Raw genomic sequence first — 57671 nt, 5'->3', positions numbered from 1 at the left:
TGTATGAAATGGAGCTGTCACCATTCGTTGCATTAATGCAACAGGGCAGTACCGTAACGGTGAAGGTGGAATTATAAATGGCCAAAAAGTCGATTGTTGGGGGAGATAAGCGTCGCAATGCCTTTATTGTAGGCGGGTTCTTTTGTTTCATTATTTTCTGCATTGCGGTTGCATGGTTTGTTTCACTGGCCAGTAAATCAGAACAGGCACCAGAAGCGTCACGTATTATTAAAGCCAGCAATAAAGAAAAAGTAACCACAGCGCAGAATCAGGCTTATATAAAACAACTTGATGGGTATAACACTCAAAAGGGATCGGCTGCATACCAGAACGGGAATAGCTGGATATCTATTCCGGCCTATTACAGTGAAGAAGTGAAACCCAAAACAACTGAAACCGCCCAGACGCAATACCGCATCAAAACAGAAACAACGGCACAACAATACCGGCAACCAGGGATGAAACCTGCAAATATTGCCCGTCAGGAAGCACAGGCAATACTGGATGCCGCTGAAGCATCGTGGCGCTATGCAACACCTGTTGATTCTGAGGCAAAGGAAGTGACTCAATATGCTTCTTCATTTATGCCAGCAGTCACAGCAAATCCGACGCTAAACGCTGCGGCCCCGACCGCTGCACCTGCCGTTATACCTTTCAAACTCTACGATGCACTGAAGCTATGTCCGGCAAAACTACTTACGCAGCTGGATACGGATACAAATTCAATCGTCCGCGCCACGTTGATGTGTGCTGAACTGTCCGGGGCTACCCTGCTGGCCTCAGGCTATAAACTGGTTGGTGAGGACATCGATATGACCTTCTCTCTGATGTCATATCGGGGTAGAAACGATCGAATAGCCAAAACCTACAGAATTCAGGCAAAACCAATAGATTTGGATACCGGTCGCTCAATGCTTTCCGGCAATGTCAATAATCGCTACTTCAGTCGCATTGTTATACCGGCTCTGGCCCTGGGTGTAGCCAAGACTGGCCAGCTTTATGAAAAAACGACTGCACAGGAAAGCTATGTAAGCAACGGCACTGTCGTTACCAGCAGTGATGGCAAGGTCAGCACAGACCAGATCAAAGGCACTTTTTTTGGAGGCCTGGCACAACAGACTGCTGATGTTCTTAAAGCAGATAATGCCCGGACACCACCTATTCAGGTAGAACGGTCTGACAAACCCACTTTTGGGGTCATTTTTATTGAGCCTGTCATGAGTTCTGATGCGATTGAAAAAACAGACAGCAATACCACACAACAAGCATCGTACAGCCAGCCAGCCGCTCAGAAACAGATTGAAGAACAGCGCAGCTTTACACCGGGTCAGAATACAGGTGGACCTATTTTTAACTCTGTTTCTCCTGAGTAATTTTTTTTGGCTTCGATATTACGAAAAATAGGTATTATTTGAAATGCAAAATACACAGGGTAATAATGAAGACGCGTTTGACCAAGTGTTCGTTTCCGAAACGAACGCCGCTGAGGTTGTCGCACCGGAACCTGTAGGTGGGAAAACCGGCAAGCCGGAGAAAGGAAAAACAACCGGAAAAACCAGTCTGGCCAGATACATTATTTATGCTGTATTGGGGCTGGTTGGCTTTTTCATCATCTTTATCATTTTTATTATCGCGCTACCGTCTGATGACTCAGCGAAAGCACCTGCTCTACCGGTTATTGAAGTGCCGGAGCAATCACAGGCAGCCGAACCAGCTACTGAACAGTCTGTAGATACTGCGCCCTCCGATGAGCCAACGCAGACCAGTATGGTTCTGGAAAATAATGATCTGAAAGTGCTACTCGATACAGCCCGTCAGGCTATTGAAATTCGCGACAATAAATATAAGGAGCTTTTGGAAAAGTACAAGATAGCTGTTAGCGAAAATACAGAACTCAAAGTTGAGATTCAGTTGCTTCGCGATGGTGGTGCAGCCAACCATCCGAGTAAATCAAAAGGTATGAAAGTGATGAGAGGTATCTCCATCATCACCATCCAGGAGGGATATGCCTTTGTACAGAAAACAAAAGGCAGCAGCGTTTATTCGGTTACTGTTGGCGAAAAAGTTAATGGTGCTCAGATTAAAGAAATTGATCCCATTAATCGCGAAATAATCACAACATCCGGAGTGATTCGCTGATGGAAGAACTCTCAGTCGCATTTGTTAATTTCATTAACGGTCTGGCTGCGCCATTCTGGACGATGCTCTGGGCAATATGCGCCCTGGTTGGTTTCCTGTGGTTATATTTTCTTGCTTTAAAAATGGTACGCAGTACCGCGCCGGGAGCCACTCCAATTTCGTTCGGGGAAGTCATCGGTGTAGTTATTCTGGCCACACTGATAACAAATTATGCTTCAACATTAAGTGCATTTAGTGAATCAGTTGGGATGGGCGATGTTTCTTTCGGTGTTATAGCCTACGTTGATCCGGGTGGGAACCTGGGGAAATTTTCGCAAGTAATAAATGCTGCATTAACATTCGCCGCAATGATGGGCGGTGTATTTGGTATTAAAGGGTTATTTTTACTCTGGAAGAAAGTAAAAGGGGAAAACAGCGGTGGAGATTTAGCATTGCAGGGTCTTATTCATATCGTGGCGGGTGGATTCCTCGTCCAGATCGCTAAGTTATTAAAGTCGTTAACAGAGAGTATTTAAGGAAAATCGAATGAAACTGAAAAATCACACTCAGATTAAAGAATTAACTAAATTCCTGATGGCTATCGTCATTGCCTACTTTTTTTTCGCTGCGCCTGCCAATGCTTTAACCTGGGGGGAAATGGCCCAAAAAGCTGCTGACCAGGCTAAAACAATTAAATTGGCTGGTACGATCATTGCTGGTGTTATTGCCTTCTTTTGTGTCGTTGGTGCTGCAATTGTTTTCAAGAAAAAAGCGAATGATGACCCCCATGTGAAGTTAAGTCATGCAGGATGGCTTGTAGCAGCAGCAGTTGTCTTTGCCGGGGCTGCATTCATCCTGGCTTCAACTGGTGAATCAGTTGGCGTTGAATTGACCACCTATTAACCGACAATCCATCAGGAATTAGTTCCTGATGGAGTCTCAAAGGATGGCGAAATGACGACAAAGTTAACTCCCGATGAATTATTCCTTGAGTTTGCGCTCACGGAGAGTCCTTTTGATAAATGGCGAATCTTGAGCCACATTACCGATGAGGCAACGTTCATATACTTACCTAACCATAAACAAAGCCATTTATGCAATTTACAGTTTGGCATTTATGAACTTCTCAAAAGTAACAATGAGAGTGATATTCAAAAGGGTAAAGCATTACTCCGCTGGCTTGCCTCCGGTCAAAAACATGTGAGTAATTACTTTGGCACAGCAGCCCCGGCTGCCTTTTATTTGGCATATTCAAAACTAACGCCAGCTCAGATTTCTGAAGCCACAGAAAAAAACAGAAATCTCTTTTTATTATTCAACCCTAAAAAGCTTTCATTTCGCGAGAAAAATAAACCACTCGTTGAAAAGCTGATGTTCTGGAGATCTTAACGTGAAAACAGAGTTTCTGGATGGTCTGACCCGCTTACTTGCGTTGGTATCAGCTAATACCATCAACAAACCACTTCCAGAATATTCATCATGGGATACGGTTGTGCCATTAACAAAGCGTGACGTGGATAACGACACCTCGCTGGAGTCGCCATATGTCATTACGACAGACCAGGGAGAGCTGATAACCGTTTTTGACCTTCAGGGTGTCTTCCAAATCGTTGGTCCGGATCACTATGCAAACATGCTCGACGAGTTGGGTAAATTACTCCGCCCGTTGTGTCAAAAATCTGGTCATGAATTCTGGTTCTCTTATGAAGAAGACCCTGATCGTGCCTACGACGAACTTGCGCGTATTGTGGCGCCACAAATTCTGGCATGTAAAAAAATGGGGCTCAATGTTGGCGACCTCATCCGTGAACGTATTTCGAAAAACGCCAGCAGATGTCACTTTGAGCAAAATCTGCTGGTACTGAAGACAGGTCTTCTGGCACTGACCAGGGAGACGATCAAAGACGAACAAAGTGAGAAGCTAAAGAAGACCAAGGGTCTTCAGCATCCAGTGTATGGCCAGAACATCAATACCATCTATGAATCTCTGCGTACACTGCATATCGCAACCACCGAACGCATCATCGATAATTTCCGGTTATGCGATATCAATGGCACCTCCGGCATTCTTGTACGACGACTTGAAGCACACGAAGCGTCACGCCGTATTCGAATAATGATCGAACGTGAGCGCACAGCTCAGAACTGGAAACCATTGCTGGTCACGGAAGGTATGAGTCCGCGGGGGCAGGTCAAACATGTGGATGACATCTTACCCCTAAAACTGAAATGGCAAATCTGCACATCTAATCCCAGTATCCCGGAAGGGACACAATATATCAGTACCGGTAAATTCTACCATGCACTGCTGTACATGGAGCTGGCCCCACACGACATTCAACAGTTCTCTGAACTGCTGGCCAGAATGGATCGATCTATGCCGTTCCGCTGTACATTCCAGCTATCACCGAAAGGTCTGGACAGCTGTAAGCTGCGCAGTATGACGGCAAGCCTGCTGGGTTTTTTTGGCGAGATTAAAAAAGTGAAAACGTCACTGGATTACCTGAAATCCCGTGATGAACACGACCCTGTAATGTGTATGCAGTTTACAGCGACAACGTGGGCAGACGATCTGGAAACGCTTAAACGACGAGTGACGACTCTCGATGCCTCACTCCAGTCCTGGGGGGTTCCATCAATGAGCGGCTCTTCAGGTGATACGTCAGCCTACTGGCTGGCGTCAGTGCCGGGTTTTGCCAAAGCTAACCCTGCTACAGTGATGACCCCCCCTCTGCGTGAAGCACTGGAAATGATGCCATTTACGCAGGCAGCATCTCCATTCAATGACGGCTGGCTCACAGTATGTACCCCTGACGGTAAAATCATTCCTTTGCATGCGTATTCACCGCTACAGGATACCTGGATTCGCCTTTTTTCTGGCACTCCCGGGTCTGGTAAGTCTCTTACGATGAACGTAATGAACTTTGCCTTTGCCGTTGCGCCTGGCTACACCAGAGTGCCACTGGGTTTGATCATCGATGTCGGCCGCAGCTCCTTTGGACTGATAAAACTTTTAAGCGACGAACTTCCGGAAGATCGCCGTCACGAGGTCGGGTGCTATGAACTGGAAAACTCTCGTGAGTATGGTACGAACATTTATGATACTCAGCTGGGGCTACGCTATCCACTTCCTCATGAGAGGACCTTCCAGCAAAACTTTATGAAATTACTGTGTTCCACCACAGTGATTACACAGACAGAGAAAGGACAAATTGTAACCCGCCAGTTGCCGGATGGACTCGAGGGTTTTCTTTCAAAATTAATCGATGAAGCCTATAAACTGACGTCAGAGCCAGAAACCGCACTGCCTTATGAAGCAGCCGTTTTACCAGAAGTGGACAAGCAACTTGCGATTGTTCGTGAGAAGGGTATCCACGATGATTCCTGGTGGGAGAGCGTTTCATGGTGGGAGGTTGTGGACTTACTTTTTGAACATGGTTTTCATCATGAAGCTGCACTGGCACAGCGTATGGCTGTACCTGACATTACTCTGCTCAACAGCGTCGCAGCTTCAAGCATCATGATGAACCTGTACCCTAATCTCAAAGTGCAGTCCACCGGTGAAACCATGCAGGAGTACGTTCAGCGATATCTGCGTGACGTATCAAATCTGTATCCAATGTTTGCCGGTCGTACACGATTCGAAATATCTGCCGAAACCCGCTTTATGAGTATCGATCTGGGCAAGGTACTCGCCGCAGAAAGCGACAAGGCAGGCCTCTTCTATATGCTGGCCCGCCATATCGGAACCCGTAGCTTCTTCCTGGAAGAAGAATCATTCATGCGGCAATGCCCGGATATATATAAAGAGCATCATCGTATCCGTATTCTGTCTAACCGGTCAGAAAAGCGCATTATCGCCGCAGATGAATCGCATAACTTTAAGGATGACCAGTTCACTTCTGAGCAATTCGTAAAGGATGCACTGCAGGGGCGTAAGCTTGGTCTTGTTGTCGTTCTGGCGTCACAGTTCCTTGAGCACCATCATCCCATTATCCGGGCAGCTGCCACTGACGTATTTGTCCTGCGTGGTGGTTCAAGCAGCGATGAAAAAATTCTGCGAGAGGAATTCAAAGTCACACCTGAAACGCTTGTCCGGTTACAACGAGAGTGCCGCGGCCCTGGTCCTAACGGAGCCAACTTCCTCGCATTTTTCAAAACCAGCCTTGGGAATGTCTGCCACATTCTGAATAACACCTCCAGCGCCACTGAATTATGGGGATTTAACACGTCGCAGGCAGACATGATTGTCCGGGACGAACTGTATAAGCGATTCGGGACAGCTGTTGTTCGGGAATATCTCGCCCGAAACTTCCCGTCAGGATCGTCCATCCGATATCAGGAAACCATTCGACAGAAAGGTCTGAACGCCGAAGGGCAGACCGTCGCCTCCTACCTTATAGAAGAAATTTCCGAGAAAATCAGGGAGAAAATAGAAAATGAAGCTGCGTAAACCAATTGTCGCCCTGCTTTTTTCACTAGGTATCTCTGGCACAGTATGGGCTGCTTATCCTGTGACAGATGTCACACTCATTACGGTAGTAAAAACCGGGTTTAATGCGATCGCTATGCAAATGAGCGCATTTCAGGGTGCCTTAACCACGGTATTGACACAGATTGGCTCTGCTATCAACCAGAACGGTAGCAAAGTGGCCACAACCATCGAAGCCGCGTCAAAATCCGACCGCGAATTCCAGACTGAGAAATCACGGCAGGAAAATCTCTCCGACGCCAAGGCCAAATTTCAGGTATCGGACAGTATCTGCAGCGAGTCTGCTTCCGGTGGAGCCAGTGCGGTATCGAGCGGAAGCTCTGCTGCAAAAGGCTCGATGCGTCCTGGTGGTGGAGGTGTTGCCAACAGTGCGGTCAGTAACGCTGTAAACAAGCCTGCGTTATCTCCGTCAGCCGACGCTGCCCGATCGGCAAAAGTGCACGTGCAATATTGTGACAGCATCGATTATGCAGCTTTTGGTGGTTCTCAGGCCTGCCCTGCAGTCAGTAAAAACATGCCCGGAGCGGATAAGCGTGTTGATTCTGTACTCACCGGCGCTGGCCCTGATGGTAAAGAACCAGACCTGACATTTACTCAGGAACAGACTGATGCAGCCAGGATGTACATCCAGAATTCCGTGTATCGCAGTGTCAGTAAAGATCTGTCAAAGGCAGAAGCAAACAGCGCTGCCGGCATTCAATACCTGGGTCTGAAAAATCAGATGTACGCCTCGCTAAGTGCAGCTGCAGATCCCCAGGAAAAGGTGTTAGCTGAACGCCAGCCTATCGATGAAACCAAAGCGTTAATAGCCGAAGCTCTGCAGTCTAAAAGCGCAAAATCCTACTTTGACGCGACCGCAAGCGACGTCGTGAAGCAGACGGGGAAAATGTCCAAAGCTGATTTCTTACAATTCGAAGTAGGGCGCCGTTATGCGAATACAGAATATCAGGCCGATCTGCAGGGCATGGATACGGACAACCTTGCCCGTGAGCAGATTCGGGTGGCATCGCTCACCAACTGGTTACTGCTGGATCTCCGCAATGAAATTCAGGCCGGAAACATCATTGCTGGCCAGCAACTGGCATCTCAGGTTCGTAATGAATATGAACCGTTACTGAACGGACAATACCAGGCCATTGGAGCCAGGACAGGGGGGGAATAAGCATGAACCTTAAACGCATTGGTAAAGTGGTAACAGCACCGCTATGGGTTCCTTTACTTCCTCTGACCCGGACAGTTCGTCGTCTGTATCATACTCATGACAACCAGCGTGAACTGATTTCTCAGCTTAAGGGTGAAATACGCGAGAAGCTGGAAGCTCGTAAACAACAGGCCACCCAGGCCGAAATGACGTTCGCTGAATCCGTGGAGCAGGCTGAAAAGCTTGCCGCACAGCGCGGTGAGTTATTCTCACTTCAGGAACTGCATGCAGAACTGTTACTTAGAAAAAGATTAATCCTGATGATTGTCTACACCGTACTGGCCACCGGCCTTCTTACGGTTGTTATGGCATCCATTCTGTATGGACTGCTTATGATTATTGCCGCGTTTACTATGTCACTTTATGCGGCACCATCACAATTCCGGATGTGGCAAATCGAAAACAAGCGTTTAAGTCGCGAGGAAAAAGGCAGTTTTAGTGATTTCAGACACGAGACTCGATGGTACCTGGACACGATAAATCCCGGGTTTAAACCAACAACCAATACGTCTTTGTTGACGCTATTACTGGTTGTCACGCTTGGAGCCCCAATTGTCACCTATGCAGAAAATCTCGATGACCTGACAACCGCCGCTGATAGGGGTACGGATATCAGCCGCCAGGCGATGGTGACGCTGTTTGGCCAGATTGTTAATAACCCCTTAAACGGTATCGTCGAGGATGGTGGCGATAGTCTGGTATCTCAAATTCTCAAAATTTTCAGTTCAACGCTTCTCATTGTCGGCACCGGCGTTGGCGGCTATCTCGTTTTGCAAAAAACGGCCAGAACAGCCCATGATGGCCAATACATGGACAGGGAGCAAGGTTCGTTCTGGGCACCGATACGTATTCTGGCCGCATTCTCGATGCTCACCCCGTTACCAAATGGATGGAGTCTTAGCGCGCTTCTCATGTTATATGCTGCAGCCAAAGTAGGGGTTGGTGGTGCAAATCTTGGTACTGACGCAACGGTCGACGCATTTATGGCTGGGCAGACATTTGTACTACAGCCGGTCGCCCCATCTACCGTTACGTTGGCCAGATCTTTGTTCGAAGCCAATATGTGTATGTTTGGGATCAATGCAAGCCTGGACTCACAGAACAACTCTGGCGGTATTGTTTTTTCATCGGACTACATTAACCAGTCGCCAATAGAAAATGGTTTTATTTTAAAATCAAAAAGCTTTACGTGTGGAGGAGCCACTATTGCGATAGAAGAAAATAACTCCATTCTTTCAAAACTTGGTCTATCTGCTGATATTGATGTTACCGCGATCAGAAACGCCCACACTGAAGGGTTGAACGAAATGCAGCGTTCTTTGCGTGATGGTGCACAGCAGTTCGTTCAAGGTGTCATTTCTAGACAACAAGACGAAAACAGTAACCTGGTCAATGCTGAATCAGTGATTCAGACTGCAAGTCAAATTTATGAAAATAAAGTAACGGCAGCAATCCGGTCCAGCAACATGAATGGACAACTACAAAATTTAACCAGTCAAATCGGAGATAAAATTAAATCTGAAGGTTGGTTTGCGCTTGGTAGTTGGTATCAAACACTGGCGCAAGCAAATAATAAAGTAGGGAATAGTGCATCTGCTAAAGGTAGTGCATTTGGGGCATCGGTTAGTCAATCGCCTGTCACAGATGATTATTTAAAACTGGCAATGAGTGCATATATGGCTCAAAAATCAGTTACAGACAATACTAACGCCGGAATACTTACAGCAAAATCCTCATATGAATCAAATGAAATAAAAGATGCCGGAAGCTTCTTTGGCTATATTTTTGGGGTAATGGGGCAAGATATGGCCAATACATTCACTTCTTATGCTGAAAATGATTCGGGAATGGTAAACCCTATTATTTCGATGAAAAACCTTGGAGATCGCCTCATAGCAGGTGCTGAAACAGCATTCGTAACATATGGAGCCGCTAAGGCAATTTCATCAGGTGCAAATAATACTATCTTTGGTTGGGTGGCAAATAAGTTCACTGGTGCAACAGCCGCTTTAAAAGCTATCGTAGATTTTGTAGGTCCATATGTAGCCTTCATGCTAATTATGCTCATTGGTGCTGGCATAACTCTATCTATCTATATACCTCTAATGCCATTCATTATTTGGACTGCTGCTTGTATCAATTATTTAATTATTGTCGGTGAAGGAATCTTTGCATCTGCTCTTTGGGCCTTTTCTCACCTCTTAGGAAGCGGTGAAGGTATGGGACAGAAAACCGCCCATGGCTACATATTCCTTCTAAATTTGATGTTCCGGCCAATACTTATGGTCGGCGGTTTTCTTTTAGGTGGCGGAATCGTTGTAATTGGAGGTACTCTTATTAACAAAATGCTGCCCGCTGCGATTGGTAATGCACAGTTTGATTCTTTCACTGGAATCGCAACAATTATAGGCTTCATTTTAATTTATTGTTCTTTGCAGCTGACAGTAGTGGGAAGTAGCTTTGGATTAATAAATATTGTTCCCGATCAAGTTATAAACTGGGTTGGTGGTCATGCTTCATCTACACTTGGTAGAGAAGCAAGTGATAAAGCTAATCATGCAACTAATGTACTTGCTAACAAAACAGAAAATACTCTTAACTCTAAAAAAACACCTTTAGGAAAAGGTAATCAAACCCCTCCGTCAAATTCAATTAAATGACTTTTATTTTAAAGCGGCTATTGCCGCTTTATTATTTAAATGTTATATTGAATACAAATATGAGGTGCTCACATGAAAAAAGAAACGATTCGCTCATTACTAATTCTTGTTATGTCTTTTCTTTTACCTTTAACATTCGGCATCGTTATCGGTGGTTTCTTTGTCCTCGATAAACACCCTTCAGTTATCGCTTTTGGGGTTGTACTGGTGGGACTATGCGTATTCCTAAGAAATGTTACTCGGCGTTTCAGCATTCAACAGCATTAATTTGACAAAAGGGCTATTTTTCCTTTAGCCTCACACGCGCACTTTAAAGTGCACCGGAATTAGCAGTCCGGCGACCACGACGACAGTCTTCCAGTTTATGGCGGGCTGGGTTTGGGCAACCTTCGGGTTGGCCGGTCGTGGCCGGTACTGCTAACTCGAGCTCAGTTCGCCACCCAAACCTCGGATTAGCAGCCAGGTTAGGTGGTTTTATCCAATGAGACCACGACTATGATGGATGTTTCTTGCAGGCATGATAATGCCGTCACCCTTCCTAACACCGCCTCACTCTCCGCTGGCAACAACATTTCAGCATTTGCGCTGGATTTTTGTAAAATTTCAACTGGTGCTGAGTCTTTCGTACAATGCAGAAATCATTGCGAAATTTCAGTAGGCTCTTCAAGTAAAATAGATGCGGGGAATTTCTCAAAAGTTATTGCCGGTATCGATTCAAGCATCATAGTAGGACCATGCTCCACAGTCACTGCCGGTGAAAACTCAGAGATACGATTCACATGGTGGCTGGGTAACGAACTGGAAACAACAATCGCCCGTATAGGCCAAAATGGCCTCCTCCCAAACACACCATACCAGCTGATCGAAGGACGAATCACAGCTGTAAGCTAATTTTAAGTTGATGGCCTTGCATCAGCGAGGCCATAGAAGGAGGCTCACTGATCTCACAGATACAGCTCAGATACCAAACCGACGGGCCTGACAGATTCAACATTTACATCGACACATCCCCCGCGCTGCCAGACCACTGGGGGTTATTCATCGGTGGGTAAATATTGTTGGGACCCTACTGCATGCACACGTACTCACACCAACCCGGATACATCTTTTACTTCTCAGCATCAGGCTTCAATACAAGAGTCACGAAGCCATGACTAACTGGCAACTGGCCAACTGTTAATCTGCATTGCTCCAGCAATGGATAGATACCGTCAGAATCTCCCGTCAAACGGATCTCAAGTGGTTTAGACAGCGCTGTATAACTGGACAGAATCACCTGAATGTCCAGGCTCGCGGGGAATTAAACGAGGAGTATTAAAAAGCCGCTTTCGCGGCTCAGTCTTGGGGGATCTGGTGCATCCAGGCTGGGTTATAGGGCAGGATGGTTTCAGTTTCCATATCGTTAATTTCACGCTGCCAGAGTTCATTACGTTCACGGCGCAGCTCGATGCGCTCAGATTCACCGTTGCTGCATCCGTCAACAGCAGTGAGCTCGCCAAACTCATAGAGTCCACGGTCAATTAGCGCCAGCGTCTGCGCGGGTGGAACAAACCGAACGGCGGTTTGAGTCTCATCCAGCCCCATCACTCCCAGCGAACTTTCAGGCCAGAATCCGGCATGTTGTTCATCGGTGTATGCTAACCCGTCCTGGCTCCACCACTGCTGTTTTCCAGTACTGAAAATCTTGAAATATTCCATCATTTGCACCGCTTAATTAATGAACACAGGAAAATGATACCAGGCCAGATCCAGTACTGCCAGCAGAACTGGACAGAAAGTACGCATCACGAATACCGCTGTAACATTGTGGACAGAATAACTATTATGTTCAAGTGATGAAGTTTATTATAAATGGGCTTCACAGTGTCACTTCCCCGTAAAAAATCTGGTGGTGATATAATCTAACTCATCAACCACAAGAGTACGCGATTATGACACTGGCTCAACTGAACGATATTTATTCCCGGTCTGGTCCTACCGCTGATGAACAGCGCGTGATTGTCGAATATCTTAACCTGCATCGCTTTGAATTTGGTGTAAAAGAGTTACCAGAAATTAAACCTCCTGCTCTTTGCTGCTGGATCTCCAGAAGAACAAAACTGCCATCTCACGAACATGCAGCCCAGAATAGCTGGAATTATTATAAACAGCAGATTAAGCACTGGATTAATCTGATTGAGTCGTATGAGGCATCGCTTAGCTGGTCTGAAAAGGCAAAGCGATTTGTGGGAAAGCATAAATGGTTGTATTCCATGTCAGCAATGATTATCGGGAGTATCGGAGCTATATGGAATGGGTACAATATGGTTGCTCAATGGTTCTAGCCGCCATACTAAATTCTCTGGGCAGAATCACCTGCTCATCCAGGCAACAGGAAAAGCGAATGATTTGTGCGCACATTCTAAATATTTAGAAAATTACATGGTAATGCAGTGTGTTTTCTAATATTTTAGAATCTCAAAAACAAGGAGGCGTACAGATGCCAACCAAACATATTGATAACGACACTTGGGCAGCGATTGAAAAGAAAATGGTCGCCGCCGTAACTCTTTTACAACACCCCGTCAAAGAGTCTGAACTCCTGCGCCTACTAATCCGCAAAGGGCTGGAGACCGTCACCAAAAGTGATCTCGAAAGGCTCGTAGAGAACGTCCAGGGTGGTGTGATCATCTTCGATAGCAGGGGAGTTACAACCCATCTTCGCGAGCCGGACGTGAAAGAATGTATCGCTCGATTTGCTATGGATACATGCCGGGGAATGGTGGTGTATGGTACACATTCCAGTGCGTGGAACCGCTTTGTGGACGACATTATAGAAGGAATGCGCGAGCGAACGACACAGGGCGTGGTGCAAACCGTCAGCCTTGATGGTATCAGCGCCACCTTTACCCTCAGTGCCGGCGTGAAAACTATCCATACTATCTGGGATAACGACCCCGAAAACGCCTATAAAAAGGTGATCTCCTCGTTGATGCCGCAAAATATTTCTGTGGAAACTCCGCAGGCCATCACCGGAGCGGATTTGATGAATGGAAAAACAGACGATCCTGTGCAGGTGCTGAAAGGCGCGATGCGTGGGAAAGCAGAAAAGAGAGTCGCGACAAAATGAAGCTCAACGTGGCTGGATAGTTGCGGCGTGGTTTGATAAATATTCTAATTGGTCAAACAGCCGCGAAAGCGGCTTTTTTGTGGGCGCGGGCCAGAAGCACATTTACGTCCAGGCTGGCACGAGCGTCAGCTGCATTATAACAGCCCCTTCACCTCATCTTCGTGGGCTATTCTGAGACCATTATTATGGAGCGTGACGGTTACTGGAGTACCTTTGACGTTCCAGCGAACTCCCCTATGCCACATGGGTTTCCAGATATGACCGGTTACTACTACATCCGGAGTGCTGGCCACAGCCTCAAACAATGAGGGGACATTATCTACATCATCAGGGATGAAATTGTGCGACTGCGGAAAATGCTTGTTCATAGTCCGGATGATAGCAGTAAGTGCGTCCGTTGTTCGGGTGCGGTGTGACCATTTACGGCGGCCATTAGTCTCACTGATGGTAACAGTAATCATCAATACCTCTCAGAACAATCAATATCACCATTATTCGGGCGATTTAAATAATGTGATACGCTCACTATCAGTCATTTGAGTAAATTACGGCGGCGTAGTTCTGCACTGATAGCTTCGAGTTGACGGGTATTAACCCTGAGCCATTCTTTTCTGGTCATCCCCCCGCGAGTAAATACATGTTCACGCCATTCCGTGGATTCCCATTTAGCGACACGCTGTACATTCTCAATACCGAAATAGGACAGGGGGAAAATGCGGAAATAGCGAACCCATACCACATAAGCAGCAGGTATGGCGGCGATGATAAGAATGATTAAGATTTCCATACAGCAAATATAACAGGTCAGATCATGCGCAGCCAGCAGAACTGGACAGAAGCACCAGAACGTCCAATGTGGTGCGGGGAATTAAACGAGGGGCATAAAAAAGGCAGCTCAAGCAGCCTTAGTGCAGGATGTTAATCCTCAATCTTTACTGACCCACAATGCAAGTATTGCCGCAGCCATCGCAGTTAGCATCATAGCGAAGCCAGAACCAAGTGCATTCATCATCAAACCCCGTTCGGAAAGACCGCAGGTTTGAGGGGATTCACTGGCAACCTTACAAATAGTTTCGGGATCAAGTCCCCAATAAATAAAGGCAAGTAAGGCGACCACAGAAATAATTGCCTTATGGGTTTTGGCTTTCTTTAACATGTAATTGCCTCCAATAGATAGTTCCAGTTTACCAAGCCATACACCAACCAGCCAGCAGAACTGGACAGAAACACCAGAACGTCCAATGTGGTGCGGGGAATTAAACGAGGGGTATAAAAAAGGCCGCTGGCGCGACCTGTTTTGTTACTCTGGCAGTTTAGGCCACTTACCGCCGCGTTCCATGATCGCCCTGATAGACGCTTCTGGTGCATCATGACTGTATTCACCCCAGTACCGCTTTTTAATCGAGCCGTCCAGAACCTGAAGAAAGGCGTACAGCTTGCCCTGGCTATCAGCAAGAATGCACTTGCAGGCTTTATTCCCACTGTCGTAAATGAGTCCATTAACTTCAACTTTGATTTGCATGGCATTTATCCTTAGCTGTTTATATCAGTCTACCGCGCCGTTGCAAAAAATCATCACTGTATGGAAACTCATGTCGCATTTTAACGCATATGAATCTGGACAAAAAACGCTGTATGTCTAACTGCCGGAGGAATTAATACCAGGCAGTTGAGATCTGCCCGGAGAGATGCCGCCAGTGTCCCGGACACGTCGCCCGGAACGCCGTTAATCTTGTTCAAAATATCTGGAGCGGTCGCAGTCATTCAGGAAGTTGGCCAACGCGCTCGATGCGCAACCGGCGTGAATATGAATTGTTGTTTTACATACACTTAGGTTGTTTGCGGTGCGATAAATATCGATGAGTATTTTTGATTGAGTCAGTAACGGCGGTGCGCTACGTGAAATCTGCGATTTGGCGGGAGGATTAACCGGGGAAAATTTACGGAGCAGTACCACAAAAAAAAGCAAAGCGTAACGCAACTTTGCTTTACACCTCCGGCAAGTGGCGCTATTATAATCTGTAACGCAAGTCTGCTTTACGATCATCGGGAGCCGGATATGAAATTCAGACGACAGGAACGTTATTCTTATCACTGGACGCCAGCCAAGGAAGCCGCTTATTTACGCAAACCGCAGCGCGTACAGAATAAACTGGCTGCCCGGTATCCTCTTATTGCCGACCAGCTTACAACGCCACAGAGTACGCTGGAAGCAGAGAAACAACGCCGGGAAGAAATGAGCCATAAATCAGAAATGAATATGCGAAACTTCCGCGCTAATCAGTGGCGGCAAGCCCGGAAACTTTATTTTTCATGCGACACAAATACCCGCGAGATTATTAAAAAGGCATGGCAGGACGGCGTATACCCGGCTGATCCAACCTACCTGATTTATGTGATAGAGAAGCATAACGGCGACTATCAGCGCCGTTGTGATTTCTACGCCGAACAGCACAGAATACTCCGCGAGGAAACCGCCCGGATATATAACGTCCGTGAAAACCAGATTGATTTATTCCAGTAATGGAGCGAAACACCATGAATAAAGAGCGGCGTAATAGCCTGGCAAATATGAAAGGGGGTAAATAATGGCTACAGTAAACGTGAACGTGCGTATTGATGCAGAACTCAAGCAAAGCGCCGATGAAGCGATGCAGATCGCCGGAGTCTCACCGACACAGGCCGTTACCCTGCTGTATCAGTACATCGCTGAGAACAAGCGTCTGCCCTTTGTGGTTACGACCAGCGTAAAAACGCCGGACGATCTCACCAGTGAAGCGACAGAGCTATTAGCTACCGCGCTAGCGGTGGCGCTCAACATGGAAGCCGGACTTAAAGACGAAGGACAGATGCCCGGTAAAACCATGCTGGAGTATTACAAGCGCCTTGATTTTCTGTTTACCAGCGCCAAAGAAAAGACGGTACAGCCACAGGAACGGCGTGAACTGACACTCGCGATGAACAATTTAAATAAACTGTTAACCGTCATTGTCGATTTTACGGATTTTGGCTACGGCTACGATCTTGTCAGATTACTCCCATCAGAAAAGAACAACTTCAATATTGCGATTTTTGCGTTTGAGCGCAGCATGTTTGAACTGATTAACAAAGGGGAAGAAGAATGAGCCTCGTGAGAAATAAATTTGTGGCGGCATTCAACGTAGCAATCAGTGTCATTTCCACGGCATTAATTATTGGCATCCTTTCTTCCGATAGATCGGGAAATTCGGATTTAGCGAAAACATTAATCAGTCTGTTAATTACCGATTTCATTACCATTCTGACGGCAACCTATATGATACTTTCAATTCTAACAACAAACGGGAAGGATGAATAACATGATAAATAAACTCGCATGTGGATTAGTCATGACAGCCGTATTATTCACCCCGGCAGTTTGCCTTGCTGATACGTTCAAGGCTACATTTACGCTATTTGAAGCTGGAAGCATTATATCAACCAAAGAAAAGGTAAAAGACCTCCAAGCACATAACCAAATCATTAAAACAGAAAGCGCAACATTTAACACGAATCAGAAAGTAAAATTTGAAGCCGACAAGGAATATTCGGTTGAAATACGGGTTTTGAAAATGAACGCTGATGGTTCTAAATTCGTTAACGTTGAACTGGTACGGACAGTACCTGTAGATATAAAATCTAAAGAGGATGATTCCGTTGAACTTCATCTTCCGAATGGAAGGTTTGTAAACAGTGAACGTTTAGTTATAGAGAATAATCAGGCTATTTCTGTTAATTTAAATAAACATCCTGCATTAATAGAGATAACAAAACAGGCTGATGTGATAGAAACCAAATAAGAGGATTAAAGGGATGAATCCACAACGCTATCCCTCCAGTATCATCAAAGTCGGCGCAGTCCTTTATAAAGCTTTTGGCTGGGTAGATGATGAAGGAAAGTGTCATGTTGATGAATGGCATGTACGCTCAATACAAAACCGGACGGTATCAAAATATTTTGGCACTAAAAAGGTTGTGATCAGCCTGGTACAAAAGCTGGATGATATTACCTGGCAAAAAGGGAAATGGCTTACAAACTTTCCGGTGCATTACCGCCAGAAATTTTACGAAAACGAACCATTACCCAATGGCTTTTATACCACACAAAATATGGCACTACGCTACGCGCTGGAATCCACCTATATGGGTATTAAGTGGTATGAAGAAGAGAAAGCAGCGGGGTTATGGAGCGCAGAGCATGAAGAAGAATATAATGGAGAGCTAAAGCTTGTAAAAATCATTAAATCCAGAATTACGCGACTGAAAAACATCAAATCAGGAGGCAAGGTATGAAGATTAACACAGATGATAACCTTGAGAACTGCCCGGACTGCGGCGAAGATATGCCTGGCGGGAACGTTCGGTGTACACGCTGTCAGCGCCAGCACGACATTGAAAATATGACCGAGGACGATTACCGCGCACATGAAGCCCTATTCCCGTCAGCCAGCATTGCGCCACAACTGCCCCTCATTACGTATACCGTAGGCGTGAAATCAGTATCAGATATGCTGACTCAACAGGAACAACAGCGGTATAAAAATGCCATACTCGAGGCTATAAAGGCTGCATATCCTGCCTATGACGTTGTGGTAACACTGGACAGCACCATAGGCGGCGCAGACTGTCAGGTGAGTAATGATCCGTATGGTGAAACGGATATAGCGGAACATACGCATTCTATCGCCCACAGTGTCTGGATAGGGGCAGCGTGGTTGGATAAATAAGGGAACAACCCGAACAGCCGCGAAAGCGGCTTTTTTGTGGCCTCTGGAGAGACTGACCGTAAACCCGGCTTTGCAGTGTGGGGGATTTTACGGCTAAAGCCGTAATGTTGTCTGAGTCCTCGCTGACGCTGCGGGGCTTCCGGCGTAGAACGCCTCCCATGCGCTCTGCGCATCTAACTGATGGACAGAAAGCGTTGTATGTCTAACTGCCGGAGGAATTAATACTAGGCAGTTGAGATCTGCCCGGAGAGATGCCGCCAGTGTCCCGGATACGTCGCCCGGAACACCGTTAATCTTGTTCAAAATATCTGGAGCGGTCGCAGTCGGTCAGGAAGTTGGCCAACGCGCTCGATGCGCGACCGGCGTGAATATGAATTGTTGTTTTACAGATACTTAGGTTGTTTGCGGTGCGAAAAATATCGGTGAGTATTTTTGATGTATTCAGTAACGGCGGTGCGCTACGATACTTATTATTTCTAATTTCTTAGATTTATATTGCTCGCACACAAAAATTCTAATAAATTAGATTTAGTGATACTAAGGGGGAAAAGACAATGCCAACTAAACACATCGACGCGGCACAATGGGAACAGATTGAGCAAATCACCTTAGAACTTACCAGGCAGAGGAACCAGATAGTTAAAGAATCTGAAGTCCTGAAGATTATCATTGATAGCGGCCTCAGTAAGACAACTAAAGAAGAAATCACTGCGCAGCTTGAATATAAACCAAGCTGTAAGGTAATTATGATTCACAAAGTAAATGGCATAAATATTGTTGAGAGTTTTAATAAACCAACAGTTATGGAACTGATTAACCCGACATACCGAACGCCAGGTAACCCATGCATGATATTTGTTTATGGAAAAACAGATTCAGGCAGAAGTACATTTATTAAAAAATTAAAAGAACAATGGGATATCATTACTTATGATAACATGATCGACCCTGAGCGGGACGTAATAAACCATGCCAAAGGGAATTATGATAACGGTAATTCTGTAGCAGTTGTAATTTATGCGGCGAATCAGGTTGAAGCAATGAGGAAAATATTTCCGGAAGAAGAACGAGTATGGAACACAGTTTGAGTCCTTCGCTTACGCTGCGGGGCTTCCGGCGCAGAACGCCTTCCATGCGTTCTGCGCACCGAACTGATGGACAGAAAGCGCTGTATGTCTAACTGCCTGGGGAATTAAAACCAGGCAGTTGAGATCTGCCCGGAGAGATGCCGCCAGTATCCCGGACACGTCGCCCGGAACTCGGGGAATCTAGTTCAAAATATCTGGAACGGTCGCAGCTGAGTATTGAGTTGGCCAACGCGCTCGATGCACAACCGGTGTGAGCGGGAATTTTTGTTTTACAGTCACTTGGGTAGTTTGCGGTACAAAAAATATCGGTGAGTATTATTGATGGAGTCAGTAACGTCGGTGCGCTACGTGAAATCTGAGATTTGGCTGGAAGGTTTTTACCGGGGTAAATTTACGGGAGAACGGGCAGAAGAAAGGCCGCAAAGCGGCCTCATTATGGACAATCACCATATAAATCAGGGAGCAGAGGTAATGACAAGAAGTTGTCCACCGTCCAGCTTAAACACCGTTAACGCAAGACCGCCTTTGGGGATCTGAAAAGGTTGGCTGGATTCAGCATGATTACCGTCAAACAACACCTGGTAAGACTGCTTGATTGTTACACCACCTTCATTTACTGAAAGCGGTGTGTTTTTAACGACTATAGCATCAGTCTCTTTAAATTTTAGTGGAGTCATATACTTTTTTAAGGCTGCAAATACATCCTCATATGAAAGTACCTTGCCGCTGGCTGCGGGTTTAAAAATGATAACGCTACCCTGATAAGCATTTAAATTAAGGGTTTCTGCTACAACATTAGAATGAAAACCGAACTTATCCAGAAGCTTGACTGAATTTACTAGCGACTTTGTATCTGTATAGCCAAACACTCCATAATGCGCACCACCATATGCACCTTCATTTGCCGCAATATCCGTTGCTGGCGATGTATCAGCCACGGCATTCAAACTACCCAGAGTGGTACTCAGAAGCATAATCAATAAAGATGATTTTAAGATGTTCATGCTTGACCTCTTTTATATTTAAAAACGGAAAAATAATAGAACAATGTATTATCGGCATCATCGCCATATACTTTATATCTTTAAAACAGTTTGGATATAGAGCATTATGTTAGATATGGAATATCCCACGCATCGTGGACCATTCTAACTACGAATCGAGCTGATCAACTGCATTTCTCCAGTCTTTAAAACCGTGAAATGACGCTACAAGCTCTTGTGATCGAGTGGTTTTTATAACAATTCCCTTTGTAGATAAGGTGTTTTTCATGCGTTTTGCATGCATCTTTAATTGTCGAACATTCAGAGGTTCATTAACAATGAAGCCATCGAGAGCTAAAAGAATTTCAACGCCTTGATCCTGTAAATCAAATCGGCTTATACGTTCAATCAAAAGTTCTTTAGACATTTAGTTACCTTTAAGAATTGCGCGCAGCATCAGCCAAGAACCCACTACGCGAACAGTTAATACCGGCACTAACCGCTGAATCAAGTAGGGTAGTCCTACCGCAATCAATGCCCGAACCTTCGCTTGAGTAGTAGACCTATCAAAATAATTACCCCCCCGAACATCATAAAATGATTAGGATTAATGGGAGTGAATTGATCAATTAAAAAATACATTATTACAATATTCAAAAGAGAACGATACATTACACTTCCTTATCATTTATCTTTAATTCATTTGATAAAACCTGCCTTCCCAGAATAGGTACAACCATTTCCACTTCTGGCCTGGAATATTTACCACGCTTTTTATAGCGAAGGTCCCTGTCAGCTATTATAAATAATGTCCGGTCTCGGGGTGACCTTCTCATTAATGGCTTACGTCGATAACGTTCCGGCCACGGAAGAGAAGAGGAGGAAAGATAACGTCCCTCACGGAAATTTTTTTCCCTTTGGTAAGCAAGCATCAACTTGAAAAATGTAGTCATGTGAAAGTCCGTTTTCCCTTGATCTGTTCTACAGATGCTGGAGATGTTGGCGAACTAAATCCAGAATATGTTCACATTGTTTTTCTAACCTAGGATTTTTATCGTGATACATAGCATATTCCTGAACAGCCTCAAAAATACGGCCAACGATCAAGCTATCCGTCTGGTCAAGTGAGGAGAGGTCATAGACTTTCAGTCCTAGACTGTCGAGGATCTTTGCTACTGGGCTTGTAGTATAAAGTTGCGCTAATCCAGAACATCCAGCCCCTTCTAGCTGCCTGGCAAACTCTTCCGGTGTTAGATTCTCGTTAACCATTTGTAGATTATCCTCTTACTTCAGTATAACTCATCAACGATCACAGTTGGCCTCCCTGGCTTTTTTCCAATGAAAAAACGTCCACGAGGCATACGCTCTCCTCTTTTGAGATGATAAACCCAGTCCCTAAAAGCATGATTAGGTTTACGAAATCTGATAGCTGATAAATTCTGTGTTACCACCATTACCTGACTACCGCTTCTCATTTCTCGAAAGAGATGTTCCATTTCCTGTTTGTACATAGCCTGCCCCGATATTCGTATAATAGGTATTATATGTAAATCCAACTACTAAAGCGATGCCTATTTTTCGTCCATATTCACAATTTCATCAACTGCTCCTGAAAACTAACCGGGTGCATCCGTATAGCTTTTTTTTTCGTATACGAAAAATTTTCGCGCAATGATTGCAGCCCAAATCCATCCGGCAGCCTGCATTCTGTCAACATTCTCAGGGAGTAAATGAAAGTAGTCATCAAGGTTATCCGAGTCCTTTTCTCTGACTAACAAATATGCCGTACCGGCCCATTCCGAGTATGTTGAGGGTATCCAACCGTCTTTCAACAACAAGCAGAGGGCAGCAGCAGCAGCCCAGTATGGCGTAGACCTTGATTTCCCCCATGCAGCAAGCATTGATCCAGATAGTTTTTTAGGTTCTTTCACATAACCAGAATCGAGAGCTTCAGCACTTAAGCGTAGTGCAGCTTTTGACTGAGGGAGGCCAGAACGAAACAACCATGTTTTTACGACCTGATATCGAAAAGATGTCGCCAATTCGTCAAAAGATATCTGACTCAAAATGTCACCTCTCAAACGGCAATACTCACAGCACATCTGTGATTTTTATATTCTGGTTATTATACATATCAGAACGTTATCACTGCACATAAAAAAACAGACAATACAGCCGACAAGCAATCTTATCTACGAACTTTTAACTTACTAATATATAAAAAGGCGATGATTAATCGCCTCTGAAATAGAAACCTAGAAGAATTCCGGCACCCACTCAATATCAGAAATTAACATTTCAGCTCTTTTCGCTGCATCAGATTTCTTTAATGCTAAAAATTCTTCTTTATTGACTTCAATCCCAGCCTGAGTCAATTGATCATACATACTTTCTTTATCCAGTCGCTTCCAGAAATTGCTAGATGTAGGTTTCCAGTATTTGGTGGCTTTAAAATTCAAAGTTTGCTCAAGACTTGCAAGATTACTTACTTTACCTGGTGTATATTGAGAAACCAGACCATCAAGGCTGGTCGAAACACAATAAGCCTGAATATCCAGAAGGTCCTCTAACGATAATGTAGTAAGTAGAGTAAAATCGTCTTCCCATCCCTGAGGTAACAGAGACTCAAGTCGCAATCTTGTTTCTGATAAAACCTGTGCAGCCTTACCATCTTCGCTATCTGGTGCATTTCGAATCATCTCACTGGTACGGTTTTGCAACTGACAGCTCACAGGACTGGCATAATATGTACCAGCAAAAACAGTAATGGCCAATCTGTGAACCATAAGAGCTAAAGCAACAAGCCGATGACTGGTGAGTTCTGCTGAAACTGCAAGCGTTCTTTCAGAAGATAGCGATCTTGCTAGTGCAGCAGAAACCTGAGTCACTGGTGTTACGGTTCCATCAGTTGCAACATTGACGGATTTGTTTTCCTTTTTTGCTTTATCAGAGAGTTTCATTACCCCTCGCAGATAAACAACATTCCCCCTGTAATCAAGGTGGGCAATTACACCACGTTCAGAACGATACTCATCGGTATAGGAGGCCAGAGTGTAAATATCATCGCGTTTTTCTAGCAAGTCGGACAGACTTGATTCCAGCTTTCTGATTTTGCTGTGATCGCGTTGTTCTGCCTGTCGATAAGACTCAAGCAAAGATTCCGCATTATCAATTTTAATCGTTAGTTTATTGACTGCATTTTCTTGTGACTCGCTAAGTTTTATAAGATCACGATTCACTCTGGATGGAAAGTCAAAGCGTTTTTTATCATCTCCATACTGTTCTAATCTTAACTGACCTATAGACCAGCTCCAGCCTTCTTTTTCAGCTATCTCAAGAGCCAGTTTCTCAAGTTTCTCAATCGCAAGAGAATCCATTAACAATGGGTCTTTAATATACCCACCATCTTTCTCGTCTATGCTGAAAAGGTCATGGCGAATTTCACCACCTGCTTTTTCATATGCTTCCTTACCAATAAAACGAAAGGTGTCACTTTTCTTTACTTCTTTCTCGTCTTCCAGAATAGAACGTCTTAAACTGGCAGGGTCTTTGTTCCAGCTATTGTTCCACGCGAGCACTTGTTTTTCATGATTATCGCAAATAGCCAAAGCCTGAAGCTGTTCAACAGAAATTTTATCCTCTGCGAGAAATTCAATGAGTTTAGGTGCCATTGATGACAATCTCAGCATCTGATTAACATAACGAGATGAATACCCAAACTTAAAAGCTATATCACCTACAGAATGGCCTCGCTCTACAAATAAAGTGAATGCCCCGATAAGGTCTGATGGGTGCATATCTTCACGATCATTATTTTCCGTAACAGACGCAAAGAGGGCATCCGTGTCATTCAGAATGATCGCTTTAACCATGTAATCAGGCGTTATAAGCCCTGACTCCAGAAGAACTTCTAAAGCAGAGCGGCGACGATACCCAACAGCAACACCGTAGTAGGTTTCCTCATCCACAACAGTTTCGACATGCAAAATTAGGTTCATCAAAAGCCCCTGAGAAGCTATAGTCGCAGCCAGACTCTTGATTCCTTTTATGAACTCAGGCGAATCGGTATTATGCTTACGGACATTAAGACGAGATTTTTCCGCAATAATGAATTTCAATGGGATATAACATACTTCTGGAATATCTTTGACGGAAACATCAACTGCTGAAACGTTAGTAGCACTCATAATATATCTCCTTTGAGATTGGGCAATTGCCGACAGGTTTATTTAACGTTATAAATCACTTCGAAATCTTTAAAAGTATCACCAATTAATTTAACATCGATACGAACAACATTACTTGCAATATTGTTGATAACAAGAATATTTTCGATAAATTCAAAATAATCAGTTTCAGATACTGGAATCCATAAATCGCTATTCGATCCAGAAAGAACTGTATCAGTGAAGTGAATACAATTAATATCTTTAATGCGAGACATTAAAACAATTACAGATCTACGGTTAGAAATTAACATCATGTGCTCCTTTGAGCATGGTCGAATACCAAACAAAGTATTAATTTTCCATATATGTATTATGCCACCAACCCTATTATAAGGCAATATAATTATTGACTATTTTGATTTTTTCTTTATAGAAGTCGGCTCTCCGATATAGCAGATAATAACAGATTTAAAACCGACGGGCCTTACTATTCTGAATATTGTAATACCCCCCCCCGCGCTGCCAGACCGCCCTTCAAACATGCGTCAAATTCTTACTGAACAAGCAAACGTGCAAACACTCAAATTTAACCATAAATCAGCCCGTTACATTGTCTACCAGAACTCGCATGACACTTATATTCGAATACTAAAAATAGATTGAAAAACAAGCTTCACTTTACCAGAAGCAATTACGTATAATACGTATTAAACGCAAATGATCGAGGGACGTATGTATCAACTAAAAGTGTTAGCTTACCTGACCATCCTATGGGTCGGATCAGCTGCGGCGGATAGTCCATTCGCAAGTGCCCCTGTTCCTAATCTAAACGAGGTATTGAATGGTTTCCAAAACGATGATGCCAATACCGTGAGAATGGGGGTTCTAAGAGATTTAGGAGAGACTATCGGCTTTCGTGCGGGCATGGCATGGGAAGCACAGAATATCTCGAAAGCACTAAGGGAGAGAGAAAATGATCTGGACAGAATCTTTCAGTTTGGACCTTTGATGACGACTGACAGCTCGCTTCCGCCAGTGATTGTCGAAGCTGTTGATGTGGCCAGTGTTTCAAAGGACCAGTTTCGCACAGCAACAAAGGTCTACAACATAGTTAAACAGGAAGAATTTGTCGCGGTCCCTCCAACCTGGAGAGACTATCTGTTCACTGGGCTATTACAGGCCCCTGATATTGTGTACCCAGGGGAAGATGCGAAACCTAAAAATAGCGCAGAAAAAAAAGCATGGGATGAAGCAGTCAAGAAAGGCTGGGCTGATGGTAGCCAACAAGCAGACCAAATCAGAGAGGAGAATTTTAACCGGTTAGTAAGAGACTACACTGGCATGCTTCGCTTTAGTGCTCTGGTGAAACAAGGGATGATATCTCGCACACAGATATCTTCAAAAGTAAATTCCGTTTCTCCTGAGAGTTCTAAGGATACTCTGATGATTGGAGAGAAAAATCGCTCCATCATGAAGAAAGCTGAGTTTGAAACTAACCCGTCTAAATGGACTCCGGTTATTACAAAGTCACCTGATGTTAAAAATAATACATATCAATATGGTGGTAGATAATGAATACACCTCCATTCCCATATAACTTTGAAATGGGTGAAATTAGCCCTGATGACTTAAAGCGTTTCATTGTTCATTGTTCAAAAAACAATGTTTCAGACATTTCAATTCAGGGTAACGACTTCATATGGGTTGAACAGTATGGACGTCAAATTCAGGGTTCAAAAGTTAAATTAGCCGATAGCACATTAAAAGAACTGATTGGCCAGGTTTGGGGGGCTGACATTCCTCCTATCGTTGTTAGCGGTGATGATCTTGATAGAGACCTTTCTATAACAGGTGATAAATACAATCTGGAAAGAAATAAAACCATACGTTTACGCACCAACTTCATACAGGCTAACGTAGGTAAGAATCTTACTATCAGCATTACCAACCGTATTATTCCTAGCGAAAATCCAACACTAGAAAAATATCCTATTGAAGAAGAATTTAAAAAAGAGCTATTTCCGAGAGATGGTATTATTGTTTTTGGAGGACCGACCGGAAGCGGTAAAACGACCAGTCTTACAGCATGTTACATGTATATCGGTGCAAACTTCCCTGATCGAAAGGTCGTAACTTATGAACAGCCGATAGAATTTTTCCTTGGTGGGCAAGAATGGGTAGGTCTAAAACCAGCACAAAGTGAAATCGGACGTGATATAGCATCGTTCTCAGATGGCATTCGAAATGCAATGAGAAGAGCACCTAAAGTCATTGGAGTCGGCGAGGCAAGGGACCATCAAACATACTCAGCAGCTATTGAAGCAGGTAAATCAGGACATCTTGTTTATTTCACTATTCATATTGATAAGGTGGGGGAATTATTTAGCCGTATTACCCAGGCATTCCCTGTCGAACAACAGGCCTCAATTGCTTTTGACCTTCTATCAAAAATTAGAGTTGTTATGGTCCAGAACCTCTTTAAATCAACGGACGGAAAACGTGTTCTTGTTCGTGAAGGACTCGTTTTTACCCAGGAAATTAAAAATGAACTCGAACTGTTACATCATAGCAAATGGTCTCGATGGGTCGAAGATTACTTGAATAAAAATAAATGTTCCATTATCGATAAACTATGGGAGCATTATCTGAAAGGAACCGTCAGTAAAGAAGAGTTTGTATCAAAAGCATCATATCATGAGTTCAAAAAAAGAAGTGAAACAGAGGTGAAAAATGTATAACAACTGGAGAAATAACAAAACTGCCACTTTTTTTGGGTTTCCTATTGCGGGAATATTCCCCTATTTGCTACTCATTTACTTTCCAGGTTTAATCTTATTCATCGTTATTACAGTGATAAATTTAATCTTTACGGTTTTACACCATTTAGGATATAGCCCAACTGGATTTTTCAATCGAATTCTTTCCAAAATTAGAGGACCTGTTATCTACTCAAGACCATGGTGGATACGTGAACGCTGGAGTAAAAAATAATGGACGTTAGTGTATTAAGCATACTAGAACTGGAGTGTGGGAATTTTGATAATGCATTAAATAAAATCATATCCCATGCAAACTCTGGTGAACACGAGTACCTTGAGCTACTTGCCATCATCTATAAGCATGGCATCGGTATTGAAAAAAATGAAGCAGAGTATCAAAGAATCTGTGCACTTATAAACAAAGACCAAATTTTAATTCATTAAGGGGGCTATGATGATTTTCAAAATTAAATTTTTAATTCCTTTATTATCAATTTTCCTGATTTCGGGTTGTTCTATACAACAAAGCGTACATGAATCCAGTTCAGAATCAAAAATTAATAAAAGTATCGACGATGCTATTGCAGCAATCCAGAAAACACAAATCGAACTTTATCAGTATGGTGCTATTTCGCAGAAAAAAAACGGTATCACCGGTGGTATTTATTCTGATGGAGTTAAGATTGATGCAAACTGGAATGGCGATGCTGCCGAGCTACTTAAGAAAATGGCCGACCAAAGAAATTATTCTTTCCGGATTATTGGAAATAAATTACCTCTACCGGTAACTGTAAAAGTAGACAAATCCAGTTATAAACAAGTTCTTGAGTTGATCCAGGTACAAATTGGATATGCAGCCTCGATCATGGTTAACAACAGTAGACGTGAAATGCAACTTCAATATGGTGTGACGCAGCCAAATTCAGTCTATGGCGCACACATCATTTACCAGGGAGAGATTCCTGCTTCACAACCTCAAGGGAAATCACCCAAATCTGGTTTGCTATCATCTCCAGCATCAGCTATTGCAACCTCACCAGGAATTGGAAGTATTTGCAGTAATGACGGGACACTAACAAGAGACATAGCCGGTAAATGGATGCGCTGCAGTAAAGGGAAGTGGATGAGAAATTAATCATTGATAAAACTAAGAATAAAGGCCGGGATACGGCCTTTATTTATAATCAGTTCCATATGTTTTTTACATTACCCGTAGTTTCATCTTTAACCTTATCGACTGAGTTGTTAACCCCATTCATCAGATCATTAATATTCCCATTTATATTACCGATAACATCATTATATGAGTCAGAGATTTTATCGGAGGCTGTTTTACATACCTGGTCAATCATATCCGACCATATCGAACCAAGGTCCGGGAACGTTGGCATAGTCACCACACCGGTAACTCCAGAGATACAGGTGCCGATCACTTCTGAAGAATTTTTTAACGAATCGGCTTCAGAATTGATTGACTTTACTGCATTCTCATAGGCATTTTGAGCGCCTTCACTTGCAGCAACTCCGCTTCGACAACCGGCTGCGGATGCTGCTCCTGAGGCTATAATGGTTAAGAACACGATTACATTAAGTGTTTTCATATAAATCTGATAGTTATGTTGTAAGATAAAGTATGATATACCACAATTCGGCTATCAGTTTCATTTTATATGCACCAGTCGGAAATGTCAGTAATGAAGTTCACGTCTGGTAAAGAGGATGCAATGAGTAAGAAAACCGTCACAGGTCAAGACCTTAACCGCTGGCGTTATGACCATGGCTTTGTTGCAGGGACCGCAGCGGAGTGTTTCGGCATTCAGAAAGCTAAATGGGAGGCTCTGGTCAGAAGCGATGAGATCATCACTGACGTACGCATTATCAACATCTACAACATGTATACTCTTTATCCAGAAACTATCCCTGTTCCACCAAGCTTTGATTACATTGGCCTGTTCAATGAATTGGGTTTTAGTAATGACATGAAAGGTAAAACAGAGTTCGCGAGGCTGTTTGGATTGTCTGTAACTGGTACATACAGGATTATGGATAAGAACTCTGCCGGTCGCGACATTGAAGTTTATGCTCAGGCTTTAAGGCGTACAGGCAAAAAGGGTAAAGACCTGCTTAGCCTGATGCGAACAGTTTGCAGTATGTCAGAAAGAGCTGCTGATGCCGGTGAAGAAGCCATAGCGGCTAAAAACTCCCAGAAAAACAAATAGTCATCTTAACCAGTAGCCTTCTCTGTGTTCCACACAGAGAAGGGTTTACATGTCTAACATAGACTTATCACACTCATCTCCTTTCGATATATAAATCACATCAACATTTCCTGCCGTACTGTTGGTTTCAGTTAAGTTAACATGTTTTACCATCTCCATACGGAATGGTATCTACTCTCAAGCAAATCACTGGAAATCGTTGCTAATTTTCGTTCAATATGTATTATTCGTAATATGATCACAAATGCCGGAGCCTTAAATGAAGAAGAAGGAAGGGAAGCTTCTTAAGCTAATGTCTGCTTTTTTTTACGACACTGAAGAAGAACCTGAGACTATTAATTTGCGGGAATCGATGGTGGCTGTAGGTATTCCGGGGTTATTAAGTGGTTACCACGGGTCATTCAGCCAGACTAAGGGCTTTAAACCCGTCAAAGAGATAGCAGATCTGGAAGGGAAACGTTACACAATCATCGATTTTACGTTACGCGTAAATGAGTTTGATGAGCAACTGCCGGACCCCACCGGAATGATGCTTAATCTCAAGCAAATGACTAAAAAGCAAATATCTCCAATATATACTGAAATTTCACTCTGCAACCCTTTGCTCGTAGAGAAAATCAAAGCACATAGTGGTATTGATAAAGCCTTGATCGACAGTCCTCGACTTCTAAGTGACCTTTTACCTGCACTTGGCCGCTACAAAGATGCCGTTTTTATGCATACCATTAAGCCAAACGCCTCACCCACCCTGGCAATTGTGAGCATAAGCCAGGATCAAATTCCTGACCTTGTAGTTTCCGCGAGCTGCCGCTTTAACAAAAATTGCAAAGTTGTGTGGTAAAAGATAGGCCCTGAATTTTTGTTGTCAGGGCCTCATTTTTCTTATAATTACCGCTTAAAGGCCAGTTGGAACCATCGGCTACTTTCTCCTACACGTTGCAATTTCAACAGTGCAGTTTGTTGAGGTTTAAGATACTTGAGTTTTGCTTTTTCTATCTGCAGTTTATTAGCTGCGTGAGGCCAGTCTCCTTCCGCCATTTTTTGGACCAGTAAAGTGCCAGCTGAGTTGATAAAGTCCGCACTAAAATGGGTAGGGCTCTGGCTGGCAAGAACCAGTGCTATACCATATTTTCTCGCCTCGTTCGCAATGATATTAATGGGATTCGTGGATTCCTCATCGCAGAATCTTTTTGCTTCATCAAGAACAATAACATGCCGTACACGACCATTACTTTCCCCCTTTTGCATTTCCTGATGGAAAATAGATAGCATTCGGCTGTAAACGAACATTTTAAGTTCACTTTCGGACCTGGCAAGCGGCTTGATATTATAGCGATGAATTCTTCCAGTGAACGGTGGCTCGTTGGCATTGAATAAACCAAGAGCTTTAACATTTTCGAGGCGTATCAATAACGATCTCAGTGTATCAACTGAGTCATATTTCAGGATCTCATCCATTTCACTGCCAGTGCGGGTTTCAGTCAGGGCTTTACTGTATTCCTTTAATGCAGTTTCACGAGCCTTGGTAACCGCCAGTTCACTTTTTTCGTTTTCTTCCTTACTGTGCCGATCTTTGGCTTTGACAAAAGCGCGGGTACTCCTCATGAAAGACTCAAAAGCTCTTAGAGCTACATTCGACTGGTTATTCTCATCAAGACCAAAGAGTCCCATCTTCAATTTCTTCTGGATAAGACGCTCCAGATCTGTGAGGGTAGGGTAACACTGGCCAAGTGCTTTCCAGTTACGATCGTTCCAGAGTTGCTCACACTCAGCTTCTGAGGCGTTTCGCTTAACCCAGGATGCAGGCTTCTCCTGAGTCATCCATTTAACTGCATAGCAATCTGTAACCAACTGGCGTAGGACTGCAGCCTGTTGCTCACCCAGTTTTCGATTACTGCTCATGATATCAATAATATGGTTGGCTGCCATTCTCAATCCCCCGTAGTGCGGGTCTGGATTAACAACAAACGGATTATAGCCATACCTGGTCGATTCGCTGAATAGGACCTCCGAAGCCCCAGGTACCTCAATGTCGCCGTGATAATCAAAGATAGAGATTTGCGTATCCGGGTCCGCTGAGTATGCCGATAGAAAACGTTTCATCTGGTATGTTTTACCAGTACCTGACGTGCCGGTGATCCCAATATGACCATTAGCAAGTTCTCCCGGATTCCAGATGAAAGGTGCTTCCTGACCTTTATTAAGCTGAAACTCGTCATAACCAAGTACAAAGCTTGGATTAGTAGTCATTATTTCTTCTCCTGCAAAAGATTACGCTGCATTTTCAAGTCCATTCAGAGCTGCACGTAGAAGGCGCTTTTTCTGTCCGGTAAGTGTTAGTTCAGGTTTTATACTTTCTTGATCTTCATCATCGGAATATTGGTTCCGAAGTTCTTCATCAATCTCCAGCTCCGCATCAGCAAGAAAGTCATTTGCTGCTGCATAAGAATTATCATGTGGAATGCCGTTAATAATTTTCTTAATAAAAACATCATTTTCTGACACTGGAACTACAACTGATTCAGTTTTAAATTCAGAAATAGATGTTGGCAAATCGATTTCAATAAACTGATTAATACGAGGTTTTAGTTTTGTATGTTTATCGTCGTCCGGTATATAAAATGCAGACATCTCAACCAGAGAATCCTGAAATATTAGAAAAGATTCGCCCTGTTTTAATTTTTTTACATCATTTATCTGAACGCGACTTCTGGTTTCAATTTTTGAACCAGCCTGAGCTGTCCAGCTGCCACTCACAGCACCGCTTTGGTAATCATAACCAGTGAGCGTTGAGAAGTATCCTTCACCGGCGACCTTCTGAATCAGGGCAAAGGTATCATCGGCATCTTCAAGAGCCAGGCAATTCTTAAATTTAGTGTTTGCAAGCAACGAAGCAGTTTCTTCACCTGCAGAACCACGTTTAAGCCCCTGGATATCCTGAACTGCTGCCACCATCATAAACCCAAGAGAGCGAGCCTGAGCGTACATCACAGCCAGACCTGACGCATAGTAATATGAAAGCTCGTCAGTAATAATTAAAGACGGTACCGGCGAAGCTGTTGCCCTGGAAAGCAGTATTTGCGCTTTAGTCCCTTCATAATTTGTCCCAAGGTTTTCAGCCATCATCAAGCGTATGCAGCTAAGAACCAGTTTTCCCAAAGCCTCAGCTTCCTGTGCTGATTTTTCAAGCGAAGGGATTGAAATAACTAAAATACGGTTATTAAGCAGAACATCACTTAAATCGATATCAGGATGTTTTACTTTATAAACAAATCCATAAGACTGGATCATCATGGATAAGGTACGTTGAAACTGGGAAGTTAAATACCCGTGTTGGGTTCTAACTTCTGGAGTCCATTTTTGTGGTTCATCAATCAGATTAAAATCAAATGAAAGACCACTTTTTAGGTAATTTTCAATAGGTGAGAATGCGGCATACGGAAGCAACCCCTTTTTACCTTCTTTGTATAGTTCCAGCAATTCCTCAAGACCGAGGTACTTCTGGATCATCTCGATACCAGATGTTAAATCGCCTCTTAAATGCTTGTACCTTAAGCAACGGATTATCGCATCGACCAGGTTAACAGCTTTTTCCTGCCATTGAGCGCCGTCGCCATTTGCTTTAGGCAACAAAGAGGACATCAACTGAACCTGAAAATCTGCCGTCCCCGAAAAAAAAGGATTGAGGGAGTTAGATCTTGCTCCTTTTTGGGTGTTGAAAAATTCTTTTCCCATTCTCCTGTATTTTTCTTCTTCCAGAAGGTCGAGATAAGGATCGCGCCCAGCAGTGAGAAGATTAAGATGAAGATAATCATCTTCACGGCCCAGTCGCCGGCACAGTGACCATATGGTAAAAGGCAACGAGATATCTGCTTTGCCATCTGCATACACAGCTCCGGAGCCCCAACAAAGCGCATTATAAACAAGACCGTAAAGAGACTCTGATTTACCTGAACCTGTTGTCCCACCAACAAATGCGTGTGTACGGCAATCACTGTTTGTCGACCAGATTTCCATCCCCTGTAAATGTGAGATGGATGTTCTGAGAGAGCCCCAATACAGTATTCCTGCGGCCAGCTGATACTTTCGTTTTTCGCTCGTTCCTTTAAAAATCCAAAATTTCCATTCCGTTCTGTATGTATAGTAATCACTCAGGTCACGCCCGCCGACATCCTTTGGAACCCGAAGTGGCATGGATACTTTTTTATCAAGAACAAACGCCCATACCATTAACGATGTAACAAGGGATAACGGCCAGAATGCAATAAAGAATACTTGCAAAAACATTCTTAGAAGAATAAATGCCCGAACATGATTAGCATCTCTGAACCAGTCAATAACTCTATCTTCTAAAGAGCGTACATCACGCTCAAGTTTAGCCTTACTTATTTCATTATTACTCATTTTGAACCTCAACAATGATACCTAGCTCATTCTTTACTTTGTTAATGAGTAGCTGTTTTAAATAACGTGCTTTTTTAATAGAATTACAAACTTCCGTCGCCCTGATTGCCGCCCGTTGTTTATCTTCCAGCGAATCAAGTTTGAAGTTCGACGTTATATATTGCATTAAAAGAAAGCTCAGATGCAGGCTTTGTTCACATGACTGACTCCAGCTACCTAATCCCTTCGCTTTGATATATTCATCTGGATCGTATCCTTTATCTAAAAAATTAAAACGCACTGTATGTTTATCAGTAATAACACCCAGTAATTTAGGTAACAGGCAACGAATAGCTCTGGCTCCTCCCTTATCATTATCAAAACAAAATATCAATGTCCTCGCAATATTCATCAATGTATTTAATTGATGCTCAGTAATTGCAGTTCCCATGCCTGCAACTGCTTTTCGTTCTCCAGCCTGATGAAGCGATATAACATCAAAGTATCCTTCAACAATAACTGCGCAATTAGCTTTGTAGATATGTGGCAAAGCCTTATCTAAACCAAAAAGCAATTCACCTTTAGTGAAGACATTAGTTTCAGCCAGATTCAAATATTTCGGAGATTCATCCCACTCGAATAGTTTTCGGCCTGCAAAACCAACTAATGTTCCGCTTCTGTTTTTAAGAGGGATAGTGATTCGTTGTCTTAAGCAATCATAAAGCCCACCTTTATCATCTCTTTTAGCAATGCCACTGCTTATTAAAATATCATCGCTGACTTTTTTTCTTAAGATAGAAATCACGCCTTTGCTGACAACACCAAGCTCCCATAACTCAACGGTTTCACTCGAAAAGCCACGAAATGCCAGATAATCCACAGCAGTACTATTTTTTGCCAGACCATGTCTGTAGAGATATTGTGCACGATAAAGAGCACTGACTATTTCCACATTTTTCTTGTCATCAGGAAGTGAATCATCATCTGGCATTTTTTCGTTTAATCGTCCAGCAATACCGCGAACAGCCGCATAAAAATCACCACCAGTATTTATCTTTTTCTCCCAGTCAAAAATGTCTCCCTCTTCGCCACAAACCCAGCATTTGTACCGTCCTTTGGCATCATCGACGTCCATAGAAGGATTTTTATCATTATGGAAAGGGCACAGTCCTTTAAATTTCTTACCTCTTTTAACTAATACTACTGATTCACTAACTAAAGCTGAAATCAGCATCAGCCCTTTTAATTTTGACAGAAATAAAGGGCTAATACGCATCAGAAATCCCCCTTGAGCCAGCTTTTAAGGTTATCTTCATTTAATTTTTTAGTGAGCGGAAAAACAGCTCCGTCGCCACGAATTACTGTCGGAGTCCCAATAAATGAGAATTGACTGTAGGTAGCATTGTTATTGTTCAGGGCTATACTTCCGTTCGTACACGGGGTGTTTACCGCTGCTCCCCCAGAAATAGCTTCTTGCCATAAACTAGCCCTGTCTTCTGGCTTAGTACATAGAACGGTTTCGACGACAGGTTTCGATCTTTCGCGTCCGATTTTGGATACGGGAAAAATATCTATAACATAATCATCAGCCAGCTTTTCCAGAACAGGCTCGATATTCCTGCAATGAGGGCATAACGGATCTGAGAACACAAAAAATACGGGTTTCGTTTGGTCAGACTCACCGAGTCTTACAGAGTAATCATTGGTAGCCGCTCCCTTTTTAAGAAGGGCCGACAGCTCTGCATTCGGCCTGGCTTGCTGAGTAACTTTTGAAGCCAGAAGGTTTTCTTCAGAATCTCTGACCTTACTCTCAGGACGAGCAAAAGGAGGCGCTACAGCATCTAAATGAACCTTTTCACTAGCAGGGGAATGAGACATTGCCCGGTTTTCAGAATCTGAGTTATTTAAGACAATGCCAGCCAGAATATAAATTAATAATAGTACACCGAAAAATATAGCGATAGTTTTTAATATTGCTAAACCATTCGAGCCTTTTTTATATTCAATCCAATGTGAATATAAGTTACTGTATAAAAAAGACACTTCTTCATATGTCCCATATACACTTATAACGATGCCATTACTCAATCTTATATCACAGTAACAACGCTCATTGTTTCTATTTGTTGATATAAAAACCACATCATCCAATACAAATGAGTATTGTTGTTCTTCTATTCCTCCCGCTTCCATTTTTATATATACTGATTTCGCTTTACCATAACAGAGCGTTACATTTCCGTTTATATATTCGGTTTTATCAAATAAAACCTCACGAATTTTTGTTAATTTTGACATTCTTTTTACCTTTATTCAAAGTTTTAGTCATTATCTGCTTCGATATTGTTTTCTTGCTCAGGTTTAGGTAATAAACCTTCTTTAATTAAGCTTATTTTAAGGGCGTCAACACATTGTTGCAGGGGAGGGTCAATAAGACGGCATCCATTTTCCCATGCAAGTTTTTCTGTTCTGTACGTTTGGATCTGAATAATACTTTCAATACAAGTCCCCTTTCTCCCGGTGGCGTTAAGGACATACCACAACCCTCTGTCAATCCCTTTCAACCACCTGAAGTTTGAACTTGGTAATTTCCCCCCATCTAAAGCTCTTAAATGCAGCATCATCAGGAAGGTAGATGGATATTGAAAATAATTCAGTAAGAGCTGAGCTTCAGGCTCTTGCATATACTGAGTGATTTCTTTCCGAACGACAGAAAAATCAGGGTATCCGGGTTTATTATTCCATTCACCATAGTCACAAGATCTGTTTAAAGCATCAAGCATCTGCTGAGCTTTTCCACCATTTTCATATGAATCAAAAATGCGGCTCGCGAAAATAGCGAATAATGCTTTTTCATAAATTTTTAGTTGGCTAAGGGATGTTATTTTTGGCCCCAGAGTTTTGCATAAAATTTTTTTTGTTTTCTCTTCATCAAGAACATTCTGGCGGACCAGATTATTTTTTTTCACAAATTCTGCTGGATGCTCTCTGCTCTCCTGACCTTCAACATTGTCATTAAGCAGATTACCGTAGTGAAGTACGGGTATTATTGCAGGGCAATGCACAGACATAATTCTTGGCAGCGTATCGGCCGTTATGTTTCGTCTGACCTTTTCAGAACGGTGTCTTAAGGTTGAACGAATAGTGAGAACAGATATCAGGACAGGCAACCAGCCACAAACTATACTTGCTTTTGTCATAACCCAAATAAGCTCAAAAAACTCTACCTGGTCGGCTCTGGAAGCCATTAGGGCAACATCCGCCCGAAATTTTCCGGCCCATGGTAAAAATGGCCAGTCAATCAGTGCTAATTGTCCCCAGGAAAAATACAACCCCCAGTAGCATATCCAGGTGTGTTTGAAATGCCATATAAGAGCAGGAGTACCAACGATAAAAATCAATGAGATAACTAAGATCCAAAGGCTATCATCAACCTTTCCCCTATCTTCGTTAGTCATATCCAACTTTCCTTTAAATTGTTCCGATTAATACGTATTATACGTAAGTGTCGAATTTGCACAACCAAAGGACCCCTATGAACATTTCTACTTTATGGATTGCTGAAAAGCCAAGCATGGCAGAAGCTTTTGCGAGCCAGTTGGGCGTTATTAACAATAAAGACCACTCTCTTGGCGCTTATGTTTCGCAAGACAAATCCGTTGTTGTAACCTGGCTTTATGGGCATTTAGTCCGCGATTTAATGCCTGAGGAGTATGACCCAGACATGAAGAGCTGGAAGTTAGAAACACTCCCATTCTTTCCTCAAAACTGGAAAAAAACGCCCAGAGAAAATGTTGTTTCTCACTTCCAGAAGGTAAAAAAACTCATCCAGGCTGCAGCTAACATCGTTCTGGCCACTGATTTTGATCGTGAAGGTGAAGTTATCGGTCGTGAATTGCTTGATGAATGTGGGTACCGCGGGAAGGTGGAACGCGTGAACATAACCGGCACCGATGCAAAATCTATCAGTAAATGTATTGAAAACAGATTTGACGGCAACATTGGGTTACCGTTGTATTATGCCGGTAAAGGCCGTGAACGTGCTGACTGGCTGGTAGGGTTAAATTTCACCAGGGCAATTACAGTTCTGGGGCGACAAAAAGGTCTCAAGGAGACACTCTCAGCAGGGCGGGTTCAAAGTGCTACTGTAAAAATCATTGTTGATCGAGAAAATGATGTTCAGGGGTTTAAGAGCCAAGACCACTACCAGGTAAAAGTTAACATGCAACATGGCGATGTTCTTTTTACCGGCAAGTGGCAGCCCCTCAGCTCGGAACTTGATGAAAATAAGCTGTTGCTGGATAAAGAAATAGCCTCCCGAAAAGCTGTTGAGTTATCTGGCCAGGATTGCACCGTCAGGCGTAGTATTGCACAGACTTCTGAACGTTCAGCCCCCTTGCCATTCAACCTGTCAGCAGCCCAGATAGAATGTGCAAATAAGTATGGTTTCGGTGTCCAAAAAACACTCGATATACTCCAGTCTCTGTATGATACGCATAAGCTTACAACCTATCCCAGAACAGATTGCAGGTACCTCCCGACTGCAGAACTCGATGAACTCGATGCCAAACTGCAAGCCATAGTTCAAATGGACCCAACAATAGAACCCGTGATTTCTGCACTGGACCTTACTTTACGATCTGATGCCTGGAATGACGATAAGGTAGGTGCGCATTTTGGACTTATCCCTACTGCACATTGCGGTGATTTGTCACGTTTGAAAGATGATGAACTTTTGGTTTACAAGCTGGTAAGAGATAACTTTATCTCTCAGTTTATGGCTACTGCAAAATACCGTAATGTTACGCTCGAAATTTCGGCCGGTGATGACAGAATCGTTGCAAGTAGTTCAACTCTCGTCAGCCCTGGTTGGTTAGACTTTATTAAACCAGCTAAAGATGATGATGCAGATGAAGAACAGAATCAGACAGTACCTGAACTAAATGAAGGTTCAGAAGTAAAAATTAAATCAGCTGAAATTATTGCAAAAAAAACATCAGCGCCTAAATATTTTACTGAAGCAACATTACTCGCCGCAATGAACAACTGCGCAAGTTTCGTGAAAGACCCCGGTTTTAAAAAAATCCTTAAGAGTACCTGCGGTATTGGGACGGAGGCTACACGTGCTGGCATCATCAAAATTTTATTTGACCGCTCATACATCGTAAAAAAAGGGAAGCAAATACGACCAACGCAACTGGCAATATCATTAATGGGAGTGCTTCCTGACGAAATATCCAGCATAGAAAGGACGGCTTACTGGGAACAGCAGCTGGATGCTATTGCTCAGAGAAAGCTCTCTCTGGATGAGTTCATGGGGGAAGTTACTGGTATGGTTAAAGACATATTCAGTAAAGGCTTTGCTGATATTAACCTCGATAAAGTCATTCCAAAGTGTCCTGTCTGCAATAAAAATCTTATTAGAAGAAAAGGGGTTAATGGCTTCTTTTGGGGCTGCTCAGGCTACCCTGAATGTAAAAAAACATTTAACGATAAGAAAGGGAAACCTGATTTTTCGAAAAATAATAAAAAGGTGAAATAATGACAAAGCTTGTACCGATCTTTTTACTAAAAACTGATATCACTGATATCAGAATTCCTTTTCTCGCAACCCCTTGCGGCTATATGGGTACCGAAGCAGTGGTATTGCCAGTAGTGGAAGAAAGTGTTGACCATTACCATAAACATAATGGGTCATCTATCGATGATACATTAATCATTTCGTTACGTCGTAACTTCTCAGCTCGTGAGATCCGTGGCTTCATTTCTTTATATGTAAAGGAAAAGAAGACATTCCTTTTATTTATGTGTGACTCAACACAGCGATCTGATCTGGTCATGAACACGATTAAAAGTATTTACGGTACCGAAAACATCAGTTTGTTCCGGGTTGCGGGTTCACCAGGCGACGGCGCGGAGACCATGAATTGAAGAAAATGTGATAAGACGCAAAAATTCTGTGTAGTTCGACTTGTAGTGTGCGTAGTTAGCGCGTAGTATATTAATCATCAACTACGCACCAACTACGCAGACATGAAAGAGACCGCCAAGTACTGCTTTCATGTCGTGATTCACTAAAGGAGAACCTAATGAATCTTAAAAACATCTTAGCACTTTCTCGGTCAAATAAAAGCCGCTCATGCATTCCTGCTATGACTAACGCTCAACTTAGTGCGTTCTTTGGTGATAAACCGGCTCGTAGCGAAATCCTCAACCGGATGAAAAACCGTAACCACCAGGCCACCCGAACCACACTGTAGCTGCCTGCGTCCTGGGTGATGAGGAATTTTCGTATACGAAAATTTCTACACTCAGAAGCTAAATCCCGACCTGCTGTAGTGCCTCTACTATGGCAGGTTTATCAGAATAAAATTAAGGACATAACTAATGATTTCCGCACAGGAACAGGCATTACGTAACTTTAAACTTGCAACTGCCGCAACCTGGAACCAGGTAGCTAAAGTACTCGGCATTACAGAAAGAGCGGTACTGGGATATATCGCCCCTCCAGGAACGAAAAGCTATCGCGAAATGCCCGCTGATGTATGGCTCAAACTGGAAGAACTTTCTGGCCATGCGCTATCCCGTAATACTGACAATCTGTTTTACCCACAGCGTAAAGTCATTTCTGTAAGCTCACAAAAAGGGGGGGTAGGCAAGACAACCATTGCTTCCATTCTGGCATCTATCTACGCACATATGGGCTATAAAACCCTTGTTATCGATATGGACCCGCAGGGTAACCTGACAGAACAGTATTACCAGGAAGATGATGACTTCCCGTCAGAAATACTCTCAGATCCGGATGGTGATGAATTTATGCCAGGGCCTGCTCATGTGTGGAACATGTTCCTGGATAATGAGGACGTGATCCCTCTACAACTCTCCGAAAACTTATACCTCGTTGGTTCAAGCCTTGATCTTGCAGATATTCAGTTAGGTGATTCTGATGAAGTTATTAACAACTTCCACAACAGCATCGAGAAACTAAAAAAAGAGTACGACATTATCATTCTCGACACGTTACCGAGTTTTGGTAATGCTCTCGCGGCAGCGCACCGTTCTGCTGACTGGTTAGTTATCCCGTCCGAGCTGGCCAGATTCTCGAAAAAAGGTATTACATACCAGCTCAGAACTGCGATGAATACCAAACAGCTTTATCAGACTGACCTGGCTCTCCTTGGGATTGTGATAAACAAAATCACTTACACAAACCGTAAGAGCAATGAGTTGCTGCGTATACAGGAAAACTACCGCGAGCTGCTGGCTGAGCAATACGGTGATCTTCTGCTTTCTCCTGCGATAAAAACAGCGACAAGTATTGTCGAATCCCAGGCTATCGGAACCCCGTTGATTGAGTATGCACCTAAGTCAGAAACATCATTGCAGTTTACTCAATTAGCTCAGGAAATTTTACGGCGTATCAAGGCAGAGGAGGAGAATCATGCGTAAAGATTTTCGTTCAAAAATCGGTGGGGCTAATGGAAAAGAAAAGAATTCTGTTATCTCCGGCCTGATTCGCGGTTCAGGACCCAAAAATGAGAAATACACATTAGTCCAGCTTCCGCACCAGAAAGTGTACAGCAAAGCTCAGGCGCGCAAAAAATTCAAAAATATCGACAGTCTGGCTGCGACGATGAAAGGCGGAAAACAGGCACAGCCCATCACAGTGTTTGAAGCAGATGCCGATGGCAGACACCTCATCAAAGTGGGGGAACGTCGCTGGCGAGCATGTGTCTTAAATGATGAGCCTGTATGGGCACAAATTGCTCATGGTGTAGCAAAACCCGAAACAATGGATGCTAAAACGCTGGTTGAACAAATCATTGAAAACGACCAGCGCGAACCATTATCGCCGATGGAAATGGCGGAAAACCTGGCCGAACTTCGCGATGTGTTTGGTATGAAAACAGGTCAAATTGCAGAAGAAATGGGTAGAAACCCTGCGTTTGTCTCAAAGCATCTGAAATTGCTGGAAATGCCAGAACCGGTAAAGCAACTACTCGAAGATGAAATAGTTACCTATATCGAAACGTTGAATACCCTGACTTCAATATTCAATCTTTCTGAAAAGGCAGGGCTTGAGCTTGTTGAGCTGGCAAGAACTAAAGGCGAGTTGACCCGAGATGAGGCACAAACTCGGCTGAAAACGTTGAAGGGTTCAAAATCGCCTCAGTCTGTTCATGGAGTCATTCAACAAGATAATAATGGCAATGTAGGTGGTAATAACGATCAGGGCGACACTTTTCCTCCGCGTGAGAATGATGGCCATAACTCTTTTCAGGCTAACGGAAATGATGCGCTGCCGGTTGGTGAAAAAGGTGATGAAGACGGCAATAGAGATCAGGGCGAGACTTTTACTCCGCGTGAGAATGATGGCCATAACTCTTTTCAGGCTGTCGGAAATGATGCGCTGCCGGTTGGTAAAGATACAACAGGAGATGAAGACGGCAATAGAGATAAGGGTGAGACTTTTTCACCGCATGATAATGATGATCATAACTCTTCTCAGGCTAACGGAAATGATGCGCCGCCGGTAATTACAAATACACCGACAGCCGATAACAACGCACCACGAGTGGAACCCAGCAACTCAATGCAGGATAAAGCTGGAGACAGCCAGGCGCTTAACACCGCCGCTGAACATGCTGAGACCTCTGCGAAAGGCAGCGTGACATTTTACGTACGGATTGATGATTCTGTTTTCGAGTTAGTGGACAAGCCAAGTATTATCGAAAACGGCGAAGTGTACGTTTTTTGCCGTGAAAAAGAAGGAATGCCTGAAATGCAGGTCCCAATCACTGACTGCATGCTACATCATGCTTCATTGACTAAATAACGGTACTGCCTCATGATCATTCCGATTTATACGTATAAATCGGAAACCATGATGAGGTATGTATGTCTAAAAAAAATGAGGAATTACACGATGATAATTGGCAACGAGGACCACATGACAACAGCAGCCCGAATTCTCTCTCAGGAGACAATCCGGCAGCTTCAGAACGACAAGGCGCTGATGGCGCAGGGCCGGAAAATTCTGGCCCGATGGGCAATCAATCAACCCAACGACCTCAAAGTGCTGGAGAAGCAGGGGTTCCTGATGCTGTATTCGACTCTCATCAATCAGCAGGAAACAGAAATGGACGCGCTGACAGAGAATCCAAGTCAGAGCATGAGCGAGCAGGAAATGCTGGAACTCCGGGGAGTCAACACAAGCCTGCTAATTTCCGACTAAACACAATCACTGATCTTGGTGCTGGCGGTGCCAAAACTAAGTTCAAAGATAACATTGCTTCCCTTGAACTTCTCAAAGAGCTTGAAAGCAATAAGCGCCAGGCATCGCCTAATGAACAGGCCATTTTGGCCCGTTATGTTGGATGGGGAGGCATACCTCAGGCGTTTGATGAAACCAATTCTGATTGGGAGAATGAGTACAAACGTCTCCGTGAGCTCCTGTCTCCTGATGAGTACGATTCAGCTCGGGCCTCTACATTAAATGCCCACTATACGTCCTCAGATGTAATCACCGGCATCTATAATGGTTTGCAGAAAATTGGGGTAGGTGATGGTGTTCGTATCCTGGAACCGGCATCTGGTATTGGGCATTTCGCTGGTATGCTGCCTTTTCAGGCCGACATGACTCTCAATGAACTCGATTCAATTTCTTCCAGAATTTCACGCCAGCTTTATCCTGAATTTACAACTATCCATCAGGGATTTGAAAAATTCCGCGCCCCTGCAAACTATTTTGACGTTGCCATTGGTAATCCCCCCTTTGGTGACTTCAGAGTAAATGACCCACTTAACCCGCAGACTAGCCGTTTCTCAATCCACAATTTCTTTATGGCCAAAAGCCTGGATTCAGTTCGTGCCGGCGGGATAACGGCGATGGTTGTCAGTCGTTTTTTTCTGGATTCCAAGTCCTCCGAGCATCGAGAATATATCGCTGACAGAGCTCATTTTCTCGGCGCCATTCGATTACCTGAAAACGCCTTCAAACAAAATGCACTTACGACCGTTACTACTGATATTGTGTTTTTTCAGAAGGCTCACCCAGGGGAAGAAACCGAACGTAGCTGGATAGATACCGGTTTTGTCCGCTGTGCCAGCACCAATGAACCTATTGAGGTTAACTCATGGTTTGTGAATCATCCTGAGCAGATGATCGGGCAAATGCAACTCGAGAGCAGAGCATTCGGTAATTCACCGCAATGTGTTGCGGCTCCTGGGTTAAATCTGAATACTGAAATTACCAGCCGTCTCTCGCCATTGCCCAAAAATTGTTTCATAGCTAAACAGCATAATGATGAGCTGAATACTGCAGCGCCAAAACCATCCGTAGACTTCACCGATACAGGTGTCAAAGTTGATAGCTTCTTCATCACTCCAGACAACCGAATTGCGGTACGCAAACCCGATTTATTAGGTACAGGTGATTACGAATATTACATCACCCGTTCTGCTGTCGAGGATGAGCGTATTCGCAGCGCAATTCAGATCAGAGACACCCTGACGCATCTTATTGCCCTGGAAACTAATGATAATACCAGCCAGAGCACCATGGATCAGGTACGACAGTCGCTGAACCTTCTCTATGACAAGCATGTTAAAAAGTACGATTTTCTGTCCAGTCGCTCCAATAAGAATGTCCTCAAGTATGATCCACTTTATCCTCTTCTGCAGTCGCTGGAAGTGGAGTACGACAAGGGCATTACTAAAACGATGGCGGAGAAAGAAGGTAGCGTCCAGCGTAAACCGTCCGCACGAAAGGCAGCAATCTTCTCTAGACGGGTAAATCGTCCAAGCAGTATTGCCAGCAGTGCTGATTCAGCAAAAGATGGGTTAGTCATTTCGCTTAATGAAACCGGTCGTGTCGATATAGACCGCATTTCTACTTTAACCGGGATGCCTCCGGAAGCAGTCACGCGAGAACTCCGCGGCCTGATTTACCGAAATCCTGAAAGTCTTGAATATGATATTGCAGACACATTCTTGTCCGGTAATGTTAAGAAAAAGCTGGAAAAAGCGCGCCGGTTATATGGTGCTATTCCTTCAGTAACGGCAGATGAATTAGATAAATTTACCCATAAATATTTCGCCCCTGACGCGGCCGCCAGGTTCAAGAACATCGACACAGAAATATTACTCGATGAACTGCAGCGCAGCATCTCAGCGCTTGAGGAAAACCAACCTCAGGATATTGATGCCATCGATATTTCGGTCCAACTGATCAGTACCTGGCTACCCCAAAAAGATATTCAGGCATTTGTTCGAGAACATCTCGGCATAGCGGATCAGGAGTGCAAGGCCGTTTATGTTCCACCTGTTGGTAAATGGGTAACGTCGTTTAAAGGGGGCAACAAGGATTTACTTGAGAATACATGGGGTACTGCCCGTATGAATGCTCTCGAAATCCTTGATCGACTCTTCAACAACACGGCTATTCAGGTTCGTGATATTACCGGGTTTAACGATGACGGCTCCCCTATTTATACCGTAAATCAGGAAGAAACTCTGGCCGCTCAAGGGAAAGCGGAACAGATTGCAAACGAGTTTACAGACTGGATCTGGCGTGATGCAGAACGGCGAGACCGACTCGCCAGGCGCTACAACGATCGTTTCAATACGCATGTCCCAGCATCATATGACGGGTCACACCTTGTTTTGCCGCAAGCAAGCGGTGATATCAAGCTACGCGGCACGCAAAAAAATGCAATCTGGCGAGGCATTCAGGAAGGTGGTGGTTTAGGCGACCATGTTGTTGGTGCTGGTAAAACGTTGACGGCGATCGCTACCATTATGGAACAGCGTCGCATGCAGCTACTGAATAAACCCTTAGTTGCTGTTCCAAACCACCTCCTTGGCCAGTGGAAAGATGAATTCTATAAGCTCTATCCCGGCGCCAATGTCCTTGTGGCCGAGCAGGCTGACTTCGAGAAAGATAACCGTAAACGTCTATTTGCTACGATCGCCACTGGCGATTTCGATGCGGTAATTATTGGACATTCTTCGTTTAAATTCCTGTCGCTGGCTCCTGAAGACGAGATAGCGTTCCTTTCTGAACAGGTAAGCGATATCACAGCTTCTCTCGACGAATACAGACAGTCCCTTGGTAAGCGCGATCCGTCTGTAAAAGAAATGGAGAAGCAGAAGAAAAGACTCGAAGAAAAAATTGCCAAAATATCTGATTCCGGCAAGAAAGATGATTTGCTTACCTTCGATCAACTGGGTGTGGACGCTTTGTTCATTGATGAGGCAGATGAATTCAAAAATCTGGCCATTGTGACTTCGCAGACTCGTATTGCGGGACTGGGTAACCTGCAGGGCTCAGAAAAAGCGATGGACCTATTTCTGAAATGCCGTTGGTTACAAAAGAAACGTGATGGGAAAGGCGTTTACTTCTACACAGGTACACCGATCAGCAACTCTCTGGCCGAACTCTACACTCTGCAGCGCTACATGCAATATGACGAACTTAAAGATAAACATATTGCCGCCTTTGACAGCTGGGCCTCAACGTTTGGTCAGGTAGTGAATGGCTGGGAACTGGATGCTACGGGAGTAAACTACAGACTCAATGCTCGTTTTGCGAAATTCACTAACGTGCCTGAACTGATGCGCATGTACCGTTCGTTTGCAGATGTTGTGACGCAGGAAGATTTGGCTGCCCAGGCCAGAGCAGATGGAACAGGACGACTGGTGCCTAAGCTGAAGGGGGGAAAGCCAACGTCTGTTGTTGTTCCGCGTTCTAAACTGCAGGCACAGTTTATGGGCGAGATGGAAACCGTCATTGATCCGTTAACTGACAGGCCTGCACTCGATAACCTTGGTCGTGAAGTCAAAGAGTGGACTCCGGGCTCAATTATCCATCGCATGGAAAACATGCCGAAAGACCCACGAATAGATAATGCGCTGAAGGTGACACATGATGCGCGAATTGCAGCACTCGATTTCCGGCTAGTAAATCCACATGCTCCTGATGACCAGGGTAGCAAAGTTAACGAAGCGGTACGACGCATACACTCCATCTGGGATGCCAATACCTACCGCAAAGGCACGCAGTTGGTATTTTGTGATCTCTCAACCCCTAAAGGGAAATTCACTGCTAATACAGCCGCAGCCAACGAACCGACGAACGACGACAGCTTCTCCATGGATGAAATCCTGGGTGAAAGTATCGATCCGGAGAAGTTTTCTGTTTATGCCGATATAAAGCAAAAGCTAATTGATAAAGGTGTACCGGCCAACGAAATTAAATTCATACACGATGCAACCAACGATCAGAAACGTCAGGAACTCTTCAGAGCTGTAAACAACGGTGATGTTCGTATTCTGATTGGTTCCACATCAAAAATGGGTGCTGGTACAAACGTCCAGCGTCGCCTGGTCGCCTTACACGATTTGGATTGTCCATGGCGGCCTCGAGATCTTGAACAAAGACATGGTCGTGGCATTCGACAGGGCAACATGTTTTTTGAGCAGGATAAAGAAAACTTCGAACTCGAGATCTGTTGTTACGCTACTGAACGAACCTATGATGCCAGGATGTGGCAAACCATAGAAGTTAAAGCTCGCGGAATTGAGCAGTTCCGTAACGGTTCACTGACCGATCGCGTTATTGAAGATATTGCCGGTGACGCAGCAAATGCTGCAGAAATGAAAGCAAGTGCTACGGGTAATCAGCTTATTTTCCAGCAGGTAAAAATTGATTCTGAGAAGCGCAAACAGGAAACCCTTTATCGGAACTGGCAGCGTAGCCGTCATTCACTGGAAGCGCGAGTTGCCCAGATCCCGAAAGACATTCTTCAACTGACAGAATTGATACCGGGCATCCGCGATGATGTCGCGTATATCAATCAACATGCGGATACTGCAGGCCTGCAAACGCACGCAACATCGTTCATCTGGCGAAAAACAGAAGGTGTAAAGATTGAGGATAATGCGGTTGAGAAACTAGAAATTTACCTCAAGGATCGGATGAGGAAAGCGGTCGACAACATGGCCATCGATATTCGTGAGCCTGTTTTCGTTGGTAACTACAGAGGCATGGCCATCAGTGTCAAAGCGGGCACTAATGCTAAGGGCCTGTATACCAGCTTCACAATAGGCCGCACTGATGGGCATAGCGTTAGCGTCAACAATATGGACATCCGGTACAGTAGCGGTGATTCCTTCAGTCCTACAGGCCTGTTTGTCCGGATAGATAACTTATTGAATGATGCCATCGCGGAGATAACCCGCTGCGAAACGAACATACAGCGGTTACAGAGAGATTTAGAAATTGCGAAACAATCTCTTGAGGGGGACTATCCGCAGAAACAATACCTTGACGCATTGCGGCAGGATGCCATCGATGTAATGGTCGAGTTGAAGAAAATGCAGGACGATGACGACTACGTATCAACATGGAAGTCCAAGAGCGAAGAAATTGCTCCAGGCACCCAGATTAAAATCAGCAGTAGCGAAAATGAGCCCCAGGAAGAATTGACCGTTGAAAAGGAGAGCAATGCAGAATCCCCAGTCAGCACTGCAGAACCGACGTCTGATCTAAGTAGTCAGAATGTCCAGGACTCCATCTCAACAGTTCCTGAAAAGGTCCTGCCGAGGAAAGATGCTTCACCTGTACAGACTTCGCTAATTGGAAATAACGCTGATACACCTGACACTGATCTTACTGACCAGCGTCAAAACTCAACCGACCTGGTGTTGCCTTTCAAATTCGGTGAAGTAATTTACAACACTGAAATGGAAAGACTGCAGATCAAGTTCTCTGACAAACCGGAGAAAGGAAGCGAAGCACACCGGCTAATGCGTATGCTGTCAGAACGTGGCCGCTTCTCCTACGCTCCGACACAGAACAAATGCTGGGTTAGGAGGTTAAACGATAAATCTGTAATTGCAGCGGCGAACATCCTGCAGATCGAATTGCCTCTGGTATCACGTCTGGAAATCGAGTCAACATCACATGAGATAGAAATGCCGGCAGCGGTCGAGCCAGTAAGACTTACCAGTGAAGAGTTAGCTTCAATGGAGCTCACAGCTAACGAACTCTTTTCCCGATATAACGAAGGGGACTGTAGCGCAGTCAGAATATTCACCACGACCCGCGAGCTGGCGGAAGCTGGTAGTGCAGAAGGTATGTATCTTCTGTCATTCTGCTACTTTGACGGCATAGGAACTGAGGCCGACGCATCAAAAGCCGTTGAACTTTTGCATCAGGCAGCGGGTACCGGGCATCAGGAAGCATGCTATCGGGTAGCTGAATTATACGAAACAGGTGAATACGATCATGCATTAGACCTGAACCAGGCACTACGCTTTTATCAAAAATCAGACCCCGCATACAGCTCAAATGCAATAGAACGGGTGAACAAGCGTATCGAGAACACCAAGTTGTCGTCCCGAAATGGATTCCATGATTTGCTTAATCAGCATAAAGACCATCCTGAATCAGCAGAGAAATTCTACAGCAGAATGAATTTACTCTACGACCGCATAATTGAAGCGCAAAGCAGTAAGGAAACTCTTTCTACAGAATTGCAGTTAATCGGAAACTCTGACGTTTCATTCATAGAAATCGGTAGTGATAAGTACGACCTTAATAACACAACGGATACTGAAAGAAATAAACTAAATTCAAATATCATGAGTTTTATTAAGGAAGCTGTTTGCCAAAGAAAAGAAACTGGCAAACCAGTTGAGCTTGATATCGGAAAATTTGCGGGATTACAGATTAGAGTAAGATCTGTGGAGGATGAACTCAGATTTTCACTAACGGGCAACTCTACATGGTCGCCAGAAAGCTTAGTCTATAAGAAGGGAGAACGTGAAAAATTCAAACTTTCAGAATTCCTGGATACACTGGAAACATTTCCGACAGACTTGCATGAAAGATTATCTCTGTGCGAGGTCAGAATCAGCGAACTGGAAGAGCAGTCAAAGGCTGAGAAAGCAAAATATGATGCTATAACCAACGCCGATAAGGAAAAGGTACAATCTGGAACGAACACACCAACAACCGAAATAAATAAACCTACAACATATAGTAGAAACATGAAAATGTGATATAGCAATTAACTGCACCTCTTAAAGAGGTGCAGTTATCCTCATCAATTGCTGGCAGTATTCATATCAGGCACTTTACTCCTTAGCGCTAAAATCATTGCAACAACATTTCTGTCACCCTGGCTGAGTTTAGAATAAGTGACAGAATGTTCCGAGGCCAGGTGAACTAAATTAGCACTGTTAGCCCTAAACTCTTTTACTTGCTGATTAATTTCACGCAATACAGTAAAGTACAATGTATTGGGATAAAGGAATGCGTTATCACCTGATTCAGACTCTTCTTGCTTAATCCAGTTAGATAAATTCATTGTACATTGTTCAAATTCCATAACATCTCCATTAACGATAACCGTGACAATACCTGAAATTTATTTTAGGTTGAGGAAGGGTTGGTCAAGCGCAGCGCGGCAGAAGCTCACCTGACATTCATTGACTCTGAGAGGGGGAGAGAACCTAATGCTATTCCTGCATCAACAATTGCAGCAAGTTGATGAGTCATTTGATGATTTTTATAACTAATCAAGACCCTTTTAATTTTCCCTTCAACTTGTACTGCCCGTTCTCGTCTTTCTGTATGGTCACTGTCTAACCAAATCCCATTAAAAAGAGGAGAACTGTTAGCTGCGAAATATTCTTTTTTTTCGTCCATAGTCATACCGTCAAGCATTTTAGCAAGATACCGACAAACCTTTGCAAAATTTATTATCGCCTCGGACTCTGAATCAAACACTATAAAACCACCTTTTATAATTTTGAAATTACCGAAAGTCATTATCATGCTACGTTCAGGCTTAGTCGGGAAAGTCCATGTAGCGTAAAATTTATAAATACCTCGTTCTTTTTCTATCCATGCTTCTGCCACAAATGATGGCTCGCCACCAGAATCAGATAAGGGAGTTGATAAATGGATAAGATGATTATAGGTGGAAATTGGTTGCGTGTATTTACCAAGAATGAATGTATCGCCGACTTTCATATCCCTGATTGAACGCTGAAACCAGAGAGGCATACGGCAGTAACGCATAAATTCATAAACTGTTTTTACTGAACTCACTTTCATATACAATTCCTTAAGTCAATATCTCAGGATTTATTTCAGCATGCGCCAGATTAAACTACAAGGCATTCTCAGGTAGCCAATCGCTTGAGTTAAAATCAATAGGAAGAAACGGTTCGGTTTGTTTATAACAAATAAGACAAACATAAATATTCTTCTCTTTATGTAAACTCATAGATTTGCATTTTCCACAATCACACCACCCATCTAAAGGTTCTGGACAAGGTCTTTTTTTGTCTCCAGTTTCTTTGCGCCGCTGTTCGTCTTTCACATCAAGACACGCATCAAAAATGATTTCTACTTCTTCATTAGAGTATTCGCCTTGGCAATCCCTCGAAAAATCCATTCCCGAATGTTTATTTTCAAAAATAATTCGTTGTTCTTCTATTTCTACATCAGACATAGGAATAATTGTCTCACCATACGCCAGCATATCATCCAGTTTATCTATAAGCGTATTCACGGCTCGCTCGAGAGTTAACTGAGAGCCATTAAAATCAAGAATGCGAGAATAGCAATGTTTAACCATTCGCCCTCTAACATTCAAATAAATCCAGAAGTCTGTATCAGTGCCTCGTCCTTTCATTATCAGGATTTTCTCACCATAGCGGTTAACACAAGCCAGCTCATTTTCATGTTTCATTTTTATGAGTCCTTTTATTGTAAGAAAAATTTACTTTAATAAACAATCCTGCCAATATCAATTCATCTCAGGAAAGCTGACTTCAATCTGTGATATGTTATTGCTGGTAATAAAATCACGCAAAGCGTGATATGCTTTATTTGAATTTAGAAAACCTATAAATGAATTATTCGTAATTTTGCAAAAGCATGTTTGATAATTAACCCCTCCCCGACTGAAAAGGCTTTGCAAATCTCGCCCATGTTCATTTGCAAAAATAACCAAAAAGAGCAAATGGTCATCATCAGTGATAAATAAGTCGGCGCATTGTCCACCACTCCAGGCAACTAGTAGTACATGTCCATCTGTATCGCAATCACAAAGATTTTTTCCGTCTAAATAATTTAAGGCCATTACCACCTCCAGACTTTTATTTGTGTTACCTTCTATTTATTCGCGCTTACATGCCGGATATGTTCTGTTGAACCTAAAATCTCAAAGCTCTCAAGGGCGACTTTGCACCAGTGGTTTTTCTGTACAGAGCCAAAATTCCTGTCCCAGCGATGCAGTCGCTCTCCATTCTGTAGAATACACACCATCCGGTTTTCTGGTGTGCGTAAAGACTTCATCACTTTGATCAAATTATTATCGGGATAAAAATCAATCAGGGATTCACTCCCGTCATTTGATACAACAAGGATTTTTACTGTCATGACCATGTCCCAAAACATTCAGGTAATTTATCCGTAAATACTCACTCCATGCGTACTGAGTGTTTTTATCAATGTATTTTCCCTGTTCATCCTTCTCCAGACTCCAGTTACAAAAAGCACTTAATGACCTTTCAAACTCAGCGGAAATGTATCTAACGCTTATATCATCAGACATAATAAACCCTCACGTTAAAAAGATTTATTTTTTGTTGAAAATGAATTAATGATTTTTAAAGTTTTTTTACCTTTGTTCAGCATACTCCTTGAAACAGCCTCATTATGAATTCCCCTGATCTGGTCAAACTGATATGTCACATTATGCTTAGTTCTGGAGAGGCCAAGTGTTGCTCTTTCATTTCCCATTGATACTGAAAAGGCAAGATATTCACCAGAGGCGCACCAGTGCGCATAGCTGGCAACGCAGTGTTCCATCTCCAGCCCTTCCTTACACAAGCCTTCAAAGGTGACCAGTTCAGTCACACCATTATCAATAGTCTCCCAGTTAATACCTGTTCCTTTCCATTCCTTGATTACTGCTGTAGCATTTTTCCTTACTCGCTGCGTCCACTCATCAGATAATCTCCAGAAAGAAGGCCACTCTTGGTTTTTGTGAATCAATGGGTCTTCATACTCATCAAGTAGCCAGTCAATTGCATGGCACAATTGGTTCTTTTCCATTTCCCAGCGAGATGTTTGCCAGGGTTCGAGATTGCGCTCATGAAACCCGATGTTTTTAAACAAATCGTGATGATATTCAAGCCATTTTGAACAAACCCGATAAATGTCATCTTCTTTTTCAGGGTAATACCGGTTTTCCAGATAATCGATGACCCAGTAAATTACTTTTACTGGATAACATTTGATAAGTGGATGGCGTAACAATCTGGCTATAACCCTGAATGATTCATAGCGATTATTATTCAAAGCATAAACCAGTGACAAGCGGGTATGCCGTAAATGCCTGAAATATCCATAGCTGAGGTCACAGGGAAAACGGAGTTTCTCAAACAACTCTTTAGACTTTCCTGATAAAGTAAATCGTCCTGTTTTATGCTGGCATCTGAGGCGTCCAACCATAGGCCACAGCCCGCCATAATCCACACCATCAGCGATATAAATTCTTTTTGAAAAGTCCAGATAGTCTTCAAACATAGCCTGACGAACAGAATTGTAGGCTATCGAGCAATGTGAGGCTCTGGCATATTTTGTGAAAATGGATTTATCAACCATGATCCATATACTTTTACTTAGAGCTTTTGAAGCATTAAATTGGTGCTCTATACCAATAACCTTACATATCCGTCTAGATACTTTCTCTTCTATCTCTTCAAGTAACTGACTTAAGAACCCGGTCTGAACAAGAGAATGAATAACATTCTTCACCGCATGTTTAATCCAGTCTTCCATATCAAATGCAGCCCGTTTTGACCAAAACATATGCACATTACCTGGAAGTGTTTTTGTTCTGCGCCATACACCTGAGTTTTTATCGTTCAGCCTGTAGCCCCACATGCTGATTTTGGAATTTCTTTTATTTTTTTGAATACGATAAATACCGCAAATGATAATGCGAATATAATTCTCGTCTTCCTCTTTTTTTACAAGTCGAAGAACCCCTATGTTTTGGCATATTTTAAAAATATCATGCAGTGAAAGTATATTGTTGCCACATACCAGTTGATTACTCACATACACCTCTGAACCTCTTAAAGTTACTCCTCAACCGCCGCAAACTTACTTTCTGGCGGTTGAGGAGTTGGACAAGCGCAGCGCGACAGGGCTATTTATGCCGCCATACCCACGGTGGCATTGGTTGACTGTCAGCCCATAGGCCGCGCTTCTGCGTCTGTGCTTCACGTTGCATAGCCGGTAATGCCTTGTCAGTGTTGTAACGCTCATACACCCATGCAGCCCCAGAAATGACCTGTGACCGATTAACATTAATATATTTAGTTTCCACAAGCCCCAGAACCCGTCCATAGCGATCTGTCTGCGAGTACGTCACTGTGACGGTTTTACCTGCAACCAGACCTTTAAGTTGATTCGTTGACCAGCGTCCGAATGCCTGCTTTTTTTCCGGCGCATCGATGTTAGCCAGACGAACCCTGACAGACTTATTGTCCTGTAACACTTCTATGGTGTCGCCATCGAGTACGCGAATTACTTTCCCCTGAATTTCTGCTGCACACAGCGAACCGGAACAAAGAATAATGCACAATGGAATGATTTTTTGATTAAATTTCATTGACTCACCTACACCTCAGACAGTACATAGCTACTCTGTAAAAACATACCAACCTATTTTTGGCGTGAAGTCTAAAGAAACATAACATCCATTTCCGGTTGAGGGGTTATATTCAACATTGTGTACATCATCAAACAAAACATAGAGACAGCTTTTAATATACTCAAAATCAAGTCCCTGAGCTGCTTTGAAATAAACAATATCTGATGAGTGACTTGTAAATAGGTGGCATGGTATTAATGTAGACCCGTATCTTATTTTATTAATAAAGATATTAATAGAGTTGATATGATTTTTATTATCATTCACTGGAAGCACCCCTAAAAATTATCCCTGTCCTGTTAAAGAAAGATATTTTGCATAAACCTTTTTAGCATATTTCATGCGGAAAGGTGCATTAGCCCCTTTAAATCCTGCGTTATACGCTCCTACAGACTCCCAATTAACACCATTGGATGAAATATTGCTTGCAAGGATCCATGCCCCTACAAAGATATTCTGGCAGGGATTTTCGAGTAGATCGCTTCGTGTAATACCCATACCTGAAAGCTTCGGAAACCATGATGAATTGATTTGCATTAAACCTACGTCTTCACTGACAACCTTTCCACCTCGTTTATTCAGACCGATCGCTTTAGGGTCCATACCACTTTCCACTTCAGCAATCGCCATTAATAGCCTATGATCTATTTGATATCGTGTCGATGCTTCCAGGAAGCAAGTATTGAAATTATTTTGGGTAGAAGTTTTTGCAAAACTCAAAAGAGGAATAAGGATCAGACAGCTTATAGCAACCCTGAATGTAAACATAATTGATATCCTGTAAAAGTGAAATAAGCCACAGTTACCAAAGGGATTTTTTGTATCCACCGAGATATGGCAACCACGATTATAAAGTTTACCAGCATCAGGCTCGATGCATGTTCAGGTAAAATCATTAAACCGATTGAAGGAATCACATAGTAATCACCAGTGGCTATCAAGGTTTTTTTCTTTACTAAAAAGCCATACACGCTAATTAATACCGCAGGAAACAAGTATAATAAAACAGACCATAGCGCAGAGTTTAAATCTGAGTTCTGTATTGAGAGCATAGACAGGACCAGTAAAACATAAATCGCTAAATCAGGTATCCATCTGGAACTCAAATCAGTATAAGCCACCACAGCCAGAATGAAACAAAACCAGGAAAGTAGCATACTCTCTGAAAAGCTAAATATTGCCACAGGCATAATGAACATCACTATTGCCAACACTCTATACTGTCCAGGATCATCCGTTTCTTGTATGAGAACTTCACTTTGCGCAATTACATTTTGTTTTTCTTTCTTGTAAAACACAGGGAACATTAAAGTGAAGTAGTACGCTAAAACACTTAGTACTATCAGATAAAAAATCATCATTACCTCATATAGACAATGTAATCACTACCAATGAAAGAAGGTTTAGGTATTTTTCCAGAAGGTGTTTTTATCCATGAATTATCACTGAACCCCATAAATGAACTCCCCCCAGTTTTCTCTAATAATACAGAATATACTCCTTCCGTTGCTGGGCTAAACACATAACCAACACCATTTGCAACAACCATATTCACACTTTTATTTTTAGGTAGCCAATTCTGGTAATCAACTATCTCAGTCACATCACCTGATATGCCAGGATGACTACTATAGTAGTCATCAAAGGCTTTTGTTGCTGATAAAAAGTTAAACGCCATTGTTTCGTTGGTAATATTTTCAACACCCGTCCGATTTATATCGTCATTAAGATTGAAAAGAAATGCATAGGAAAACAGTGCAAACAAAATTAAAACTGGTGTGTATTTCATATTTTTACTATCCTTTTCCCATAAAGTGAGTTTCACATCAGTGGGTTAATCAAAATCACATTATCAGTCATCTTACCGAGTTGACCGGGGCCAGGTATCTTCTTACCTACTTGAGCAGCAATAGCGAGTTTTTTTAATAATTCAACAGCAGCGCTCAGCATCGCTTCACTTTTGTTAACTCCAGTAACTACAAAATCGTCAAAATCGATAAACGTGATTTGGTATCCTTCATCACTAGCTTTCCAGATTGCTGGATAGGGGGTAAAGTATGATGCTATCTTATTAACCGTTTTGACTTTGGCATCGATTTTTTTTACTAGCTGATATGCTTTTAAATGGGTATAGCGTTTTAACATTGACAGGGATTTGTGACCTGAAATAGATGCAACCTCAATCATATTTAATGTGCCCAGTTCAAAAAGCCGACTAATTGCCTCGTGCCGTAAATCATGAAAACGCAAATCTTCAATTTTAAGTAAGAGTATATTCTTTCGCCACTTTGACTTGAAGGAGTTAGAGGTAAACGAAAAAATACGTCCATGCGCCTGAGGCTTCATATACAGAAGTAATTCCCTTGCTTTCTTTGACAACGGAACGTCACGCCATGTACCGTTCTTCGTTTCGGGTAAGTGCGCTACGCCAATACTGAGATTCACGTTTTCCCAAAGCAGCCCTAAAATCTCACCTTGCCTCATTGCAGTTTCAAGTGCTAGGTGAAAAATAATATAAACCTGATGATCATTTTGCTCAAAATGTTTCGATATTTTCCTTTCCTCACTTTTAAGTAGTCGTCTTTCACGCCCCTTACCAATTTTTGGTTTACGAACCGCTGACACTGGATTATTGTTGCAAACACCCCACTCGACCTGGGCAAGTTTAAATACCGATGACAAAAATGCCAATTCTAGTCGAACAGTATTACCGGATATAGGCTTTTTAGTTTTTTCACGCACCGTACCCAAACGCTCATCTCTGTAATTTGATATATCAACAGATGTTATCTCGTGCATTAACATATTTGCTATATCATATCGGTTTATAACACTCATTCTGTATAATTCCTGTCTCCATCCTTTTTTTTCGTTTGAAACAGTATTGATATACTTTTTCATTGCAAAACTGAGCGTTACCGACTTTTTTCTGGACATCATGAAATCCCTTAACAAAAAGGGATGCACTTTAAAGCTGATTACAAAATTGTCAATCCGG

60 protein-coding genes (1 of these 60 running past the window's edge) are annotated in these 57671 nt (G+C 43.2%); 31 read left to right on the top strand and 29 right to left on the bottom strand.

Features of this window, described 5'->3' with window-relative positions; translation table 11 throughout:
* From OGY18_RS04030 to OGY18_RS03980, 11 genes are all read left to right on the top strand, one after another.
* Positions 1–77, top strand: partial view of a DotH/IcmK family type IV secretion protein gene (locus OGY18_RS04030; RefSeq protein WP_286551916.1) — the end only. The gene continues 1063 nt to the left of window position 1, outside the view; only the last 77 of its 1140 coding nucleotides appear in the window; its start codon lies beyond the left edge, outside the window; it ends in the stop codon at positions 75–77.
* The gene (locus OGY18_RS04025) at positions 78–1373 is read left to right on the top strand and encodes a hypothetical protein (RefSeq protein WP_286551914.1); all 1296 of its coding nucleotides are present in this window, start codon (positions 78–80) and stop codon (positions 1371–1373) included.
* Between the two features lie 43 nt (positions 1374–1416).
* Entirely contained in the window at positions 1417–2139 is a 723-nt protein-coding gene (locus OGY18_RS04020) for a hypothetical protein (RefSeq protein ID WP_286551912.1), read from the top strand.
* Complete coding sequence (traQ, locus tag OGY18_RS04015; protein ID WP_286551909.1) at positions 2139–2654, top strand: conjugal transfer protein TraQ; 516 nt, start codon at positions 2139–2141, stop codon at positions 2652–2654. Before OGY18_RS04020 ends, traQ begins: the two co-directional genes overlap by 1 nt.
* A gap of 10 nt (positions 2655–2664) precedes the next feature.
* A complete protein-coding gene (locus OGY18_RS04010; RefSeq protein ID WP_286551907.1) occupies positions 2665–3021 on the top strand; it encodes a hypothetical protein in 357 nt (118 codons plus the stop codon).
* A 51-nt stretch (positions 3022–3072) separates the two neighbouring features.
* Complete coding sequence (locus OGY18_RS04005; RefSeq protein ID WP_286551904.1) at positions 3073–3507, top strand: hypothetical protein; 435 nt, start codon at positions 3073–3075, stop codon at positions 3505–3507.
* A gap of 1 nt (position 3508) precedes the next feature.
* Entirely contained in the window at positions 3509–6571 is a 3063-nt protein-coding gene (locus OGY18_RS04000; protein ID WP_286551902.1) for a putative type IV secretion/conjugal transfer ATPase, read from the top strand.
* On the top strand, positions 6558–7772 hold the full coding sequence (traW, locus tag OGY18_RS03995) for a conjugal transfer protein TraW (RefSeq protein ID WP_286551900.1): 1215 nt from the start codon (positions 6558–6560) through the stop codon (positions 7770–7772). Before OGY18_RS04000 ends, traW begins: the two co-directional genes overlap by 14 nt.
* Positions 7773–7774: 2 nt before the next feature.
* Positions 7775–10471 carry a DotA/TraY family protein gene (locus tag OGY18_RS03990; protein WP_286551898.1) on the top strand — a complete coding sequence of 899 codons (2697 nt, stop codon included), beginning with the start codon at positions 7775–7777 and terminating at the stop codon, positions 10469–10471.
* A gap of 72 nt (positions 10472–10543) precedes the next feature.
* Positions 10544–10738, top strand: a complete 195-nt coding sequence (locus OGY18_RS03985; RefSeq protein WP_147291222.1) for a hypothetical protein — start codon at positions 10544–10546, stop codon at positions 10736–10738.
* Between the two features lie 228 nt (positions 10739–10966).
* Positions 10967–11362 carry a hypothetical protein gene (locus OGY18_RS03980; protein WP_147291221.1) on the top strand — a complete coding sequence of 132 codons (396 nt, stop codon included), beginning with the start codon at positions 10967–10969 and terminating at the stop codon, positions 11360–11362.
* 444 nt (positions 11363–11806) lie between these two features.
* Here the strand turns inward: OGY18_RS03980 and OGY18_RS03975 are convergent, their stop codons facing one another.
* Positions 11807–12172 (bottom strand): hypothetical protein, encoded by a 366-nt coding sequence (locus OGY18_RS03975; protein ID WP_204528235.1) that lies wholly within the window; start codon positions 12170–12172, stop codon positions 11807–11809.
* A 230-nt stretch (positions 12173–12402) separates the two neighbouring features.
* On the opposite strand from OGY18_RS03975, the gene OGY18_RS03970 reads away from it, so the two are divergent.
* Positions 12403–12795, top strand: a complete 393-nt coding sequence (locus tag OGY18_RS03970; RefSeq protein WP_286551895.1) for a hypothetical protein — start codon at positions 12403–12405, stop codon at positions 12793–12795.
* A gap of 155 nt (positions 12796–12950) precedes the next feature.
* Complete coding sequence (locus OGY18_RS03965; protein ID WP_286551893.1) at positions 12951–13580, top strand: hypothetical protein; 630 nt, start codon at positions 12951–12953, stop codon at positions 13578–13580.
* A 134-nt stretch (positions 13581–13714) separates the two neighbouring features.
* Here OGY18_RS03965 and OGY18_RS03960 read toward each other — a convergent pair whose 3' ends face one another.
* The 4 genes from OGY18_RS03960 to OGY18_RS03945 form a co-directional block, all read right to left on the bottom strand.
* Positions 13715–14041, bottom strand: a complete 327-nt coding sequence (locus tag OGY18_RS03960) for a hypothetical protein (RefSeq protein WP_286551891.1) — start codon at positions 14039–14041, stop codon at positions 13715–13717.
* A gap of 71 nt (positions 14042–14112) precedes the next feature.
* Positions 14113–14367, bottom strand: a complete 255-nt coding sequence (locus OGY18_RS03955; protein ID WP_286551888.1) for a hypothetical protein — start codon at positions 14365–14367, stop codon at positions 14113–14115.
* A 138-nt stretch (positions 14368–14505) separates the two neighbouring features.
* Positions 14506–14736 carry a hypothetical protein gene (locus OGY18_RS03950; protein ID WP_204528241.1) on the bottom strand — a complete coding sequence of 77 codons (231 nt, stop codon included), beginning with the start codon at positions 14734–14736 and terminating at the stop codon, positions 14506–14508.
* 144 nt (positions 14737–14880) lie between these two features.
* Positions 14881–15102 carry a hypothetical protein gene (locus tag OGY18_RS03945; protein ID WP_286551885.1) on the bottom strand — a complete coding sequence of 74 codons (222 nt, stop codon included), beginning with the start codon at positions 15100–15102 and terminating at the stop codon, positions 14881–14883.
* Positions 15103–15639: 537 nt separating this feature from the next.
* Between OGY18_RS03945 and OGY18_RS03940 the strand changes: the two genes are divergently transcribed.
* From OGY18_RS03940 to OGY18_RS03915, 6 genes are all read left to right on the top strand, one after another.
* Positions 15640–16104, top strand: coding sequence for a hypothetical protein (locus tag OGY18_RS03940; protein ID WP_286551884.1), 465 nt, complete (start codon positions 15640–15642; stop codon positions 16102–16104).
* Positions 16105–16168: 64 nt separating this feature from the next.
* Positions 16169–16705, top strand: a complete 537-nt coding sequence (locus OGY18_RS03935; protein WP_286551882.1) for a type II toxin-antitoxin system RelB/DinJ family antitoxin — start codon at positions 16169–16171, stop codon at positions 16703–16705.
* A gap of 213 nt (positions 16706–16918) precedes the next feature.
* A complete protein-coding gene (locus OGY18_RS03930; RefSeq protein WP_286551881.1) occupies positions 16919–17398 on the top strand; it encodes a hypothetical protein in 480 nt (159 codons plus the stop codon).
* 13 nt (positions 17399–17411) lie between these two features.
* Positions 17412–17891, top strand: coding sequence for a hypothetical protein (locus OGY18_RS03925; RefSeq protein ID WP_286551879.1), 480 nt, complete (start codon positions 17412–17414; stop codon positions 17889–17891).
* Positions 17888–18325: a hypothetical protein gene (locus tag OGY18_RS03920; RefSeq protein WP_286551877.1), complete on the top strand. Its 438-nt coding sequence runs from the start codon at positions 17888–17890 to the stop codon at positions 18323–18325. The genes OGY18_RS03925 and OGY18_RS03920 overlap by 4 nt, the downstream gene beginning before the upstream one ends.
* 554 nt (positions 18326–18879) lie before the next feature.
* Positions 18880–19413 carry a hypothetical protein gene (locus OGY18_RS03915; protein WP_286551875.1) on the top strand — a complete coding sequence of 178 codons (534 nt, stop codon included), beginning with the start codon at positions 18880–18882 and terminating at the stop codon, positions 19411–19413.
* Between the two features lie 455 nt (positions 19414–19868).
* Here OGY18_RS03915 and OGY18_RS03910 read toward each other — a convergent pair whose 3' ends face one another.
* From OGY18_RS03910 to OGY18_RS03880, 7 genes are all read right to left on the bottom strand, one after another.
* A complete protein-coding gene (locus OGY18_RS03910; RefSeq protein ID WP_286551872.1) occupies positions 19869–20417 on the bottom strand; it encodes a hypothetical protein in 549 nt (182 codons plus the stop codon).
* 148 nt (positions 20418–20565) lie between these two features.
* Positions 20566–20823, bottom strand: coding sequence for a glyoxalase superfamily protein (locus OGY18_RS03905; protein WP_286551870.1), 258 nt, complete (start codon positions 20821–20823; stop codon positions 20566–20568).
* Positions 20824–21067: 244 nt separating this feature from the next.
* The gene (locus OGY18_RS03900) at positions 21068–21349 is read right to left on the bottom strand and encodes a DUF7301 family protein (RefSeq protein WP_286551868.1); all 282 of its coding nucleotides are present in this window, start codon (positions 21347–21349) and stop codon (positions 21068–21070) included.
* Between the two features lie 28 nt (positions 21350–21377).
* Positions 21378–21665: a hypothetical protein gene (locus tag OGY18_RS03895; RefSeq protein WP_286551865.1), complete on the bottom strand. Its 288-nt coding sequence runs from the start codon at positions 21663–21665 to the stop codon at positions 21378–21380.
* Positions 21666–22012: 347 nt separating this feature from the next.
* Positions 22013–22462, bottom strand: coding sequence for a hypothetical protein (locus OGY18_RS03890; RefSeq protein ID WP_286551863.1), 450 nt, complete (start codon positions 22460–22462; stop codon positions 22013–22015).
* Positions 22463–22651: 189 nt separating this feature from the next.
* The gene (locus OGY18_RS03885; protein WP_286551861.1) at positions 22652–24583 is read right to left on the bottom strand and encodes a ParB/RepB/Spo0J family partition protein; all 1932 of its coding nucleotides are present in this window, start codon (positions 24581–24583) and stop codon (positions 22652–22654) included.
* A 38-nt stretch (positions 24584–24621) separates the two neighbouring features.
* Positions 24622–24879, bottom strand: coding sequence for a hypothetical protein (locus OGY18_RS03880; protein ID WP_286551859.1), 258 nt, complete (start codon positions 24877–24879; stop codon positions 24622–24624).
* Between the two features lie 418 nt (positions 24880–25297).
* On the opposite strand from OGY18_RS03880, the gene OGY18_RS03875 reads away from it, so the two are divergent.
* Genes OGY18_RS03875 through OGY18_RS03860 form a run of 5 tightly spaced genes read left to right on the top strand, consistent with a single transcriptional unit; the run spans position 25298 to position 28459 of the window.
* The gene (locus OGY18_RS03875) at positions 25298–26137 is read left to right on the top strand and encodes a type IV secretory system conjugative DNA transfer family protein (protein ID WP_181884132.1); all 840 of its coding nucleotides are present in this window, start codon (positions 25298–25300) and stop codon (positions 26135–26137) included.
* Positions 26137–27303: a plasmid transfer ATPase TraJ gene (gene traJ, locus OGY18_RS03870; protein ID WP_286551855.1), complete on the top strand. Its 1167-nt coding sequence runs from the start codon at positions 26137–26139 to the stop codon at positions 27301–27303. Before OGY18_RS03875 ends, traJ begins: the two co-directional genes overlap by 1 nt.
* Positions 27296–27556: a hypothetical protein gene (locus OGY18_RS27475; RefSeq protein WP_502873475.1), complete on the top strand. Its 261-nt coding sequence runs from the start codon at positions 27296–27298 to the stop codon at positions 27554–27556. Before traJ ends, OGY18_RS27475 begins: the two co-directional genes overlap by 8 nt.
* A complete protein-coding gene (locus tag OGY18_RS03865; RefSeq protein WP_286551852.1) occupies positions 27556–27768 on the top strand; it encodes a hypothetical protein in 213 nt (70 codons plus the stop codon). Before OGY18_RS27475 ends, OGY18_RS03865 begins: the two co-directional genes overlap by 1 nt.
* A gap of 7 nt (positions 27769–27775) precedes the next feature.
* Positions 27776–28459 carry a DotD/TraH family lipoprotein gene (locus OGY18_RS03860; protein WP_286551849.1) on the top strand — a complete coding sequence of 228 codons (684 nt, stop codon included), beginning with the start codon at positions 27776–27778 and terminating at the stop codon, positions 28457–28459.
* A gap of 49 nt (positions 28460–28508) precedes the next feature.
* Here OGY18_RS03860 and OGY18_RS03855 read toward each other — a convergent pair whose 3' ends face one another.
* The gene (locus tag OGY18_RS03855) at positions 28509–28925 is read right to left on the bottom strand and encodes a hypothetical protein (RefSeq protein ID WP_204528251.1); all 417 of its coding nucleotides are present in this window, start codon (positions 28923–28925) and stop codon (positions 28509–28511) included.
* 123 nt (positions 28926–29048) lie between these two features.
* Here OGY18_RS03855 and OGY18_RS03850 point away from each other — a divergent pair, with 123 nt between their 5' ends.
* Positions 29049–29543, top strand: coding sequence for a hypothetical protein (locus tag OGY18_RS03850; RefSeq protein WP_204528252.1), 495 nt, complete (start codon positions 29049–29051; stop codon positions 29541–29543).
* Between the two features lie 259 nt (positions 29544–29802).
* A complete protein-coding gene (locus OGY18_RS03845) occupies positions 29803–30384 on the top strand; it encodes a hypothetical protein (RefSeq protein ID WP_286551846.1) in 582 nt (193 codons plus the stop codon).
* Positions 30385–30431: 47 nt separating this feature from the next.
* Here the strand turns inward: OGY18_RS03845 and OGY18_RS03840 are convergent, their stop codons facing one another.
* The 5 genes from OGY18_RS03840 to OGY18_RS03820 are packed head-to-tail and all read right to left on the bottom strand — an operon-like array spanning position 30432 to position 37384.
* The gene (locus OGY18_RS03840) at positions 30432–31793 is read right to left on the bottom strand and encodes an ATP-binding protein (RefSeq protein WP_286551844.1); all 1362 of its coding nucleotides are present in this window, start codon (positions 31791–31793) and stop codon (positions 30432–30434) included.
* Positions 31794–31814: 21 nt separating this feature from the next.
* Positions 31815–33947, bottom strand: a complete 2133-nt coding sequence (locus tag OGY18_RS03835) for a type IV secretory system conjugative DNA transfer family protein (RefSeq protein WP_286551842.1) — start codon at positions 33945–33947, stop codon at positions 31815–31817.
* Entirely contained in the window at positions 33940–35202 is a 1263-nt protein-coding gene (dnaG, locus tag OGY18_RS03830) for a DNA primase (RefSeq protein ID WP_286551840.1), read from the bottom strand. The genes OGY18_RS03835 and dnaG overlap by 8 nt, the downstream gene beginning before the upstream one ends.
* Positions 35202–36224 carry a DsbC family protein gene (locus tag OGY18_RS03825; RefSeq protein WP_286551837.1) on the bottom strand — a complete coding sequence of 341 codons (1023 nt, stop codon included), beginning with the start codon at positions 36222–36224 and terminating at the stop codon, positions 35202–35204. Before OGY18_RS03825 ends, dnaG begins: the two co-directional genes overlap by 1 nt.
* 23 nt (positions 36225–36247) lie before the next feature.
* Entirely contained in the window at positions 36248–37384 is a 1137-nt protein-coding gene (locus tag OGY18_RS03820) for a secretion/conjugation apparatus DotM-related subunit (RefSeq protein WP_286551834.1), read from the bottom strand.
* A gap of 77 nt (positions 37385–37461) precedes the next feature.
* On the opposite strand from OGY18_RS03820, the gene OGY18_RS03815 reads away from it, so the two are divergent.
* The 5 genes from OGY18_RS03815 to OGY18_RS03795 all read left to right on the top strand — a co-directional run bounded on the left by OGY18_RS03815 (position 37462) and on the right by OGY18_RS03795 (position 49994).
* Complete coding sequence (locus tag OGY18_RS03815) at positions 37462–39468, top strand: DNA topoisomerase 3 (RefSeq protein WP_286551832.1); 2007 nt, start codon at positions 37462–37464, stop codon at positions 39466–39468.
* Complete coding sequence (locus OGY18_RS03810) at positions 39468–39857, top strand: hypothetical protein (protein WP_286551829.1); 390 nt, start codon at positions 39468–39470, stop codon at positions 39855–39857. The genes OGY18_RS03815 and OGY18_RS03810 overlap by 1 nt, the downstream gene beginning before the upstream one ends.
* Before the next feature lie 456 nt (positions 39858–40313).
* Complete coding sequence (locus OGY18_RS03805; protein WP_286551827.1) at positions 40314–41378, top strand: ParA family protein; 1065 nt, start codon at positions 40314–40316, stop codon at positions 41376–41378.
* Complete coding sequence (locus tag OGY18_RS03800; protein ID WP_286551826.1) at positions 41371–42765, top strand: ParB/RepB/Spo0J family partition protein; 1395 nt, start codon at positions 41371–41373, stop codon at positions 42763–42765. The genes OGY18_RS03805 and OGY18_RS03800 overlap by 8 nt, the downstream gene beginning before the upstream one ends.
* 62 nt (positions 42766–42827) lie before the next feature.
* Positions 42828–49994: a helicase-like domain-containing protein gene (locus OGY18_RS03795; RefSeq protein WP_286551824.1), complete on the top strand. Its 7167-nt coding sequence runs from the start codon at positions 42828–42830 to the stop codon at positions 49992–49994.
* Between the two features lie 44 nt (positions 49995–50038).
* On the opposite strand, the gene OGY18_RS03790 is transcribed toward OGY18_RS03795, so the two are convergent.
* The 11 genes from OGY18_RS03790 to OGY18_RS03740 all read right to left on the bottom strand — a co-directional run bounded on the left by OGY18_RS03790 (position 50039) and on the right by OGY18_RS03740 (position 57613).
* Positions 50039–50323, bottom strand: a complete 285-nt coding sequence (locus tag OGY18_RS03790) for a hypothetical protein (protein ID WP_286551822.1) — start codon at positions 50321–50323, stop codon at positions 50039–50041.
* An 86-nt stretch (positions 50324–50409) separates the two neighbouring features.
* Positions 50410–51054: a hypothetical protein gene (locus OGY18_RS03785; protein WP_286551820.1), complete on the bottom strand. Its 645-nt coding sequence runs from the start codon at positions 51052–51054 to the stop codon at positions 50410–50412.
* Between the two features lie 55 nt (positions 51055–51109).
* Positions 51110–51694 carry a hypothetical protein gene (locus OGY18_RS03780; protein ID WP_286551818.1) on the bottom strand — a complete coding sequence of 195 codons (585 nt, stop codon included), beginning with the start codon at positions 51692–51694 and terminating at the stop codon, positions 51110–51112.
* 57 nt (positions 51695–51751) lie between these two features.
* On the bottom strand, positions 51752–52087 hold the full coding sequence (locus OGY18_RS03775; protein ID WP_286551815.1) for a hypothetical protein: 336 nt from the start codon (positions 52085–52087) through the stop codon (positions 51752–51754).
* A 32-nt stretch (positions 52088–52119) separates the two neighbouring features.
* The gene (locus OGY18_RS03770) at positions 52120–52386 is read right to left on the bottom strand and encodes a type IV pilus biogenesis protein PilI (protein ID WP_286551813.1); all 267 of its coding nucleotides are present in this window, start codon (positions 52384–52386) and stop codon (positions 52120–52122) included.
* Positions 52387–52575: 189 nt separating this feature from the next.
* Positions 52576–54081, bottom strand: a complete 1506-nt coding sequence (locus OGY18_RS03765) for a PcfJ domain-containing protein (RefSeq protein ID WP_353622744.1) — start codon at positions 54079–54081, stop codon at positions 52576–52578.
* An 85-nt stretch (positions 54082–54166) separates the two neighbouring features.
* Positions 54167–54631 carry a thermonuclease family protein gene (locus tag OGY18_RS03760; RefSeq protein WP_286551807.1) on the bottom strand — a complete coding sequence of 155 codons (465 nt, stop codon included), beginning with the start codon at positions 54629–54631 and terminating at the stop codon, positions 54167–54169.
* 327 nt (positions 54632–54958) lie between these two features.
* Complete coding sequence (locus tag OGY18_RS03755) at positions 54959–55441, bottom strand: lytic transglycosylase domain-containing protein (RefSeq protein ID WP_286551804.1); 483 nt, start codon at positions 55439–55441, stop codon at positions 54959–54961.
* The gene (locus OGY18_RS03750; protein WP_286551800.1) at positions 55417–56034 is read right to left on the bottom strand and encodes a prepilin peptidase; all 618 of its coding nucleotides are present in this window, start codon (positions 56032–56034) and stop codon (positions 55417–55419) included. The genes OGY18_RS03755 and OGY18_RS03750 overlap by 25 nt, the downstream gene beginning before the upstream one ends.
* The gene (gene pilM / locus OGY18_RS03745; protein ID WP_286551796.1) at positions 56034–56462 is read right to left on the bottom strand and encodes a type IV pilus biogenesis protein PilM; all 429 of its coding nucleotides are present in this window, start codon (positions 56460–56462) and stop codon (positions 56034–56036) included. The genes OGY18_RS03750 and pilM overlap by 1 nt, the downstream gene beginning before the upstream one ends.
* A gap of 32 nt (positions 56463–56494) precedes the next feature.
* Positions 56495–57613 carry a tyrosine-type recombinase/integrase gene (locus OGY18_RS03740; RefSeq protein ID WP_502873476.1) on the bottom strand — a complete coding sequence of 373 codons (1119 nt, stop codon included), beginning with the start codon at positions 57611–57613 and terminating at the stop codon, positions 56495–56497.
* Positions 57614–57671 lie beyond the last annotated feature (58 nt).

It is taken from the genome of Citrobacter sp. Cpo142 (assembly GCF_030332425.1).
Taxonomy (GTDB): Bacteria; Pseudomonadota; Gammaproteobacteria; order Enterobacterales; family Enterobacteriaceae; genus Citrobacter; species Citrobacter portucalensis.
This window is presented reverse-complemented; position numbering and strand designations above follow the sequence as displayed.

Bases quoted from the DNA above. Each gene is read 5' to 3' on its own strand.
- OGY18_RS03780 (WP_286551818.1), bottom strand. From the start codon at position 51,694: ATGAAACATGAAAATGAGCTGGCTTGTGTTAACCGCTATGGTGAGAAA.
- OGY18_RS03760 (WP_286551807.1), bottom strand. From the start codon at position 54,631: ATGAAATTTAATCAAAAAATCATTCCATTGTGCATTATTCTTTGTTCC.
- OGY18_RS03815 (WP_286551832.1), top strand. From the start codon at position 37,462: ATGAACATTTCTACTTTATGGATTGCTGAAAAGCCAAGCATGGCAGAA.
- OGY18_RS27475 (WP_502873475.1), top strand. From the start codon at position 27,296: ATGTATAACAACTGGAGAAATAACAAAACTGCCACTTTTTTTGGGTTT.
- OGY18_RS03985 (WP_147291222.1), top strand. From the start codon at position 10,544: ATGAAAAAAGAAACGATTCGCTCATTACTAATTCTTGTTATGTCTTTT.
- OGY18_RS03835 (WP_286551842.1), bottom strand. From the start codon at position 33,947: ATGAGTAATAATGAAATAAGTAAGGCTAAACTTGAGCGTGATGTACGC.
- OGY18_RS03950 (WP_204528241.1), bottom strand. From the start codon at position 14,736: ATGTTAAAGAAAGCCAAAACCCATAAGGCAATTATTTCTGTGGTCGCC.
- OGY18_RS03965 (WP_286551893.1), top strand. From the start codon at position 12,951: ATGCCAACCAAACATATTGATAACGACACTTGGGCAGCGATTGAAAAG.
- OGY18_RS03850 (WP_204528252.1), top strand. From the start codon at position 29,049: ATGAGTAAGAAAACCGTCACAGGTCAAGACCTTAACCGCTGGCGTTAT.
- OGY18_RS03790 (WP_286551822.1), bottom strand. From the start codon at position 50,323: ATGGAATTTGAACAATGTACAATGAATTTATCTAACTGGATTAAGCAA.
- OGY18_RS03960 (WP_286551891.1), bottom strand. From the start codon at position 14,041: ATGATTACTGTTACCATCAGTGAGACTAATGGCCGCCGTAAATGGTCA.
- dnaG (WP_286551840.1), bottom strand. From the start codon at position 35,202: ATGCGTATTAGCCCTTTATTTCTGTCAAAATTAAAAGGGCTGATGCTG.
- OGY18_RS03905 (WP_286551870.1), bottom strand. From the start codon at position 20,823: ATGTCTAAAGAACTTTTGATTGAACGTATAAGCCGATTTGATTTACAG.
- OGY18_RS03990 (WP_286551898.1), top strand. From the start codon at position 7,775: ATGAACCTTAAACGCATTGGTAAAGTGGTAACAGCACCGCTATGGGTT.
- OGY18_RS03885 (WP_286551861.1), bottom strand. From the start codon at position 24,583: ATGAGTGCTACTAACGTTTCAGCAGTTGATGTTTCCGTCAAAGATATT.
- OGY18_RS03895 (WP_286551865.1), bottom strand. From the start codon at position 21,665: ATGGTTAACGAGAATCTAACACCGGAAGAGTTTGCCAGGCAGCTAGAA.
- OGY18_RS03755 (WP_286551804.1), bottom strand. From the start codon at position 55,441: ATGTTTACATTCAGGGTTGCTATAAGCTGTCTGATCCTTATTCCTCTT.
- OGY18_RS04020 (WP_286551912.1), top strand. From the start codon at position 1,417: ATGCAAAATACACAGGGTAATAATGAAGACGCGTTTGACCAAGTGTTC.
- OGY18_RS03805 (WP_286551827.1), top strand. From the start codon at position 40,314: ATGATTTCCGCACAGGAACAGGCATTACGTAACTTTAAACTTGCAACT.
- OGY18_RS03935 (WP_286551882.1), top strand. From the start codon at position 16,169: ATGGCTACAGTAAACGTGAACGTGCGTATTGATGCAGAACTCAAGCAA.
- OGY18_RS03975 (WP_204528235.1), bottom strand. From the start codon at position 12,172: ATGATGGAATATTTCAAGATTTTCAGTACTGGAAAACAGCAGTGGTGG.
- traW (WP_286551900.1), top strand. From the start codon at position 6,558: ATGAAGCTGCGTAAACCAATTGTCGCCCTGCTTTTTTCACTAGGTATC.
- OGY18_RS03840 (WP_286551844.1), bottom strand. From the start codon at position 31,793: ATGACTACTAATCCAAGCTTTGTACTTGGTTATGACGAGTTTCAGCTT.
- OGY18_RS03970 (WP_286551895.1), top strand. From the start codon at position 12,403: ATGACACTGGCTCAACTGAACGATATTTATTCCCGGTCTGGTCCTACC.
- OGY18_RS03940 (WP_286551884.1), top strand. From the start codon at position 15,640: ATGAAATTCAGACGACAGGAACGTTATTCTTATCACTGGACGCCAGCC.
- OGY18_RS03880 (WP_286551859.1), bottom strand. From the start codon at position 24,879: ATGATGTTAATTTCTAACCGTAGATCTGTAATTGTTTTAATGTCTCGC.
- OGY18_RS03825 (WP_286551837.1), bottom strand. From the start codon at position 36,224: ATGTCAAAATTAACAAAAATTCGTGAGGTTTTATTTGATAAAACCGAA.
- OGY18_RS03875 (WP_181884132.1), top strand. From the start codon at position 25,298: ATGTATCAACTAAAAGTGTTAGCTTACCTGACCATCCTATGGGTCGGA.
- OGY18_RS03810 (WP_286551829.1), top strand. From the start codon at position 39,468: ATGACAAAGCTTGTACCGATCTTTTTACTAAAAACTGATATCACTGAT.
- OGY18_RS03800 (WP_286551826.1), top strand. From the start codon at position 41,371: ATGCGTAAAGATTTTCGTTCAAAAATCGGTGGGGCTAATGGAAAAGAA.
- OGY18_RS03900 (WP_286551868.1), bottom strand. From the start codon at position 21,349: ATGACTACATTTTTCAAGTTGATGCTTGCTTACCAAAGGGAAAAAAAT.
- OGY18_RS04025 (WP_286551914.1), top strand. From the start codon at position 78: ATGGCCAAAAAGTCGATTGTTGGGGGAGATAAGCGTCGCAATGCCTTT.
- OGY18_RS03740 (WP_502873476.1), bottom strand. From the start codon at position 57,613: ATGATGTCCAGAAAAAAGTCGGTAACGCTCAGTTTTGCAATGAAAAAG.
- OGY18_RS03980 (WP_147291221.1), top strand. From the start codon at position 10,967: ATGATGGATGTTTCTTGCAGGCATGATAATGCCGTCACCCTTCCTAAC.
- OGY18_RS03915 (WP_286551875.1), top strand. From the start codon at position 18,880: ATGCCAACTAAACACATCGACGCGGCACAATGGGAACAGATTGAGCAA.
- OGY18_RS03955 (WP_286551888.1), bottom strand. From the start codon at position 14,367: ATGGAAATCTTAATCATTCTTATCATCGCCGCCATACCTGCTGCTTAT.
- OGY18_RS03920 (WP_286551877.1), top strand. From the start codon at position 17,888: ATGAAGATTAACACAGATGATAACCTTGAGAACTGCCCGGACTGCGGC.
- OGY18_RS03910 (WP_286551872.1), bottom strand. From the start codon at position 20,417: ATGAACATCTTAAAATCATCTTTATTGATTATGCTTCTGAGTACCACT.
- OGY18_RS03865 (WP_286551852.1), top strand. From the start codon at position 27,556: ATGGACGTTAGTGTATTAAGCATACTAGAACTGGAGTGTGGGAATTTT.
- OGY18_RS03930 (WP_286551881.1), top strand. From the start codon at position 16,919: ATGATAAATAAACTCGCATGTGGATTAGTCATGACAGCCGTATTATTC.
- OGY18_RS04010 (WP_286551907.1), top strand. From the start codon at position 2,665: ATGAAACTGAAAAATCACACTCAGATTAAAGAATTAACTAAATTCCTG.
- OGY18_RS03860 (WP_286551849.1), top strand. From the start codon at position 27,776: ATGATGATTTTCAAAATTAAATTTTTAATTCCTTTATTATCAATTTTC.
- traJ (WP_286551855.1), top strand. From the start codon at position 26,137: ATGAATACACCTCCATTCCCATATAACTTTGAAATGGGTGAAATTAGC.
- OGY18_RS03795 (WP_286551824.1), top strand. From the start codon at position 42,828: ATGTCTAAAAAAAATGAGGAATTACACGATGATAATTGGCAACGAGGA.
- OGY18_RS04005 (WP_286551904.1), top strand. From the start codon at position 3,073: ATGACGACAAAGTTAACTCCCGATGAATTATTCCTTGAGTTTGCGCTC.
- OGY18_RS03770 (WP_286551813.1), bottom strand. From the start codon at position 52,386: ATGACAGTAAAAATCCTTGTTGTATCAAATGACGGGAGTGAATCCCTG.
- OGY18_RS03945 (WP_286551885.1), bottom strand. From the start codon at position 15,102: ATGCAAATCAAAGTTGAAGTTAATGGACTCATTTACGACAGTGGGAAT.
- OGY18_RS03845 (WP_286551846.1), top strand. From the start codon at position 29,803: ATGAAGAAGAAGGAAGGGAAGCTTCTTAAGCTAATGTCTGCTTTTTTT.
- traQ (WP_286551909.1), top strand. From the start codon at position 2,139: ATGGAAGAACTCTCAGTCGCATTTGTTAATTTCATTAACGGTCTGGCT.
- OGY18_RS03775 (WP_286551815.1), bottom strand. From the start codon at position 52,087: ATGGCCTTAAATTATTTAGACGGAAAAAATCTTTGTGATTGCGATACA.
- OGY18_RS03750 (WP_286551800.1), bottom strand. From the start codon at position 56,034: ATGATGATTTTTTATCTGATAGTACTAAGTGTTTTAGCGTACTACTTC.
- OGY18_RS03820 (WP_286551834.1), bottom strand. From the start codon at position 37,384: ATGACTAACGAAGATAGGGGAAAGGTTGATGATAGCCTTTGGATCTTA.
- pilM (WP_286551796.1), bottom strand. From the start codon at position 56,462: ATGAAATACACACCAGTTTTAATTTTGTTTGCACTGTTTTCCTATGCA.
- OGY18_RS03785 (WP_286551820.1), bottom strand. From the start codon at position 51,054: ATGAAAGTGAGTTCAGTAAAAACAGTTTATGAATTTATGCGTTACTGC.
- OGY18_RS03925 (WP_286551879.1), top strand. From the start codon at position 17,412: ATGAATCCACAACGCTATCCCTCCAGTATCATCAAAGTCGGCGCAGTC.
- OGY18_RS03855 (WP_204528251.1), bottom strand. From the start codon at position 28,925: ATGAAAACACTTAATGTAATCGTGTTCTTAACCATTATAGCCTCAGGA.